At 66.3% G+C, this 49,388-nt stretch carries 44 protein-coding genes (1 of these 44 cut by a window edge); 25 read left to right on the plus strand and 19 right to left on the minus strand.

Features of this window, described 5'->3' with window-relative positions; all coding sequences use genetic code 11:
- Positions 1-12: the 3' portion of a glycosyltransferase family 2 protein gene (locus IPN02_14155; GenBank protein MBK9297946.1), read on the plus strand. The gene continues 690 nt to the left of window position 1, outside the view; the window shows 12 of its 702 coding nt (coding positions 691-702); the start codon falls outside the window, past its left edge; it ends in the stop codon at positions 10-12.
- 114 nt (positions 13-126) lie between these two features.
- Here IPN02_14155 and IPN02_14160 read toward each other — a convergent pair whose 3' ends face one another.
- The 4 genes from IPN02_14160 to IPN02_14175 form a co-directional block, all read right to left on the minus strand.
- Positions 127-759 carry a hypothetical protein gene (locus IPN02_14160; protein MBK9297947.1) on the minus strand — a complete coding sequence of 211 codons (633 nt, stop codon included), beginning with the start codon at positions 757-759 and terminating at the stop codon, positions 127-129.
- A gap of 260 nt (positions 760-1,019) precedes the next feature.
- Complete coding sequence (locus IPN02_14165) at positions 1,020-1,850, minus strand: hypothetical protein (protein ID MBK9297948.1); 831 nt, start codon at positions 1,848-1,850, stop codon at positions 1,020-1,022.
- A gap of 402 nt (positions 1,851-2,252) precedes the next feature.
- On the minus strand, positions 2,253-3,860 hold the full coding sequence (locus IPN02_14170; protein ID MBK9297949.1) for a glycosyltransferase: 1,608 nt from the start codon (positions 3,858-3,860) through the stop codon (positions 2,253-2,255).
- Positions 3,857-4,186: a hypothetical protein gene (locus IPN02_14175; GenBank protein MBK9297950.1), complete on the minus strand. Its 330-nt coding sequence runs from the start codon at positions 4,184-4,186 to the stop codon at positions 3,857-3,859. Before IPN02_14175 ends, IPN02_14170 begins: the two co-directional genes overlap by 4 nt.
- 127 nt (positions 4,187-4,313) lie before the next feature.
- Between IPN02_14175 and IPN02_14180 the strand changes: the two genes are divergently transcribed.
- Entirely contained in the window at positions 4,314-4,778 is a 465-nt protein-coding gene (locus IPN02_14180) for a YbhB/YbcL family Raf kinase inhibitor-like protein (protein MBK9297951.1), read from the plus strand.
- Between the two features lie 3 nt (positions 4,779-4,781).
- On the opposite strand, the gene IPN02_14185 is transcribed toward IPN02_14180, so the two are convergent.
- The 6 genes from IPN02_14185 to IPN02_14210 all read right to left on the minus strand — a co-directional run bounded on the left by IPN02_14185 (position 4,782) and on the right by IPN02_14210 (position 10,849).
- A complete protein-coding gene (locus tag IPN02_14185; protein MBK9297952.1) occupies positions 4,782-5,768 on the minus strand; it encodes an LLM class flavin-dependent oxidoreductase in 987 nt (328 codons plus the stop codon).
- Positions 5,769-5,805: 37 nt separating this feature from the next.
- Complete coding sequence (locus tag IPN02_14190; protein MBK9297953.1) at positions 5,806-6,573, minus strand: ROK family protein; 768 nt, start codon at positions 6,571-6,573, stop codon at positions 5,806-5,808.
- Positions 6,574-6,603: 30 nt separating this feature from the next.
- On the minus strand, positions 6,604-7,851 hold the full coding sequence (locus IPN02_14195) for a hypothetical protein (protein MBK9297954.1): 1,248 nt from the start codon (positions 7,849-7,851) through the stop codon (positions 6,604-6,606).
- A 34-nt stretch (positions 7,852-7,885) separates the two neighbouring features.
- Positions 7,886-8,731 carry a class I SAM-dependent methyltransferase gene (locus IPN02_14200; GenBank protein MBK9297955.1) on the minus strand — a complete coding sequence of 282 codons (846 nt, stop codon included), beginning with the start codon at positions 8,729-8,731 and terminating at the stop codon, positions 7,886-7,888.
- A 328-nt stretch (positions 8,732-9,059) separates the two neighbouring features.
- Positions 9,060-9,512: a hypothetical protein gene (locus IPN02_14205; protein MBK9297956.1), complete on the minus strand. Its 453-nt coding sequence runs from the start codon at positions 9,510-9,512 to the stop codon at positions 9,060-9,062.
- Between the two features lie 128 nt (positions 9,513-9,640).
- A complete protein-coding gene (locus IPN02_14210; GenBank protein ID MBK9297957.1) occupies positions 9,641-10,849 on the minus strand; it encodes a TetR family transcriptional regulator C-terminal domain-containing protein in 1,209 nt (402 codons plus the stop codon).
- 113 nt (positions 10,850-10,962) lie between these two features.
- On the opposite strand from IPN02_14210, the gene IPN02_14215 reads away from it, so the two are divergent.
- On the plus strand, positions 10,963-12,030 hold the full coding sequence (locus IPN02_14215) for a DUF2804 domain-containing protein (protein ID MBK9297958.1): 1,068 nt from the start codon (positions 10,963-10,965) through the stop codon (positions 12,028-12,030).
- Between the two features lie 222 nt (positions 12,031-12,252).
- Here IPN02_14215 and IPN02_14220 read toward each other — a convergent pair whose 3' ends face one another.
- Positions 12,253-13,794, minus strand: a complete 1,542-nt coding sequence (locus tag IPN02_14220; protein MBK9297959.1) for an alkaline phosphatase family protein — start codon at positions 13,792-13,794, stop codon at positions 12,253-12,255.
- Positions 13,795-13,881: 87 nt separating this feature from the next.
- Here IPN02_14220 and IPN02_14225 point away from each other — a divergent pair, with 87 nt between their 5' ends.
- The 3 genes from IPN02_14225 to IPN02_14235 are packed head-to-tail and all read left to right on the plus strand — an operon-like array spanning position 13,882 to position 16,565.
- On the plus strand, positions 13,882-14,262 hold the full coding sequence (locus IPN02_14225; GenBank protein ID MBK9297960.1) for a hypothetical protein: 381 nt from the start codon (positions 13,882-13,884) through the stop codon (positions 14,260-14,262).
- Between the two features lie 36 nt (positions 14,263-14,298).
- A complete protein-coding gene (rfbD, locus tag IPN02_14230) occupies positions 14,299-15,141 on the plus strand; it encodes a dTDP-4-dehydrorhamnose reductase (GenBank protein MBK9297961.1) in 843 nt (280 codons plus the stop codon).
- A 56-nt stretch (positions 15,142-15,197) separates the two neighbouring features.
- Positions 15,198-16,565, plus strand: a complete 1,368-nt coding sequence (locus tag IPN02_14235) for an FAD-dependent oxidoreductase (GenBank protein MBK9297962.1) — start codon at positions 15,198-15,200, stop codon at positions 16,563-16,565.
- A gap of 26 nt (positions 16,566-16,591) precedes the next feature.
- Here IPN02_14235 and IPN02_14240 read toward each other — a convergent pair whose 3' ends face one another.
- Positions 16,592-17,089: an SRPBCC family protein gene (locus tag IPN02_14240; protein ID MBK9297963.1), complete on the minus strand. Its 498-nt coding sequence runs from the start codon at positions 17,087-17,089 to the stop codon at positions 16,592-16,594.
- A 111-nt stretch (positions 17,090-17,200) separates the two neighbouring features.
- Here IPN02_14240 and IPN02_14245 point away from each other — a divergent pair, with 111 nt between their 5' ends.
- Complete coding sequence (locus tag IPN02_14245) at positions 17,201-17,560, plus strand: hypothetical protein (GenBank protein MBK9297964.1); 360 nt, start codon at positions 17,201-17,203, stop codon at positions 17,558-17,560.
- A 45-nt stretch (positions 17,561-17,605) separates the two neighbouring features.
- A complete protein-coding gene (locus IPN02_14250) occupies positions 17,606-18,562 on the plus strand; it encodes a hypothetical protein (GenBank protein MBK9297965.1) in 957 nt (318 codons plus the stop codon).
- A 15-nt stretch (positions 18,563-18,577) separates the two neighbouring features.
- Here IPN02_14250 and IPN02_14255 read toward each other — a convergent pair whose 3' ends face one another.
- The gene (locus IPN02_14255) at positions 18,578-19,378 is read right to left on the minus strand and encodes an SDR family NAD(P)-dependent oxidoreductase (protein ID MBK9297966.1); all 801 of its coding nucleotides are present in this window, start codon (positions 19,376-19,378) and stop codon (positions 18,578-18,580) included.
- Between the two features lie 266 nt (positions 19,379-19,644).
- Between IPN02_14255 and IPN02_14260 the strand changes: the two genes are divergently transcribed.
- Complete coding sequence (locus tag IPN02_14260) at positions 19,645-20,064, plus strand: hypothetical protein (protein MBK9297967.1); 420 nt, start codon at positions 19,645-19,647, stop codon at positions 20,062-20,064.
- Positions 20,065-20,258: 194 nt separating this feature from the next.
- Here the strand turns inward: IPN02_14260 and IPN02_14265 are convergent, their stop codons facing one another.
- From IPN02_14265 to IPN02_14275, 3 genes are all read right to left on the minus strand, one after another.
- Positions 20,259-21,566, minus strand: coding sequence for a DUF2236 domain-containing protein (locus IPN02_14265; protein MBK9297968.1), 1,308 nt, complete (start codon positions 21,564-21,566; stop codon positions 20,259-20,261).
- 114 nt (positions 21,567-21,680) lie between these two features.
- Positions 21,681-21,971 carry a hypothetical protein gene (locus IPN02_14270; GenBank protein ID MBK9297969.1) on the minus strand — a complete coding sequence of 97 codons (291 nt, stop codon included), beginning with the start codon at positions 21,969-21,971 and terminating at the stop codon, positions 21,681-21,683.
- Positions 21,964-22,206, minus strand: coding sequence for a hypothetical protein (locus IPN02_14275; protein MBK9297970.1), 243 nt, complete (start codon positions 22,204-22,206; stop codon positions 21,964-21,966). Before IPN02_14275 ends, IPN02_14270 begins: the two co-directional genes overlap by 8 nt.
- Before the next feature lie 213 nt (positions 22,207-22,419).
- Between IPN02_14275 and IPN02_14280 the strand changes: the two genes are divergently transcribed.
- Positions 22,420-25,269, plus strand: a complete 2,850-nt coding sequence (locus tag IPN02_14280; GenBank protein MBK9297971.1) for a DEAD/DEAH box helicase — start codon at positions 22,420-22,422, stop codon at positions 25,267-25,269.
- Positions 25,270-25,453: 184 nt separating this feature from the next.
- Here the strand turns inward: IPN02_14280 and IPN02_14285 are convergent, their stop codons facing one another.
- Together IPN02_14285 and IPN02_14290 are read right to left on the minus strand one after the other, a co-directional pair.
- Positions 25,454-25,771 carry a hypothetical protein gene (locus tag IPN02_14285; GenBank protein MBK9297972.1) on the minus strand — a complete coding sequence of 106 codons (318 nt, stop codon included), beginning with the start codon at positions 25,769-25,771 and terminating at the stop codon, positions 25,454-25,456.
- Positions 25,761-26,021, minus strand: a complete 261-nt coding sequence (locus IPN02_14290) for a hypothetical protein (protein MBK9297973.1) — start codon at positions 26,019-26,021, stop codon at positions 25,761-25,763. Before IPN02_14290 ends, IPN02_14285 begins: the two co-directional genes overlap by 11 nt.
- Positions 26,022-26,158: 137 nt before the next feature.
- Between IPN02_14290 and IPN02_14295 the strand changes: the two genes are divergently transcribed.
- From IPN02_14295 to IPN02_14345, 11 genes are all read left to right on the plus strand, one after another.
- The gene (locus IPN02_14295; GenBank protein MBK9297974.1) at positions 26,159-27,154 is read left to right on the plus strand and encodes a GNAT family N-acetyltransferase; all 996 of its coding nucleotides are present in this window, start codon (positions 26,159-26,161) and stop codon (positions 27,152-27,154) included.
- A 2,649-nt stretch (positions 27,155-29,803) separates the two neighbouring features.
- Positions 29,804-32,416, plus strand: a complete 2,613-nt coding sequence (locus IPN02_14300; GenBank protein MBK9297975.1) for a restriction endonuclease subunit M — start codon at positions 29,804-29,806, stop codon at positions 32,414-32,416.
- Positions 32,417-32,467: 51 nt separating this feature from the next.
- Positions 32,468-34,000: an RNA-directed DNA polymerase gene (locus tag IPN02_14305; GenBank protein MBK9297976.1), complete on the plus strand. Its 1,533-nt coding sequence runs from the start codon at positions 32,468-32,470 to the stop codon at positions 33,998-34,000.
- Positions 34,001-34,145: 145 nt separating this feature from the next.
- Positions 34,146-34,643 (plus strand): hypothetical protein, encoded by a 498-nt coding sequence (locus tag IPN02_14310; protein ID MBK9297977.1) that lies wholly within the window; start codon positions 34,146-34,148, stop codon positions 34,641-34,643.
- A 134-nt stretch (positions 34,644-34,777) separates the two neighbouring features.
- Positions 34,778-41,131, plus strand: a complete 6,354-nt coding sequence (locus IPN02_14315; protein ID MBK9297978.1) for a DEAD/DEAH box helicase — start codon at positions 34,778-34,780, stop codon at positions 41,129-41,131.
- On the plus strand, positions 41,131-43,269 hold the full coding sequence (locus IPN02_14320) for a DEAD/DEAH box helicase (protein MBK9297979.1): 2,139 nt from the start codon (positions 41,131-41,133) through the stop codon (positions 43,267-43,269). The genes IPN02_14315 and IPN02_14320 overlap by 1 nt, the downstream gene beginning before the upstream one ends.
- 443 nt (positions 43,270-43,712) lie before the next feature.
- The gene (locus IPN02_14325) at positions 43,713-44,420 is read left to right on the plus strand and encodes a hypothetical protein (GenBank protein MBK9297980.1); all 708 of its coding nucleotides are present in this window, start codon (positions 43,713-43,715) and stop codon (positions 44,418-44,420) included.
- A gap of 392 nt (positions 44,421-44,812) precedes the next feature.
- Positions 44,813-45,019, plus strand: a complete 207-nt coding sequence (locus IPN02_14330) for a hypothetical protein (protein MBK9297981.1) — start codon at positions 44,813-44,815, stop codon at positions 45,017-45,019.
- 17 nt (positions 45,020-45,036) lie between these two features.
- Complete coding sequence (locus tag IPN02_14335; GenBank protein MBK9297982.1) at positions 45,037-45,423, plus strand: type II toxin-antitoxin system VapC family toxin; 387 nt, start codon at positions 45,037-45,039, stop codon at positions 45,421-45,423.
- Between the two features lie 278 nt (positions 45,424-45,701).
- Positions 45,702-46,412: a hypothetical protein gene (locus tag IPN02_14340; GenBank protein MBK9297983.1), complete on the plus strand. Its 711-nt coding sequence runs from the start codon at positions 45,702-45,704 to the stop codon at positions 46,410-46,412.
- A 38-nt stretch (positions 46,413-46,450) separates the two neighbouring features.
- Positions 46,451-46,681, plus strand: a complete 231-nt coding sequence (locus IPN02_14345; GenBank protein MBK9297984.1) for a type II toxin-antitoxin system Phd/YefM family antitoxin — start codon at positions 46,451-46,453, stop codon at positions 46,679-46,681.
- Positions 46,682-46,722: 41 nt separating this feature from the next.
- Here the strand turns inward: IPN02_14345 and IPN02_14350 are convergent, their stop codons facing one another.
- Positions 46,723-46,956: a hypothetical protein gene (locus IPN02_14350; GenBank protein MBK9297985.1), complete on the minus strand. Its 234-nt coding sequence runs from the start codon at positions 46,954-46,956 to the stop codon at positions 46,723-46,725.
- A gap of 174 nt (positions 46,957-47,130) precedes the next feature.
- On the opposite strand from IPN02_14350, the gene IPN02_14355 reads away from it, so the two are divergent.
- From IPN02_14355 to IPN02_14370, 4 genes are all read left to right on the plus strand, one after another.
- Complete coding sequence (locus IPN02_14355) at positions 47,131-47,343, plus strand: type II toxin-antitoxin system VapB family antitoxin (protein ID MBK9297986.1); 213 nt, start codon at positions 47,131-47,133, stop codon at positions 47,341-47,343.
- Entirely contained in the window at positions 47,340-47,750 is a 411-nt protein-coding gene (locus IPN02_14360) for a PIN domain nuclease (GenBank protein MBK9297987.1), read from the plus strand. The genes IPN02_14355 and IPN02_14360 overlap by 4 nt, the downstream gene beginning before the upstream one ends.
- Positions 47,751-47,813: 63 nt before the next feature.
- Complete coding sequence (locus IPN02_14365) at positions 47,814-48,962, plus strand: PD-(D/E)XK nuclease family protein (GenBank protein MBK9297988.1); 1,149 nt, start codon at positions 47,814-47,816, stop codon at positions 48,960-48,962.
- A 23-nt stretch (positions 48,963-48,985) separates the two neighbouring features.
- On the plus strand, positions 48,986-49,388 hold a 403-nt coding region (locus IPN02_14370), incomplete at its 3' end, for a TM0106 family RecB-like putative nuclease (protein MBK9297989.1).

Genomic DNA, 49,388 nt, shown 5'->3' on the forward strand with positions numbered 1-49,388 from the left:
GCCACCGGCTGACCTCTACTCGTCCCAGATCCAAGGATCCGATCTTTGGGATGGATTGAGGTCACCTGCTGGCCCGTAATCATCCCAAAGAAGCGATTCCAGCGTTGGGACTGATCGTGGGGCAGCTCAGTTGGGGATCAGCCGGGTGGTGAGCTCGGTGATGGTGATGCTGCGGGTGGAGCGGGTGGTCTCGTCGGGAAGTGCGCCCGTGATCGGCAGGCCGATGATGTTGGCCTCGTAACGCACCGACCACGTGAGCGTGGTGGTCACCTCGTAGGTGCCCGGCTTCAGGTAGGTGTGCAGGCAGGCGCCTGGCGTGGAGTCCGGCCGGCCTCGGGCCCATGGAACTCCGCCGTTCGGACAGATGATCGGCTCGCTGCCGTCGCCCGGGTCGATCGTCAGCGTGCCGGTGGGGGTGGCGGTGGTGACCGCCGAGTTGTTGGCGTCGGCCTGGGCCGTCGCTTGGTCCGGGCCGGGCAGATCGGCCCAGAACCACACCGGCAGGTTCACCGGGGTGGTGCCACCCTGGGGTGGTGCAGACACCAGCTCGGGGTCGGGCAGTTTGGCGGCATCCAGTGCCGCCCTGGCCAGCTGCTCGGGGTCGGCCGGGGCTGGCGGAGGCTGCCCGCCGGGCATCGATGGGTTGTAGGTGAACAACTCGGTGATCCGCAGCTCTCCCCGGTAGTAGCAGTACCGCACGTAGTTGTTGTTGGCTGCGAGATCCGTCACCTCGTCGCCGCCAATTGCAGCACCGTTCACGTTGTCGATGTGCTTGTAGAACCGACAATCCCAGTCATTGTCGACAGCGGAGCTGCCCCCTCCGCGACCGGGAAACCCGCTGCCCGGGCCGCCGCTTCCACCCCCGCCAGCAGCAGAACTGGGTCCGGCACCGCCACCCCCGCCGCCATTGCTCCCGGGCGCCACGGCCCCCGCCTCTATCTGCCCGTCGTCCCCGCCCCCCACATCTTCTGCACCTGCAGGCAGAGTCATGGAGAGTGAGGCCAGTGCGACTATGAGGGTTAGAGATTTGACGCGCATCCTGTCTTCCCATTCCTGGCGTTCTGAAGGATCATCGCTGTGAACCTCAGTCCTTCGGGTGTCGGCACGAGTTGAGCTTCCCAAAAAGCAGAGCTGACCCCGTCGTTCTTGGTTTCGTCCGTCTTGGCGCTGCGACTCTCGTAGTCGTTGTATTCGCACAGCGAGATCTGGATGCGCTCGTTGGCGGCAGGCGAGATGTCGTCGATCCAGAACGCTCCCTCCGAGTTCCTTGGGTAGGCGTAGTAGCTCCCCTGGTCGGTTAGCCGTTGGACTCGAACATGGCTTTCGAACAGCGGTTCTACCTGGCCTAGAAGGTCGGGGCGTTCGAGGTCGGTCATCGAGGTCGGGATCTCCGTGTCCGGCTTCGTGTCGGTGACCGTGGTGATCATGGCGTCGAGGTACTCGTGGATGACGTCGGCGGCTTCCTGCTGCTCGTCGGTCCACTCCGGCTCCAGCAGCAGCCCCCTGGCGACGGCGGGGGTCTTGGCCTCGTAACCGCCAGCGGACACGACGGTGCCGTCGGCGAAGCGCTCGGCAGATGGGGCCGATGTCGGGGGCACCGTGGTCTCGGTCGGATCGCTTGAGCCGCGTGTGTCAGGTGGTTCGGCGGCGGAAGCTTTGGACGGCTCGGAAGCGGTCGAAGCGGCGGTCCCACTGTCGCCCGAAACGGCTGTCGTTGACGTGGTGGCCTCCGCCTCCGCCTCGGCCAGCGGGGTGACTTCCCTGCCGGAGTCGCCGCCGCAGCTTGCGGCCGGGATCAGCAACGCTCCGCCGATCACCACGGAAATGGCGAGGCGGGCGGAGAGGAACATGGCTGGTGCTCCTACGCGGCGCCGCTTGGTGGCTCGCTGATTGGCGCCTGTCGGAGCAGGGCTGACCGTCGATGTCTCGGTCGCTTCAGAGAGATCGCCGTCACCCATGAGGCCCTCGCACAGACATCGCCGCGGCAATCGGCCCCACCCCAAAGCATCCCTGCCGCAGCCGTCGACCCCCCGGTCGACATGTCGAGCCTACCGAGCAGTCCGGCGATGTCCAGCAGAAAATCGCGGGTCGCGCAACCCCACCTGCGGCATCCGTCGGGTGTCGAGCTTGGTGCACAGCTGGGCTGGCGAGAACCGCTCGTGTTGCTCCAGCCTCCACCTCGATGAGAGCAGAGTCGACCTTCTGGGGGCCCTGACCGAGCACAACCACCCAGGGAGAAGTGTCGGAGGCAACTACCAGTTGGTCGGTTCGATCAGCTGCGCCCGATGGTCGGCCCAGTTGGGGTTGAGGTAGGGGTCCCTGTACACACGGTGGCGCCAGCGATCGTTGATCGCCTCCACCTCCCAGGCGAGAACCTGAGGGTTTCGGCTGACGCTCTCGAAGTGGTACAGCCGGGCATGAGGCGACACGACGATGCGGTATCCACGAAACCGCAGCTTCTGGCACAGGTCGACGTCGTTGAAGCTGGCGGGCAGGCCCTCCCACATGCCACCGACCTCGTCCCATACGTCGCGGCGGATCACGGCGCACGCGGCGGTGACCCCGGCCGCTTCCCGGTCGCACATGAGCACCCGCCGGTTGGCCTCGTCAGTGGGGCTGCGGCCCAGCATCAGGTGGGTGACGCTGCTGTACAGGAACGCATGGCCGGCGTGTTGCAGGTTGCCGTCGGCGAACAGCAGGTGGGCGCCCGCCATGCCGACGTCGTCTTCTCGCAGGAACCCGACCAGCGTGTCGAGCCAGTCGGGGGTGATCACCTGGACGTCGTCGTTCAGCAGGCACAACACCTCGCCGTTGGCGTGAGCGGCGCCCAGGTTGGTCTTCTGGGCAAAGTTGAAGGGCGCATCGAAGGGGACGAGGACCAAACGGTCGCCGAGGATGCCTGACAGCTCTTCGAGCACCGCCGCTGGAGTGTCGGCGTCGGCGACGCACACCAACTCCCACGGCTCGTAAGTGGTCTGGTCCACCAGCGACCGAGCGAGGGCGGTGACGAAGCACCGGCGTTGACCCCACACGGTCGAGGATGTGCCCCGAGTTGGTACGACGAGCGACACCAACGGGGCTGGGCGGTCACGAAAGTGGCGCTGCAGCCGGTAGACCCCGGGCTCCACGTCGACGACATCCGCTTCCAGGCCGACCCGTTTGGCGTGGTCGGCCAATGCTGCTCGGGCGGCGTCATTTGCTTTGGGCTTGGCGTCGATGTGGTCGGCCACCGCCCCGGGCGCCGACCGGCAGTGGTACAGCACCTTGGGGATGTGATGGATCTGCCGGGCCTGCTCGGTGACCCGCAACGCCAGGTCGTAGTCCTGGCTGCCGTCGTAGCCGGGCCGAAACCCGCCGGCGCGCTCCATCAGCGTGCGGCGGATCACCAGCAGGTGGCCCAGGTACATCTGGCAGCGCAGCCGCTCGGGGCTCCAGTCGGGCTTGAAGAACGGCAGCTCGTGGTGGCGGCCGGTCTGGTCGATCTTGTCCTCGTCGGTGTAGATGACGTCGACCTCTTCGACGGCCTCGATCGCTGCGGTCACCTCCGCCAGGGCGTTGGGGTGTAGCTCGTCGTCGTGGTTGAGCAACGCCACGAATGTGCCGGTGGCGGTGGCCAGCGCGGTGGCGGTCGCTCCGACGACCCCCTGGTTGGCGTCGTGGGTGATCAGCTTCAGGCGCGGGTCGTCGCCCAGCTGCCGTCGGATCTCGTCGAGGCCGGCCGTGTAGGAGGAGGCGTCGTCGACGACCACCCACTCCCACTCCGCCCGCTGGGCCAGCATCGATCCGGCCAGTCGCCGGGCTAGGTCGACGTTGGTGTCGTAGGCCCGGGTGAGGACCGAGATCGTCGGCGGTGGGGTCATGGGCGAGCGCTGCGCCTCGCGCGGATTGCGCCCTCGGCGCGTTGACGGGCCGCCTCGGACCCGGGCAGGCGACGGACCAGCCCGATCGCCTTGCCGGCGATCCGGTTGCGTCGCGTGACCGGTCGCTGCATGGCCAGGATTGTGTGCTCGGCCTCGGTCAAGCGTGCCCGCAGTTCGCCGGCGGTCGCCTCGGCGCCGATCACGGCGTCGCGCAGCCGCCAGATCTCCAGCTGCGCCTCGATGGAGGCGTTGGAGTGTGAGTCGTGGTCGCTGGCGTCGGGGTCGGCTGCGTCATCGGGCGCAGGCGGGTCGGTACGAGAGGACATATCGATCCCAGGTTACGGCAGCCCCCCATCGGGCCTGCGGACTCCCACGGGTGTCCAGGTTGGTCGGCGTGGCCACGGGGTACGGTCGAGTCGTAGGAACGTTCCGCTCATCCGCAAGGAGACCACCATGGCAGACCTGAACCTCGGCGACCTCGCCATCACCTCGAGCGCTTTCGTGCACGGGGACAGGCTGGCCGACAAGTACGCCTACTCCAACGAGAACGTGTCGCCGCCGTTGGCCTGGAGCGACGTTCCCGACGGCACGGCCGAGCTGGTCGTCGTGTGTCACGACCCCGATGCGCCGATGGTCGACGGGTTCACCCACTGGGTGCTCACGGGCATCGAGCCGGACCGTTCGGGCCTGGACGAGGGCACCGATGCGGGCGTGGCCGGGACGAGCACGTTCGGTGAGGAGGGCTACGGCGGACCGGCGCCGCCCCCCGGGCACGGCACCCACCACTACTTCTTTCACCTGTACGCCTTGGACCAGCCTTCCGGGCTGCCGGCGGGCGCCGACCGCTCCGAGGTGATGGCGGCCATCGACGGTCACATCATCGAGCAGGCGCGCATCGTCGGCACGTTCAGCACCTGAGCATCAGCCGAGGCCGGCCACCTCGGCGAGCAGCTCGAGCGACTGGAGGCGACCCTCGACCGAGCGCGAGCCGGGCGCCACGATCAGCTCGTCGGCGTCGGCGTGCGCACGGAAGTCCTCGAGGTACTCGGACACGGTGTCGGGCGTGCCGGCGGCGGTATAGCGCATCATCGAGGCCACCTGGCGTCCGCCGGGCGAGTCGACGACTGCGTCCAGCTCGGCCTCGGAGAATCGGCGCCCGGGCGCAAGCAACGCTGCGATGCGGGAGCGCTTGGCGTGATGCAGCTCCTCGGCGGCCTCCTCCTCGGTGGGGGCCACGATCACGTTGACCGCGGCGATCGCCCACGGTGAGTCGGCCTGCTCGGATGGGCTGAACCGCCCCCGGTAGATCTGGATCGCCTGGGTGAGCGCCTCCGGCGCGAAGTGAGAGGCGAAGGCGTAGGGGAGGCCGAGCTGAGCGGCCAGCTGGGCGCCGAACGTCGATGAGCCCAGGATGTACAGCGGTACGTTGGTTCCAGCGCCTGGGATGGCCTTGACGCCAGGGATCCGGCTCTCCGAGCCGAGGAATCCCTGCAGCTCCAGCACGTCCTCAGGGAACGATTCGGCCGACATCGGGTCCCGCCGGAGGGCGCGCATCGTCACCTGATCGGTTCCCGGCGCCCGACCCAAGCCAAGATCGATTCGGCCGGGGTGGAGCGTGGCCAGCGTGCCGAACTGTTCGGCGATGGTGAGGGGTGAGTGGTTGGGCAACATGATCCCGCCCGAGCCCAAGCGGATCGTTTCGGTGTTGGCGGCCACATGGGCGATCAGCACGCTGGTGGCCGACGACGCGATCGAGGCCATGTTGTGGTGCTCGGCGTACCAGACGCGTCGGTAACCGCTGCGTTCGGCGCACTGCGCCATGGCCACGCTGGCCTCGAGGGCCTCGCGCACGGTGGCATCACCGCGGACGACGGCCAGGTCGAGCACGGACAGGGGAGTGTTCTTCAGACGGGGCACGACCGGTGGAACGAGTGGGGCGGCGGGTCTATTCCGTGACCGGGTGCTTTTGAGTGCTCATGGCCGCACCGACGATGCCGGCTTGGTTCTGCAGCACCGCCGGCATCACGTCGGTTCCGGACGGGACCTCGGCGAGGACGTGCTCGGCGAAGCGGTCGAACTTCCGCGAGACCCCTCCGCCGAGGATGATCAGCTCCGGCGAGAAGAGCATGGTGAGCATCGCCAGGTACTCGCCGACCCGCGTGCCCCAGTGATCCCAGCCAAGGTTGTTGGCCTTGCGTACGGAGGCGGCGGCGTAGTGCTCGGCCTCCTGGGCCTTGAACTCCATGTGGCCCAGCTCGGTGTTGGGCACGAGTTCGCCGTCGACGAAGAGCGCACTGCCGATGCCGGTGCCCAGGGTCAGCAGGATCACGACGCCGCTTCGACCCTTTCCGGCGCCGAAGCGCACCTCGGCCAACCCGGCAGCGTCGGCGTCGTTGAGCACGACACATGGCACGCCCAGCTGCTCGCCGAACAGCGCCTGGGCATCGGTACCGATCCATGACGGATCAATGTTGGCCGCAGTGCGGACGATGCCGCTGCGGACGACCGCCGGGACGGTGATGCCAATCGACGGCGCCCCGCCCAGCTGGTCGACCAGCCGGCTGACGGTGGCGGCCACGAGTTTGGGCGTCGCCGGCTGCGGGGTGTCGATGCGGGGGCGGACGGAAGCGAGTTCGCCCCGCTTCACGTCGACCAGTGCGGCCTTCACACCGCTGCCGCCGACATCGACCCCGATCACGCGTGTGTCACTCATAGCAAGCACCATACCGATGGGTCGGGCGCGCTACCGGGTGACCAGCGGCTGGGTGCGTTCGGTCGACCAGCTGATCAGCCCGGCGACGGTCGATGCGGCGGCCACGACGCCGAAGGCGGCGGTCAGCGTGAGCAGTTCGACCCGGGCGTGAAAGCCAAGCACGGCCCAGTTGAGGGCGGCGATGGCCAGGCGAGCCAGAATGAGCGCCGGGATGACCGGAATCGCCGCCCGCAGCAGACCGTGCGCCAGGTCGATCTGGCCGGCCTCCGTCCGGGTGAGGCCGATCGCCCGAACCGTGCGGAACACGGGCCGCACCGCGAGGTGCTCGGCCCGTTGGGCGGCAAAGATGGCGGCACCGCCAAACGCGGCGATCAGCAGGATCAGCAGCATGAGAATGGGCGTGGCATTGCCCGACCAGAACTGGGCGTTGTAGTCGCGAACTTCGGCTGCGCTGAGCACTTGCACGTCGGGGCCGGCGGCCGCCTCGACCGTGGCGCGATCGGAGGCGAAGGCCACATATCCGAACGGGTCCTGGGGGTACCCGGCTGCGGTCGTGTTGGCGTACACCACCGTGCGGTTCAGCAGGCTCATCGGACGGTCGAAGAACCCGACCACCCGGTAGCGCTCGCCCCGGATAGTGGTGACCTCGCCGAGGGCGTAACCGTCCTCCCGGTCGACAACCACCTCACCCGGCTTCAGCAAGCACCGGGCTTCCCGTCGTTCGCACACACTGGGCCCGGCCACGGGGGGCGACAAGCCGTCGCCGGCCGCACCCGGCCCCAGCACCAGCCCGGTAATCCGCTCGCCGGACTGGCGGGTGACCACCGCCAGGTCGAGGCGAAACGGCACGGCGAGCACCGCTGTGCTTCGGGCGTCGCCGGGCGCAGCACCGGCGAAGCGGCCGAGCGAAACCCGGCTGGTGTCCATGAAGTGGTCGGTGCCGGGTGCCAGTACCCAGTAGGGCGACCCGGCACCGGGCGGCACCAACGCCTCGACGCCCTCGGCCAGGCGGGTCTGCCCATCGCGGATCTCCGATTCGATGGCGAAGGCTGCCGACAACGCGGTAATGCCCAGCATCGGAAGCAGGATGCCGGCGGTCCACAACCGCCACGACGGGCCCGGACGCGTCTGGAAGCCGCGTCCGGCCAGCAGTAGGCGCCGGCGGGAGCGCGGGGTGAGTGCCATGGCCGCGAGAACGAGCACCGCCGCCAGGCATACGGGTACGCCCACCAGGCGCAGGCCGTCGACGACCGAACGTGCCAGCTGGGTCAGGTCCACGCGAGGGAGCTACGGCAGGTGATGACAGTTCAGGTTAGTTGCGCCGGGCGGTAACGATCCAGGTGCCTGCCCCCATCCGGACCACGTCGTCCTCCCGGTGCTCAGCGAGCACTTCAGCGGCGGCGCGAATGGCCGCCGCCCTCACCGATGGGTCGACCGCCGCCAGCCGGCCGGCAGTGCCGGGGTTCTGTTCGAGCACCCGCTCGGCGAGCGGCCCGATGTCGGTCGCTCCGTACAGGACCGCCTCGTCCGGCCCGGGTTCGATCTCCACGTCGGTCAACCCAGCCGACTCGAGTAGCGCGGTCGTCTGGTCGGGCTCGGCGAGCGAGAACGGGCTGGGTTCGCCGGGCCCGGGCGGGGGCGGAAGCTCGAGAACTGCGGCTGCCGCCATCACGGGAGCCACGATGAAGGGGTTGGCCATCGGGGAGGCGAAACACACGAAACCCAGGTGTCCGCCGGGGATCAATGCCCGGGCAATGTTCGAGAAGGCGGCCACCGGGTCGGGATAGAACATGACGCCGCAGCGCGAGAAGGCGAGATCGAAGCTGTCCTCGCCGAGGTCGGCGGTTTGGACGTCGGCCTCAACGAAGCGAAGGTTGGTGAGCTCGCTGGCAGCGGCCCTGCGGCGGGCCTCGCCGAGCATGCGCGCCGACAGGTCGACGCCGACCACCTCGCCGGGCGGCACCAACGCCGCAAGGTCGAAGGTGGTCGTGCCCACGCCACACCCAATGTCGAGCACCCGGTCGCCGGGAGCCGGGTCGAGCCGCCGGATGACTGCGTCCCCAAATGAGGCCAGCGTCGCATCGAAATACTCGACGTGACGGACCCAGGCGTCGCCGACGACGTCGTTCCAGAGCGCCCGTTGTACCTCGTTTGCCATGTTGCATGCTCCTCCGGTGGCACCGCTGGCCAACCACGACAGGCTCGTCATGGCGCATGACCCAGGAACTCAGCTCTGTAGAGGGCCGATCATCACGTGTGGGGTGGTGGGTGATCGGCCTGACGGCCACGACGGTGTGTGTCCATCGTGCGCCCGTTGGGTCGTGAGAGCCAGAGGAAGTTGCCCGGTGTCGAGCGTGACCCACGCCCGCCGTCGACGCAGGCTCGCAAGTACATGTAAATCTTTGGGACCCCGCTCTGCGCGGCTGTGGGGCGCCGAGGTTGGCCTCGACGCCCCACACTGCCCATCGATCACATGACGGCGATGCTCAGTAGTTCAGATTGGCTGGGCCCTTGTAGCTGCCCTTTCCGCTCTTTCGGACTGCGTTGTAGTAGGTGTCGGTGAACCCGGCACACCGCCTGGCGCTCCAGGTCTTGGTGAGGTCGCTGCCGTGCTGCCACTTGCACGAGGCGATCATGTCGGCCTTGAACAACGAGTCGCACGTCTGCCGGCTCACCCAGTATGGGGATGCGCCGGTACGTGATGACCCGCCGTAGCAGCCGTCGTGATGATCGCATGGATGGTTGAAGTTGAAGATGCCCGGCATGCTGTCGGGGATGACCAGGCCGGCGCCGGAGGGGCCACACCCGTTGGACTTCCATGGGTGCGAGCTGTCGTTGCCCGGCGTCGCGGCGTTGGTCCCCGTGTGAGCACCGGCGGTGCCGACGACGGCGAACACCGGCAACAGCGCCATGACGGCGATGGCGAACAGGGAGCGCACGGCTCTCCGGGATCTGGGACGAACGGTGGTTGACATGTCGGGTACCCCCCTGGGTGATTGGTTCGGGAGATCATCTGTCAGGCACCGAGAGGCAATCCATCGCTACGACGCGGCAATTTGCCGCGAAGTCAGCAGGCGGCGAGTGCGTCGATGACCGGCTGGATCCGTTCCACCGAGAATCCGCGGCAGGCTAGGCGAAGTGCCGTCTCTGCCAGGTATCCCGGAAGGTTGCGGTCATCGCAATCGTCCGGCATCGCTTCGGGCTGCAGCATCCCCCCGAGCGCCTGGAGCGTGTCGATGACCACCGGAGCGGGATGCGGATCGTTGACACACAGCAGAAAGAACCGAACCAGCTCGCTCCGGCCGGCGGTGATCGTGGTCAGCGCGCTGACACCGGAGGCCTCCCCGTCGCTCAAGACCATCAGGGCTTGCGCCGCCGAGGCCAGTTCCTCGGCCACCAGCTTCTCGATCGAGCCGATGATCAATTCCAGATGCGGCTCGTCCATTCGCATCCGTTCGGCGAGGGTGGCCACCGAGATCGTGCGACAGGCACCTCCCCGCTGGATTTCCTGGGTCAGCTCGGCGAGTGCCCGGGCGCGAACCTCGAAGATGGTCGACCCCTCGAAGCTCTGGGTGGGCCGGGTGTACCTCGACACCGCCGACTGAAACGGCACCGGTGCCTCGTCGGCGTCCTGGGTCAACGTTGGAAACAGGCCAAGCAGGACAACGCCGAACAGGTCGTCGGTGACCGCTTCCGGGTCGACGGCGCGCCGCACGACCAGCCCCTCGACGAGGGCGCCCATGCAAGCTGCCAGCGTGCCGGTTGAGAAGCCCGGTCGCATCTTGCGCCCCCAGTGGGACAGGAGGGAGTCAAACAGGTCGGCGACGATGTCGTCGAGGTGCCGATAGATCGACCGCAGCTGGTCGGCGACCTCAGGGTCGTTGCGGCCCACCCACAGCGCCAACTGCACCTCGGCGATCGGTTGGGTGGCGACGTCGGCGAAGTACAGCTCGCACATCGCCTTGATCGTGCGGACGGGATCGACCTCCGGGGTTTCGAGAACGCTCGCCTTCATCGCTGCTGCCAGCTCACGGGTGGCGCCGGTGCGTTCGGGGTCGAGCCAGTGCTCCGCCAGGTTTCGCAGCAGCCCCTTGTCGTTGCCGCCCTTCCCAAGCCTGATCAGCGACGAGTGGACGGCGCTGCGCGACATGTGAAGCAGGTCGGCGACCCGTTCGGCGCTGACGCCCTTCTCGAGCACGAGGTAGCCGTTGCTTTGGATGTGATGTGCGGTTGCCCGGGCCAGTTCGGACGCCCGGCTGGAGCCGTCGATGGTCATGGGCCAACCGTGACAGATCTGTAGGTGTGAGCGGCAGCCAAACGAGATCGTGTTGCGGGATCAGACGGGCGGGAGCGACCGGCGCGGGACCGGTCAAGCTACCGTCTCGGGCTATGTCGACGACCCCAACGCACGAGCGGCGGCTGACCGATCCGGTCGATCTGACGAGGCCAGCCGGCTCCCGGCTGAACCCCGGCGGCACCCACCTGAACCCTGACGCCGTCGGGTGGTCCTCCACGCCGCTGCACCGAGCCAACCTTCGAGGCAACTGGGGTCGGAACAAGCGCTGGGACTATTGGGCGGTTCTGGCCGGCGACCTGGTTGTTTCGGCTACCTATGCCGACATCGACTACCTGGGCCTGGCCGATGTCTGGTGGGCCGACCTGGTCACCGGAGAGCACGGAGGCGTCAACGTCGTGTCGCCTCTGGGGCGCGGTTTGGAGATGCCCGAACACCCCGGCACGACGCCCCTCAGGCTGCGCCATAAGGACCTCGACCTGACGATCGACGACGCACACAACGGAACGACCACCATCTCCGCTCGCTGGACCGAGGCCGACGGGTTGCCGGCCGAGCTGGAAGCGCACATCGCATTGCCCGAGGGGCACGAGTCGCTCAACGTGGTGATTCCCTGGAGTGAGAAGCGCTTCCAATACACCTCGAAGCATCAGGCCCGGCCCGCCACCGGACGCCTCACCGTGGGGGGCGTGACGCGGGTTCTGGAGGATGGGCCCCGGGGTGCCTGGGGGGTGCTCGACGTCGGAAGAGGCCGCTGGCCCTACTCCACCCGTTGGAACTGGGGTGGCGGCGCCGGGCGGGCGAGTGGGGACGGGCCGGTGGTCGGCCTTCAGATCGGCGCCAAGTGGACCGAGGGCACCGGGCTGACCGAGAACGGCGTGATCATCGACGGCCGACTCACCAAGATCGGCGCCGAGCTCGGCTGGGAGTACTCGTGGGACAACCCGATGCGGCCGTGGAGGATCACAGATCCGAGCGGCCACCTCGAGCTGGAGCTGACGCCCCGCTACGACAAACACTCCCGCACCAACGTGGGGGTTCTGAGCACCGAGACCCACCAGGTGTTCGGGGACTGGTCCGGCTGGGTGGCCGACGATGACGGCCAACGCGTCGACTTCGACGACCTGCAGGGTTTCGCCGAGGAGTCCCGCTCCCGCTGGTAGGCCAGCGGCGCTCGACCCGGCCGCCGGTCCCAGATCTCACCGAACCGGGGAGTGGAAACGACCGCCTGAGCGACGGCCGGGCTCCCGAGTTCGCCGATCGCTCCCAACCGGGGAGTGGAAACGACCGCCTGGGCGACGTCTGGGCTCCCGAGTTGGCGTTCTTGCGGTGGCTGGGCGGTGCGTGGGGTCAGCCGTGAGTAGGGGGCAGGCGCGAACTCAGGCTCAGGTGAGGTAGATGAGGCCGCCGCCGACATCCCGGTGGGGCACGCCGGTCGCCTCCAACTCGGATGCCCAGCCGCTGGACACCGCCGGATCGCTCTGCTCCATGCCGTGGTCAGCGAGCACCACCACTGCCGTGCGCTCCCGGACGCCTGCGGCGTCGATGGCGGCGATCACGTCGCCCACCCTGGCGTCGGAGTCACGCACTGCCGCCCGGGCGGCCGGGTGATGGGGGCCAACCTCGTGGGCCGCTTCGTCGGTGAGCGACAGGCTGCACCAGCTGAGCGTGGGCAGCGGGTTGCCGTCGACCTGACGCCAGGCGTTGATCGTGTGGGTGACGCTCAGATGGTCGACCGTCGACATGAAGTCGTACTGGTCGCTGCGCAGGCCGGGGTCGTCGGTGAGGTGGGTGACGTCGTCGAGTTCGGGCAGGCCGGAGGTCACGCCGTCGCGCACCAGGGCAAAGGTTGAGAAGCTCGCCCCGGTGTCGCAGAACTCGAAGCTGGCGCTGGTGTAGGCCCCCGGCCGGCTGCGGGCGACCGCCGAGAAGAGCGTCTCGATCGACGGATCGACGTGGCTCGACGAGTGAAACATCTGCTCGAAGGACAACAGGTTCACCTCGGTGTCCCTCTCACGGTCGTACCAGGCGTGGTTGATCACGCCGGAGTGGCCCGGGTGGGCGCCGGTGAGGGCTGTGGTGTGGTTGGCGAGGGTGGCGGTCGGCAACGAGGCGAACACGCCGTGGCCAAACGTGGTGCCACCGGCGGCCAGAGCGGCGATGTTGGGGGCCTCGCCCGAGGCGACCGCGTCGGCGAGCAGGTTGGCGTTGCAGCCGTCGAGCAGGAAGACGACCAGGTGATCGGGGGTCTCGCCGCTGAGCACGTCGACTTCGGAGTCGCCGTCCTGGCGGGCCAGCAGGGCATCGACCCGTCGCCGGCCGGTCGGGCCGACGCCGGCGGGATGGGGCTCCACCCCCAACAGCGCGGCGAGGGTCGGGGCGATGTTCACCATGCGGGTCGCCCGGTCGAGTGTGCCCAGCGGTCGCACGCCGCAACCCGACAGGATCAGCGGTGCCCGTCCCTGGACGGCGCCGAGCGAGCCGTGTTGGCCGACGTTGTCGTGGATCGAGTGGGCGCCGGTGTGGGTGGCCAGAAGGTCGGGTGCGTGGGCGCCATCGAAGAACTGGGCGATCCCGTCGTAGGCGTAGGGATAGGAGTTGTCGACCCGGTCGGGGAAGCGGTGTTGCCGCTCGGCGTCGAGGCCGAGAAAGCGGTCGGTCGCCTGATCGGCCAGCGGGTTGCGACCGGTGACTTCCAGCTCGTCGAAGCGCCACCGTCCGCCGTCCTCGACGCGGCGGAACAACACCGAACCATCGACCGCTGCGGCCCGGTAGGTATCGGGGGCCGGGGACCAGAGAGCCAGCTCCATCCGGTCGGCCAACTCGGGCGTCGTCAGCGCTCGTTCCAGAGTGGCGAGTGCGGTCAACCGCCCGTCCGGTTCGGCGGCGGAATCGGTGGTCGCAAGGTCGAGGGCTTCAAGCTCCATGGGACGGAGCGTAGGGGACGGGCCGAGCGCCCAAGCCTCCCGATCACGAGGCGCTGCGGGTCTGGACGGTCGTGTCACACTGACCTGATGAACTTGACGATCACCCCGCGCCATGCCCGCACCGCGCTCGTCGGTATTCGCGGCTGCGTCGGCGTCGGCGCACTGTTCGCACCGAGCGCGACCGGCAAGCTGATGGGCATCGATGCCGAGGAGAACCCGGCCGCCCCCTATCTCGCTCGCCTGTTCGGCGTGCGGGAGTTGTTCATGGTGGCGCCGTTTGCGCTCGGCGCTTCCGACGACGTGATCGACTTTACGCTGCGGTGCGGGGTGGCGGTCGACAGCGTTGATGCGTTGGCTGCGGTCGCCGCCGGCGTCACGAAGAGTCTGCCCACGCAGGCAGCGGTGATGGCTGGGCTGGTGGCCACGGCTGCGGCCGGTCTGGGTGCCTTTGCCTGCACCGAGCTGTAGGAGCAGCCACTCCAGCCATCGTGCAAGGATGGCCAGATGCGCATTCTGCTTACCGGTGCCCGTGGACAGCTTGGAACCGATATCGCTCTGCGGCTGTCCGACCGCGACGAGGTGTTGGCGGTCGATCTGCCCGAGTTCGACCTGACCGACCGGGACACCTCGCTCGGGATGGTCACCCAGTTCTCGCCCGATGTGATCCTCCACTGTGCGGCGTTCACAGCTGTCGACCGGTGCGAGGCCGAGCCCGAGACGGCATGGCGGGCCAACGCCTTGGCCACCCGGTTTCTTGCCGACGGGGCCCGTCGGGTGGGCGCCCACGTCGTCTACATCTCGACCGACTACGTCTTCGACGGCACCAAGGCCGGCCCCTACCTCGAGTGGGATCGACCCAACCCCCAGTCGGTTTACGGCCGCTCCAAGCTGGGTGGCGAGCTGGAGATCGACGCCAACTGGAGCGTGGTGCGCACGTCGTGGGTGTGCGGCGAGCACGGCCACAACATGGTGAAGACGCTGCTGTCGCTGGGGGAGGGGACCAAGCCGCTGAGCTTCGTCGACGATCAGCTTGGCCACCCCACCTTCACGTCCGACCTGGCCGGCATGGCGATCAAGCTGGGCCGCGAGCGAGTGCCGGGCACGTTCCACTGCACCAACCAGGGTGCGGTCAGCTGGTACCAGTTCGCCCGCACCGTGTTCGACCTGGCCGGGTTCGACCCGGAGCGCATCAGCCCGATCATGACCACCGATCTCGACCCGCCCCGCCCGGCGCCCCGCCCGGCCAACTCGGTGCTCGACAACTTCGCCTGGCGCCATCACGGTTTCGTCGAGAGCCGCCACTACACCGAGCCGCTCCGCGAGCTTTTGGCTGCGCTTCAGGGCTGATTCTCGGCCGAAGGCGCTCGGCGGCCCCGAACGGGCGCGATGGGTAGCCTGCGGGCATGCCCTTGCGTTTTGTGATCATCGGTGGTGGCCCGGCCGGCGTGGCCGCGGCGACCTATTCGGCCCGCCTCGGAGCTGAGGTGACCGTGATCGAGCGCGACGTGCTGGGCGGCGCCGCTCAGCTGTGGGACTGCATCCCATCCAAGGCGATGATCGCCACCGGCGCCACGTTCAATCAGGTGACCGAGGCCGGCTCGATGGGCGTTGGCGTGGGTGACTCGGTGGTGCATCTTGATTCGGTGCGCGACCGCATTGAGTCGATCACCAGCTCGCTGGTGAGAACCAACTGGACGCTGCTCGAGAGTCAGCATGTCAACGTGATCGAGGGCACCGGCCGCCTCGTCGACCCGCACACGGTGGTGGCCACGCTGGCCGACGGTTCGGAGGAGACGATCGAGGCCGACGCCATTCTGGTGTCCACCGGCAGCCGCCCGCGCATCCCGGACTGGGCCGAGCCCGACGGCGTGCGGGTGCTGACCACACGCCACGCTTACCCGCCGCCGGAACTGCCCGAGCACCTGATTGTGATCGGCTCGGGCGTCACCGGCGTGGAGTTCGTCCACATGTTCAGCTCGTTCGGTTCCGAAGTGACCCTGATCGTCAGCCGCCAGCAGGTGCTGCCGCAGAAGGATCCCGAGGTGGCGGCGGCGTTGGAGACGGACTTCCTCGGCCGGGGCGTTCACCTCATGAAGGGCGCCCGGGCCGTTGGTATCGATCGAGGCGAGGACGGGTCGGTCACCGTGCGCTGCGACGACGGGCGGTCGGCGACGGGCTCGCACACGTTGCTGGCGATCGGGTCGATCCCCAACACCGAGAACGTCGGCCTGGTCGAGGCCGGGGTGGCCATGGACGGCCTGTGGCCCAAGGAGCTCGACCACCACCTCCGTACCAACATCCCCAACATCTATCTGGCCGGCGACGTGTCGGGGAAGCTTCCGCTGGCCTCGGTGGCCTCGATGCAGGGCAAGAAGATCGCCGAGCACGTGATGGGCCTGCACATCGTTGAGCACCGTCATCTCGATTACGACAAGGCCGCTTCGGCGATCTTCACCGAACCCGAGATCGCCGACGTGGGCCTGGCTGAGGCCGATGCTTTCGCCGAGGGGCGCAAGGTGCGGGTGACCAAGGTCCCCTTCGCCACCACCTCCAAGGCGCTGATCAACAACGATGCCCGGGGCTTCGTCAAGATCATTTCGGATCCGGCGACCGGTGTCGTGCTGGGCGGATCGATCGTCGGCCGCCACGCCGCCGAGCTGATCTCGGTGCTGGCCGTCGCGGTCACCGCCGGGCTGCGGGTGTCGGACCTGGCCGACAGCCTGCTGGTGCACCCGGCCCTGGCCGAGGCGCTCGCCGAGGCCGCCGAGTAGCTCGGCTCGGCCGCGGCGGGCCGAGCTCAGGCGTAGTGGTTGCCGAGGAGTTCCTGGTAGCGGTCGGCGTCCCAGTCGGGCATGGCGTTGCCGTGGAACGCTGCGTGGTGGCGATCGGCGTAGAACTCCCAACCGGGCCCGAGGTCCACGGCGCTGAGGTCGTCGGGGAGTCGGTGGGTAAAGGTCATCGTGGTGATGCCGTCGGATTCGGCGAGTTCAAGCTCAAGTCGCCACGGCTCGCCCATGCCGGCGGTCTCGACCAGGAATCGCGTGGGCGGCTCGCATTCGATGATCTGCATCGGTTCGGCCGGAGCGCCGTCCTCGGCGCTCATCGTCACCATGATGGTGCTGCCCGGATGCAACTCGCCCTCAATGCTGCCGTACCAATGGGCGACGCGGTCAGGTTCGGTGAGGCTGGCCCAAACATCGCCGATCGGCGCTGGAAAGCTCCGTTCGATGATCAGCCGCTGTCCATCGGGGCCGGAATGGACACGGCCGGAGGGTGCGCTCGGGTAGGTACTCATGCTTGTCATACCTCATCAGTTCGAGAGTGTCCTGATAACCGGGAATAGGCAGCCCCTTATTCCCCCTTACACTCCTAAGTGGGAATAGGTCGAGTGAAGGGGGAGGTCATCGTGAACGGAACCACAACGCTCGCCCCCCATGGTGCCGAGACGTTTCCGTGGGTGCAACAGGGTCGCGATGGAAGCCGGGCCGATCGGGAGTTCAGCGAGGTCACGGTTTCTCTCCCTCCTCACTTTCACGGGGTCGACCTCGCCGTCGATGCCGAGTTGTCGGCGGCGTTGGAGCAGGCGATGCAGGCCATCACCAAACTCGATTCCACCCACGGCGTAGCGCTGGCGCCCTTGCGTGGCATCCTCCTCCGCGCCGAGTCGGTCGCCTCCTCCAAGATCGAGCAGATTACGGCGGGCGTCGATGTGCCGCGCCTCTGGGCGAGACCAGAGCCTCTAGCGGGTCGGGCCTTCCGAGCTTAGAATGAACTATAGACGGGCTTTGAAAATTCTTTCGGGGGACGACCTATGAGACCGAGATTCCGATCGCTACTGCCGCTGGTCATGCTGGCCATGTTGTTGGCACCCGCCGAGGCTGGTGCCGCCGGCCCTGGAGGCACCATCACCGTCACGCCGGCGACCGGGCTGGTCGATGGGCAGGTGGTGACCGTCACGGGCACGGGTCTTCCCCCTGGCACGGAACTGGAGATCTTCCAGTGTCGTGCCGGTGCTGTTGACGAGTCTGGTTGTTCCGGGTCGGTGGCCTTCGACCTCGCAACCGACAACGTCGGGGGGTTCACCTACACCATCCAGGTCGATGCCTTCACCTTTGGTTGGGGCGTTCTCGCCAGCGGCCAGGGTGGGGACGAGATCGACTGTCGCGCCGGTCCGGAAGCTTGCTTTATCGGAGTCGGGTTTTTGGCTGACGCGGGCGAGTCGACCAAGGCGCCCATCTCGTTTGACCCGACGGCACCGCTTCGGCCCCCGGTGAGCGCCACGGTCGAGCCGTCCACCAACCTGCGTGACGGACAGGTCGTTCGTGTGGAGGGCAAGAACCTGAGCAACCGCGAGCAGGCGTTCATCTTCCAGTGTGCGAAGTCGGAGCCACCGGGGCAGACGTGCGCATTCGCGGACGACCTCCGACAGGTCCCCGACGATCAGGACAGCATCTCGCTCGACGTGATGGTGCATGAGGTGGTGCGGGACCCTGATGGCAGCGAGGCCGACTGCACCGGCGCTGCCGGCGACTGCGTCATGATCGTCTCGTGGGGTTTTAGCTTCGATCCCGACCGCATCGCCATCGTTCCGCTGTCGTTCGCTGCCGACGCACCTCCTCAGGTGACAACGACAACGGTGCCGCCCCCGCCGTCAGACATTCCGCCCTCAGCGTCCGACGATGTTGCGCCATCGTCCCGCGATGACGTGCCGTCCTCGCTCAACGCCGCCGCAACCCCGGTCCCCCTGGCTCCATCCTTCACGGGTTAGATGGTGAGGCGCCGGTCAGGTCAGTTTGTCGAGGACGCGCCCCATCAGGCCGGTGCGGCCGGGCACGAGGCGTGCGGTGATGTCCAGCAGTCGGGCGTCGAGGCCGACCACCACGCGGGCCCGGTTGTGCTCGATGCCCCGCACCACTCCCTTGGCCACGGTGCTCGGTGGACGCAGGATCAGCGGGGCCAAGCGTGACGAGGCCATGGTGGAGAGGCGCTCGCTCTCGGCGCCTCGGGCGGCAGACATGATGTTGGTGCGGATCGAGCCGGGGAACACCGCCGTCACCCCAACCGTCGATGCTGCCAGTTCTCCCCGAAGTGCCTCGGTGAACGAGCGCACCGCTCCTTTCGAGAGGGCGTAGGCGGCATTCTGGGGTAGCCCAACGAAGGCCACCATCGACGACATGTTGACGATGTGGGCTTCGTCGGCCTTGCGCAGTGTCGGCAGGAAGTAGTGGCAGCCGTGCACCACGCCCCACACGTTGATGTCGGTGATCCAGCGGACGAGGTCCAGGTCGTCGGCCTCGAAGCGGCCCGCCGCCGTCACCCCGGCGTTGTTCACCAGGATGTTGCAGGAGCCGTGGGCGGCCACCACTTCGTCGGGCAGCTCGGACATGCGGGTCGGGTCGGAGACATCGGCGATATGTGTCGTGGCGTGGGTCTTGACGAGCGCGGCGGTCTCGTCCAGTCCGTTCTGGTTGACGTCCACCAGCGCCATCGCACAACCCCGCTCGGCCAGGGCCAGGCTGATGGCCCGGCCGATCCCGCTGCCTGCTCCAGTGACCACGGCTACTCGACCGTCAAGATTCTCCATCTCCTCATTCTGTCGCAGCGGCGGGTAGGCGGCTCAGTTGCGGATCCCCAGAAGAGCGAGTAGCGCCGCCGGGAGCACGCTGGGCGGCGCTGCTACCAACCGATGGTCCGCCGAGATGGCGTCAGGCAACCGAAGGCTCGGCGTCTTGGTCAATGGAAGCCCGTGGAACCGGAGGAAGGGCGTGGCGAGCACCCCTGGACAATTGAGAGGGCAGGCGTACGCTTACTGTGAGGCGGGCGATCTCGCCGGCCAGGGCGGTGACAAACATGGTTCACCTACGCGTTGTTCGGAATATCGCCGTCATGATGGTGGTTGGTTTGCTGGCTCTGACGCTCGGCATCCCCTCGGCCGGTGCCGACATGGTGACGGTAGGTTCTGGCGCCTCGACGGTCGTCAATCAGGTCGCCGTTGCCCAATCAGCACCGGCGTCGCTCGTCCAGGCCGACCCGGTCTCGAGTCTGTTCGGCCTGCTCCTGCAGTCAATCGGGGGCGCTTTCCTCAATTGGGGCGAGAGCATCATGAACACCGCCATCGCCGATGGCCCAGCGGCATTGGGGTCCTGGCAGATTGGGAAGTTCGTCTGGGACGTCGGCTGCCAGTGGGGTGTCGCTGGTGAGCAACTCGTCCCGGGACTTCCCCCAACCTTCCCGTTCAAGTGCACCCTGTTTCCCCGCTGGCCCTACTGAGTTCGCTGAGTTCCCCGGACCCTAGGGCTCACGGCCACTTCGGCATACCGTGCGTGTCCGACCCAGGTCTGACCACGGCTATCGGCTGTGCGATCCTCACCGGCAGTGTGGAATCCAGCCGCAATAGTTGACAGGTAGGGGAGCGAGTTGGGTGTTGGACGGCACGGACTCGCGCAGCGGTCGGAGGGGGAGGCCTATGCCCACTCGGCGGCGTCGGTGACGAAATCGGCGTGGCCGTAGCTGTCGAGCAACTTGGCCAGGCGGCTGTTCAGGTGGGCGTCCACGTGGCCGGACACCAGCGGCAGGCGCAGGCCGAGGCGGTAGCCGGCGATCGAGCTCCCCACCACCAGGGCTGCCAGACCGGCCGCGATCTGCTTGTCGAGCCCGAACTCAATGCCCATCTCGTCGGAGCGGTCCGTGTCGCCGCCCATGAACTGACGGATGAGTATGAACCGGGAGAAGCCGTCCTCGAGCCAGGCGTGCACCTTGCCGCCGATGGTCGACGTGTCGAAAAGGTCGACGGCCATCGTGCCGCGCACCAGGCTGCCGCAGGTCTCGTCGTCGTAGCCCTCCCGCAGCGAGACGTGGCGGGCGGTCAGCAGGTCGACGATCTCCTGGGGCGTCTCGCCAAGTAGGTCCGCCGGCAGCCCGAGCAGGAAGCACCGGTAGCGGGACACTTCCACGGTGGCCCGCTCCTCGTCGGTGAAGGTGGTGCGCCCCGTTCCGAGCACCTTCATCGACAGCATGAACACGCCGATGAGCCCGGCCGGCATCTGGTCGACCTGAGGGATCGGGATGCCGTAGGTGGCAACGTCCCAGCGGTCTGAGCGGAGCAGGTGGAAGCGCACCATCGAGTGCATCAGCCGCACCTTGGCCGCCGCCTGAAACCCCTTGCCGTGGCGATCGAGCGCACCCGGCATCGTCGTGGCCGTGAAGAAGCTGGCTGTCTCGAACACCCGCTTGACCGCCGCCTCGTTCGAGAGGGCGCCGGTCATCGTCATGGGCAAGGCCGCGTACTTGTTGAGGAAGGTGGCGAGGAACGCACCTCGGATGGCGAACGGTGTGGCCGTGGCCATCGGCACCCGCTCCTCGGCCGCACCCTTGCGAACCAGGTCGAGGTCGAGCCAGTCCGGCGTGGCCTCCATCGAGGCGATCAGGTCGCGCAGTTCCTGCGGTGCGTCCTCGACGGCGTCCACACCCTCGGCGCAGGCCTGCTCGACCTGGCCGATCAGCGTGCCCAACCCGAGCGTTGGGATGAGCGCGGCGTAGGCGTCGGCCACCCGGTCGCCGGTCATCGTGTAGTTGCGCATGCGTTCCAGCAGCTCGGGCCGGTCGAACACGCGGGCCACCGGCTTGCGAATGCCCGCGAAGCGTTCGTCGTCGATGGTGGCGTCGTGGTCGAGGCGCTCGGGAACGATCGAGAAGTCGACCTTGCCGTACACCTCCGGGACCAGCGTGGCTTGATCGAGCACGCTCTGGTCGTAGGTCGTTGTTGCCGGCATCAAGCCGCCCCTCGTCGATGTGATGCGAACGGTAGCGCTCGTGGCAAACCTCGGCTCAGAAAGACGAGCTCCGCACTCAGCCGTTTGTTTGGCTGGCCCGAGCAGGTGGGGAGCTCAGGCAACCGAGCCAGCTGCACCTTGGTCAATGGCGGGTCCGTAACGCTCGTGTGCCGCCTGACCTGAAGTTCCGATGAGGCTCCCGATCTGTCGCCAGCTCACCCCGTCCTCGCGGGCTCGGCGGACTGCATCCACGACTTGGCGTTCGCTCGCCGCCAGGTCGCGCACTGCCCGCTGCAGGAGGTACTCGGCGACCGGTTGTTCCACACCGTCGGACGGGTCGATGTTCTCGAATCGGTCCGCGAGTTCGTCGGCGTGACTGATGATCTCCTGCAACGTTCTAGGCATGGCGCTCCTTCAGAAACTTTGCTTGGGCTTTCATCGCGTGGAAAATGACGTCGGCGTCCCCCACCTGTTCGTGGGCCACGCCGATTTCGAGAAGCCGGCCGGCCCGATCGGGACCGATGATCATGGACATGTCGTCGAAGTGGATGATCCGCCAGGGATACCGGAAGGCATGGAGGATGTCATCGTCAGAGACTCGATGGCGGCGAGCACTGGGCAAAATGGTTGGCTCACGCATGTCAGGGTACCTTGAGAGCGTGTGGGCGGCAAGCGCTGGTTCTGGTCACAACCAGGTTGAGCAATGGCATCACGTGTGTCCACGGGTAGGGCTCCCCGGTGATTGAGTTGCCCCTCTGAGCGGTCACTGGTGGACACAGCGGATCGCCCGGGGTGAGCAAAGCGGCGCCGTGCCTGGCATTGTTGAGCGACCGCCCACGGAGGAACCCCGCCGATGCCCGTCGCCACCCCCGACAAGTCGCTGTCGTTGATCGCCCCCGGCGCCCAGGTGGTGGTTCGCGATGAGGAGTGGCTGGTGCGGGCCATCGCCCAGACCCCGGCTGACGGCATGCGGGTGCGCTGTGTGGGCACCTCCACGCTGGTGCGCGACACCGAGGCGACGTTCCTCACCAAGCTGGACAACATCACGCCCCTCCGCCCGGAGGAGACGAAGCTGACGGCGGACGACTCTCCGCAGTTCCGGGCATCGCGCCTGTACCTGGAGGCGGTGCTGCGCAAGACGCCGGTGCCGGCCAACCAGACCGGCCTGGCCCTGGCCGACCGGCACCTGCTCGACCGCCTCGACTTTCAGCGCCGGGCCGCCCATAAGGCCATCGCCGGGTTGCGTCCCCGCCTGCTGATCGCCGATGCGGTCGGCCTGGGCAAGACGCTGGAGGTGGGCCTGATCCTCGCCGAGCTGATCCGCCGGGGCCGGGGCGACAAGATCCTGGTGGTCACGCCCCGCCACATCCTCGAGCAGTTCCAGCACGAGCTGTGGACCCGCTTCGCCATCCCGCTCGTGCGCCTCGACTCCGACGGCATCGCCAGGGTGCGCCGGGAGATCCCCGCCAACCGCAACCCGTTCAGCTACTACCGCCGGGCGATCATCTCGATCGACACCCTGAAGAACGCCGGCCGCTACCGCCACCACCTCGAGGGCATCCACTGGGATGCGGTGGTCATCGACGAGTGCCACAACCTGGTCAACCGGGGCACCCTCAACAACCAGCTGGCCCGGGTGCTGGCCCCCCGCACCGAGGCGCTGCTGCTCACCAGCGCCACCCCGCACAACGGCGACCCCGAGAGCTTCGCCGAGCTGATCCGCCTGCTCGATCCCACCGCCATCGCCGACCCGACCAGCATCGAGTCGGCCGACATCGACCACCTCTACGTCCGGCGCCACAAGGCCCACGACGAGGTGGCCGCCGAAGTGCGGGCCGACTGGGCCGACCGCCTCGAACCCAAGCCGCTGCTCATCGAGGCCTCGGACGCCGAGAACGCCATGTTCACCGAGCTGGCCGACACCTGGATCCACCCGACGTCGGGCATGGCCCCAACGTCGGGCAAGGGCCGCTCCCTGTTTCCGTGGACGCTCTTCAAGGCGGCGCTGTCGTCGCACCGGGCGCTGGGCGAGACGATCACCGCCCGCCGCAACACCCTCGCCAAGCGGGAGACCGTCGACCAAGCGAGCGGCGCCGAGAACACCAAGGCGGAGGATGCGGCGCTCGAACGCCTGGGCGAGCTGAACGCCGCCATCGACGACCACAGTGCCTCCAAGCTGACGGCGCTGATCGAGCAGTTGCGAGAGATCGGAGTCGGCCCCCGCAGCAACACCCGGGTGGTCGTGTTCTCCGAGCGCATCGCCACGCTCGACTGGCTGGCCGCCACCGTGCCCAAGGCACTCAAGCTGAAGGACAAAGACGTCCGGGTGCTGCACGGCGGCATGGCCGATGTGAAGCAGATGGACGTCATCTCCGAGTTCGGCTTGGCCGAGTCGGGCGTGAAAATGCTGCTCACCGGCGACATGGCCTCCGAGGGCGTCAACCTGCACCGCCAGTGCCACCACCTGATCCATTTCGATCTGCCCTGGTCGCTCATCACCATCGAGCAGCGCAACGGCCGCATCGACCGCTACGGACAGCACCGCGCCCCCGACGTGCGGGCACTGCTACTCAATCCCGATCACCCCCACCTCCACGGCGACGTGCGCATCTTCACCAAGCTGCTTCAGCGTGAGGACGAGGCCCATCGGGCGTTTGGCGAGTCGTCGTCGCTGCTGGGCGTGCACACCGAGGCACTGGAGGAGGAGGCGGTGATGGCCAGCCTGCAGGCCGGCGTCGATCCCGACCTGGCCATCCCGGCCGAACCACAGAATGACTTCGACCTGATGGCGGTGCTGTCGGGCGCCACCGGCACCCAGGCGGTGCCCGTGCACCGGCCGCCCAGCCTGTTCGAGAGCGACTCGGCGTTCGTCGACGAAGCGCTCCGTCAGGCCTTCGACGATGCCGATACCACCATGGGTCTCCGTCGGGATCCGGGCGACGAGACGTTCCTGTCGTTGGTGCCGCCCAAGGACTTGATCGCCCGGATGAGGGCCCTGCCCCGCTCCTACCTGGCCGAGCAGCGGGTGGCCGAGCGGCTGAAGCTCACCGGCAACGAAACCCTGGCCAACGCGCAGCTGGTCAAGGCCCGGGAGTCCACCGATTCGGGCTGGCCCGACGTGGGCTTCCTCGCACCGCTGCATCCGTTTGGCGACTGGCTGGTCGACAAGGTGCTGGCCACGGTGGGTCGTAACGAGGCGCCGATCATCGTCGCAGATGTGGACGAGCCCGTGTTCTGCGTGCAGGGCATGTACTCCAACGGGCGTGGTCACCCGCAGCTTGTGGAGTGGATGGCCGTCACCGAGCACCTCGGCACGCCGGTGATCGCCGACCTGTTCGAGGTGCTCGAACGGGCGAACGTCGACGCCGACATGGCCAACCCCGGCACACCCATCGACGTCGAGGTGCTCCAGGATCAGTTGGGCGACGTGATCGAGCAGGTACGTAACGAACTCCAGGTTCGCCGCGACCTCTACGAAGCCGAGCTTGCCGAGACGCTCGCCGCCCCGCAGGAGCGCCTACGTGCCTGGGAGGTTCGCTCCGAGCAGTTGGCGATGGACCTGGTGGAGCACCGCCGCGCCCAACGGGTTCGGGGCATCGATGGCGTCCGCTCCGACACCACTCGGCTTATCGAGTCGATGCACACCCAGGGCGACCCGCTCATTCGAGTGCTCGCCGTCATGGTGGGACCGAGCTACCGGTAGATCAAGCTGGCCTCTTCCGCTCGTGTGCCGACAAGTCGGGGACTCAGAGAGTGCTGTAGCACCAACGCCATCTGTTCGAAAACCGTTCGACGAGTCCAATCGATTCTCATAGGAGGCAACCAGCTGGTCCGTCTACCGGTCGTGCAGGTGGGCCGGCCCGAGAATGGAAATAGTAGGCCCTGAGTCAGCGCAACTCCTCGTCTCGGTAGTAGAAGGCAAAGGCTGCGCCTAAAAGAGTTACCAAGGGGGTAATTAGGATCCCCGCGAGGGCAACTGCGTCTTGGGCGACTAGACGCTTGAGCATCACAGCCACGATCAGGAGAATCGCTTCGAGCGCGATCACTGTGAGCAGAGCGATGGCCAGGCGCCATTGCCTGACCGGTCGCTGGTCAACTATTCGCGCTGCTGCCGACCCGCCGATGTCATCGCTGGTGATGACATCGGTCTCGACGTCTTCAACTCCTAGGAGTAGACCGTCGCGCTCGGAGGAGTCATCGCGCATTGAAAAGTATAACTTCCCGGGTCTCCCCATCCTCCTTGATGAACACCTGAGAGTTCTTGTGCTCTACGGCGAAGAATCGGAACATAGCGATTGACTGCCTGATTAATGAAGTGAGCGACAGCTCAAGGGCATCGGCTGTCTCGCGCACGGAGTCGTACGCATCGGGGGTCAGCTTGACCGTGATGCGACGGACCTCGCCCGGCTCCCTCAACTTTGTGCCGACCGCCTGAAGTTGACTCTGAGTGTCCATGGTGTCCTCTCGTGGTGCTTGATGTGCTGTTCGTCTACCGGTAGGGTAGCACCAAGTGCAGCATAAGAGCATCAAAAAGTCGTCAAAAAGTAACCCAGCAGGAATTCGGGTGGCTGGGTCAGAGCCTCGGGGGAACTATGAACGACGAAGTGCCAGGGAGTGAATCACGTACTCGCCGTCCTGCGCTCAGAGTGAGCTTGGAGGGCCTGACTGGGATCTTCGCCGAGGAGCCGTTGAGCAGATGGCGATTCCACTCGGGGGTCTTATGGCGAGGTCTCTGGTGCGTAACGGACGCGTTTCGGGACGATGAGGTCGAATACCACCTGGGATCGACCAGCGGCGCTTTCAAGGCTGCCATTCCTGACGGCTCTCGGGACGAGGTTGATGACGCAGCAACCATTGCGGAAGAGATGTCCCTCAACTATCTGGTGAACCGTGCTCGAGATGTGGCAAGCGTTGACAGCGCCGGGCGAGAACTAGCGAAGCTCGGCCAACTTCAACGGCTGGCGATACATGGGGTTGACCCAGAACTGAGCTGGGCAAGGGTCGGATTTGGGCGAGATCCGGCTGTGAAGTGCGAAGTCAAAGGCCGGATTGTCAGTTTGACCTCGTCTGCGTGGGATGACCGGGTCCCCAGCGGCCTTGCGATTACCCAGCCCTTGCAGTCCGTGATCCGGCGCATTCGGGCTGCGGCCGACGAGGGCATAGTGCGTCACTTGGCGAGCGCACCAGAGGTGCAGCGGTTGGGAAAGGCCTCGTACGACCAAGAAGCGGTGGTCAAGTCTCTACTTTATGACTCGGATTCGCGAGTCAACTACTTGATCACGTTTCGCGGCGAGGACGTGGGTTTTGCGCACGTCGAGTTCACAGAGGACGAAAATGGACGATTTGGATGGCCTTGTATGGTCGTGACCAAGCCTGACCTCCAGGGGCAAGGGCTGGGCACTCGGGTCATGGCAGCGTTGTGCCATGAAGCAGTAGTGAGAAAAGCGGTGCCTCATTTGCCGCTCAGCCAGGACGCTGAGGTAGTCGAGCGAATCGCAGTGCGCCTCGGATTCGAATACGGGGGAATTAGGGGAGGTATTGAACGTGATGCCTCGGTGCCTTACTACCAGCCGCCTGCTGATGAGTAACCCACCGTCCTGGGAGGGGGACGGCGATCGCGACAGTACGAACGAGCAGTCGCTATCGGCTACGAGCCCTGTGATCATCGGCTAGCGGCGGCACCGCCAGTTGACAAGTTGGACTTGCGGGCGTGACGGGATGACCTCCCTTCCATCAAGGCAACGGGTGGTGACCGCATCCGTAGCGCGAGGAGTTCTCCGGGACACCGAATAGTCGTAGCGCGTTTTCCAGTGGAGCGGGCTTTGGGAGCCGTCGAGGCCGGCGTGGAGAGTTGAACAGAACTGGGCCGGGTGTTCGGTAAGAGTTCGAAGCGCGCAAGTCCGACCAGAAGCCTGATGAATAGGGGGAACGCGGCGGTGGGGCGACGCTGAACAGGATGGGCCACAATGGGATGGTGTTTGTTCGCGCCCCGGTCGTCCAGTGGAGCCCAGCCGTCAACGGCGCTGCGGCGCCGTGTGTCTTGGCACAGGTGGGCGTGAGTCGGTGACGTTTTCGTCGATCACCAACCGGGGTGAGTTCTTCTCGAATCACTATCTGGACGCTGTCATTGGGGGCGACCTGGGTGATCTGCGTAAAGCGTGGGATGAGGCGGAGGGCAAGAGCGAGCCGTCGGCTCGTAGCACTCTGCGCGGCTCAGGGAGCGGGTTCTTCGCAGCGCGGGCAACGGCAAGCGAAGCCACAGGCGACCGGGCGTCGGAGGCGATCCGCAGTCTCAACGACGTCGTGCTGAAGGCGCTCGGGTTCACTCCACAGCGCGAGACTCTCGATCTGGTCCGCAACACCACCGACACCCTCACCCTGCTGGTGGCGGCCAAGGCCGAAACCGGCACGGGCCTGTGGCTGGTCGCGCTCGACGCCGGCCTGGCTGATTCGGCCGACGACCTGTTCGACGACGAGTCGACCCAAGCGGCCGGCGAAGAGGCGGAACAGCAGTCCGCCGGGCTCCTCCTCGAACCGGGCCAGCGCCGTGGCGACAAGAAGCAGATCACCACAGCAGCCGACGCAGTCGGCGAACTGTTCGCCATAGACGAGCCGCCACGGTTCGTCCTAGTGCTCGGGGGCCGCATCGCGCTCCTGGCCGAGCGGGCGAAGTGGGCTGAGGGCCGGTATCTGGCGGTCGACCTCGACGCCGCCCTCGAGCGCAACGACACCAAGGCCAGGGGCGAGCTGGAGACGATCGCCGCATTGTTCTCCGCCGACGCGCTCCTCCCCGGCGGCGCCGATGGCGACGGCGCCCAGAGTGCGCTTGACGATCTGGTCGAGAAGTCACACAAGCACGCCGTGGGGGTGTCCAAGGAGCTGCGGTCCGGTATCCGGGAGAGCATCGAGATCCTGGCCAACGAGGTCATCGTCCAGCGTCTCACCAGCAACAAGGCGGTGTATGAGGGCCCCAACCGGGTGGACGCCAAGGTGCTCACCACCCAGTGCCTGCGTTACCTGTACCGGTTGTTGGTGTTGCTCTATGCGGAGTCCCGTCCGGAGCTGGGCATCGTGCCCGTGAACGACGAGGCCTACCAGGAGGGCTACAGCCTCGACCGGCTGCGCGAGTTGTGCCTGGTCGATCTCGACACCGGACACGCCAGAGCGGGCAGCCACCTCAACCAGTCGCTCACCGCCCTGTTCGAGCTGGTCAACGAGGGCTACCACCAAGAACACGCCGAACAGCAGATGTTCGTCGACGACGCCAACGTTGCGGACCGGTCCGAGGAGCTTTACCTGCAGTTCCCCGGGTTGGACGCCCAGCTCTTCGACACCAAATCAACCGAGCTGCTCGACGGTGTCACCCTGCGCAACGAGGCCCTCCAGCAGGTGCTGCGCAAGCTGATGCTGTCCACCGGCAAACGCAAGAGCGACTCGGCCGGGTTCATCTCCTATGCCCAGCTGGGCATCAACCAGCTGGGTGCGGTGTACGAGGGGTTGATGGCCTATAGCGGGTTCCTCGCCACCGGTGACCTGTTCGAGGTGGCCAAGGGCGGCGACCCCGAGGGTGGCACGTGGATGCTGCCCGTCGACGACGCCGACGGCTACCCCGACAACGTGTTCGTCACCACCGAGGACCCCAACACCGGCCGTCCCGTGCGGGTGCGTCACGCCAAGGGCAGCTTCGTGTTCCGCCTGTCGGGGCGCGACCGGCAGCGTTCCGCCAGCTACTACACGCCCGAGGTGCTCACCCGCTGCGTGGTCAAGCACGCCCTGGCCGAGCTGTTGGGCACCGACGACTACGCCCCCGAGGGCGGCAGCGCCCAGATCACCGAGGCCACCGAGCTGCTCGACCTCACCATCTGCGAGCCGGCCCTGGGCTCCGGGGCGTTCCTCAACGAGGCGATCAACCAGCTGGCAGCCGAGTACCTGAAGCGCCGCCAGGCCGAGCTGGGGGAGTCCCTCGATCCCGACGCCTACCTCCGCGAACTCCAGCGGGTGAAGGCGCACTTCGCCCTGCACCAGAGCTACGGGGTGGATCTCAACGCCACAGCGGTCGAGCTGGCCGAGGTCAGCCTGTGGCTCAACGCCATGCACCCCGGGTTGAAGGCCCCGTGGTTCGGCCTGCAACTGCGCCAGGGCAACAGCCTCATCGGATGTCGCCGGGCCACCTGGAACGCCGACCAGCTGAAGCACCGCCCGTGGGCCGAGACCCGCAAGGGGCACGTGCAGCCCCGGTGGATCGCAAGCTGTCCGAGCCGCTCGCCGACAGCCACATCCATCACTTTCTGCTGCCCGGCCACGGCTGGGCGGCGGTGGCCGACCGCAAGGAGGCCAAGGAGCTGCGGGAAGACGAAGCCAAGCGCCTCAAAACCTGGCGCGCCACCATCTTGAAGGCTCCCCAACCAGCGCACGCCAAACGACTTGAAGCGCTGGCCGCCGGGGTAGAGGCCATGTGGGCCCAAGCAACCGAGCGCATCCGCCTCACCCAGCAGGGGCTGAGGCGACCGATTGATGTCTACGGCGCCACCATCGCCGAACGCGAGCCCGGCACCAGTCGTGCTCAAGCGGAGAAGGCCCTCACCGATCCCGACTCACCGCTGGGCCGATTGCGGACGCTGATGGACGCCTGGGTTGGATTGTGGTTCTGGCCCCTCGACACCGGCCAGAGCCCACCGAATTGGGAGCAGTGGCTCCAAATAGCCGAGGAGCTGATCCGTCCCGACGAGCGACACGGACTAGAAGGCCAACTCGACCTCTTCGATGACCTGGCCCAACTGCTCGATGCCGAGGAGTCCGAGAAGCGCAACCAAACCTCCGTCGCCGAACTGAAGCAGCAGCACCCATGGCTGGATGTGGCCGTCGGCGCCGCCCGCCGTGAGGGTGCCTGGCACTGGGACCTGGAGTTCGCTCCCGTCTTTCAGCAGGGCGGAGGCTTCGACCTCCAAGTCGGTAATCCGCCTTGGGTGCGGCCGCGATGGTACGAGGATCTTGTTCTGGCCGAAATCGATCCATGGTGGGGAATCACTGACCGGTCATCGTCGGCCGAACAGCGTCGACGTAGGTCGCAGAACCTTGCCGCTACAGGGGCACAGGCTCGGTATCTGTTGGAGGTGGCATCCTCCGAAGGGGTCGGGGAGATTCTGGGCTCTCCAGTCGTACGGGCCGAATTGGCCGGGGTGCATACCAACCTCTACATGACCTTCATGGATACTGCTTGGCGCAATTCTGCGGACGAAGGAATCACAGGTCTCATCCACCCAGAGAGCCACTTTGTCGATCCCAACGCTGGCCAGCTTCGACGCGCCACCTTTGAGCGACTCCGCCGGCATTGGCAGTTCATCAACGAGGTCTTCTTGTTTGAGGACATCAACCACAAGACCGTGTTCGGGATCCATGTCTACGGAGCCTCTGAAGCGATCCGGTTCGCGCAAGCTTCGTACTTGTTCCACCCTGACACGCTTGACCGGTCTCTCGGTCATGACAGCAACGGCGAATCTCCAGGCATTCAGCACGCTGGTGGAGGATGGGACCTCCGACCTCATAGCTCGCGGATCGTCACGATCGATGTGCAGGTGCTCACGAGCTGGGCGCAACTGTTCGATGAGCCAGGCACGCCACCGGCGGAGGCGCGGCTGCTCCGGCCGGTGACCGATGCTGACCTCGAAGCGCTGACGGTGTTGTCCAACCAGCCAAAGCGGCTCGCTGACCACGACTACCGCTGGACGACTGGATGGCACGAGAAGAGTGCCAAGACGGACGGCATCATTCGTTGGGACAGCGCAGTGCCGGGTTCCTGGGACGAGGTCATCCTGCAAGGACCGCACTTCTCTGTGGCGAACCCCTTCAACAAGCAGCCCAACGAGAACTGTAAGCACAATCAGGACTACAGCGAGTGGGATCTGGAGGCGTTGCCCGAACGGGTCACTCCGCGAACGAACTACCAACGGGACTGCGATCTGGCCACTTACGAGGGTGAACAGCCTTCGTGGGATGGCGTCCCAGTCACCTCGATGTGGCGAGTCATTCACCGATTGATGACTCAGCCAGGTCTCGAACGCTCTCTTCACGCTGCCATTTCCCTTCCGGGACCGCTCCACATCAACGGCGTGCAATCGACTGTCTTCCTGACCAACAGCGAGGTCGTCGCGTGGGCAGGGCTGTGCTCGGCGCTTCCACTTGACTACCTCGCCAAGATCTCTGGCACCGTCAACCTCTTCGATACCTACCTCCAACGCTTTCCCTTCCCAACTGAGGCGGCCGGGTCGCGGGCGCTGCTGCTCCGCACCCTTCGGCTGAACTGCCTGACGGCCGACTACGCCGCGCTGTGGGAGGAACTCTTCGATCCCGCTTGGCAGCAAGACGAGTGGTTGGACTCATCGCTCACTCGAGTGGAACTCGGAGACATCGGTCCGAAGTGGACCATGGACATGCCACTCCGACGGGACCAGGACCGCTGGCAGGCGCTCGTTGAGATCGACGCGCTGGCGGCACTCATGCTCGGATTGTCCGCCGATCAGCTCTGCGCCATGTATCGCACTCAGTTCGCCGTGCTCCGGAAGTACGAACACAAGATGGTTTTCGACGCCGAGGGTCGGAAGATCTGTGGGTACCACCAGAGCGCCGGATTCCGCCAGAGCCAACTCCAAGACCAGGCCAAGGCGGGCGACCTCCCCAAGGAGTGGACCAACCTCTGGAAGCTCTACGAGCAGTACGACGCCGACCCCGCGTCAGTCGACTGGCTAGGCCACTACGCCCCGCCATTCCGGCGGGCCTTTCGCGAAGAACAGATGGTTCAAGCGGTGCGGTGCCTCACTGCTGTCCACGCAGGAGGTGGTATGTGTGCCTGAAGTCGCGCCGATTCAAATTGGCCAACCAACCCTCAAAGGAGGTGTCACTTGATGTTCCCTAAAGAACTGATGAATTTGTGCGACTTCGACAACGTCTTGCGTCATGAATTGCGTCAACCGCTTGAAGGGTTTCCGCAAGCCACATTGGAGCATGCTTTGAGGTGGGACCCGGACGGGGCGGCACCTCACTTACGCAAACATCTGATAAAGGGGTTGGGAGGTCGAGGCAGGGAGGTGGTGATGGCCAACAAGTCCGACACCCACTTCCGACCTCTCAGCCGCCTTGACTTCTTGGCTCGGTTAGGCTTCCGAGCCCTTTCCACCCTAATTTCAGGGCCCGGGCTACCGGCCTTAGATCGGTCTTGGATCGCTCTAAGTCAATTCAGAGAGTATCCCGCAAACTCCACCGGTGGAAAGTATGTTGTGTCTTGTGACGTGCACAATTTTTATCAGGGTGTGCGACACGCTGACGTGGTCGATCAGATAGTTGGATTGACAGGTCAGTTGGAAGTGGCGTTGGTACTTAACGAAGCCTTGCAAGGAATGATGAGGGGATCGGTCGGCCTCCCTCAGTTTTCTGAAGTGTCCGACTTTATATCTGAGCTCGTCGTGAGCGTAGCAGAAAGGCGTCTCCTTAGAAAGGGTTATGACGTCGTACGGTTCAATGACGATTTTCGATTCGTCTGCTCATCTTACCGTGAGTCATTGGATGCACTGGAAGAAATCACTATCGAGCTTGCCCGGCTTGGGCTCTCGCTCAATGATAATAAAACGTTCATCTTCGGTTCAGCGTTTTATAAGAACTGGATTGCTAGGCCTGATGAGGAGTGGGCAAAGCTTGCAGGTCGGAAGGATGTTAGCCCATTGATCGGGGACTCGATTTACCGTTCCCTTGACGGTATGATTTTCGTTGATCCTGGGGAATGGCCCGCAATGGCCAAGGCGGCGCGCGCTGCTTTGGCTAACTGGTCTCAGCATCGTGCCATTGGAGCAGATGATCGGCTCGCATCCCGTCTCCAACTAGATTTAGTGCGTAGGGCTTTGGCGGTCCTCGCCGTCTTGCCAGGGGAGTACGCTGATATCAACATTTTGGTGGAGCTCTGGCACAGTGAGCCGCAGTTGTCCGAGCCGATTTCATCCTTCGTCAGTGCTGCCGGTAAAGAGAATAACCCCATTGGCGCAGCGGCTGTGGAGCGACTTGTGGGATCTTCTAATAGTGGTTACGGCTCGTGGCAGACTATGTGGTTGTTGAAGGCGGTCGCCAGTGTTGAGAACATCGGCGGGGCTACTAGGTCTTTCGTCCTTAGGGCATTGAACGCTGGAACGTCGTCTGTGGCATCCTTAGGGGCTGTGGCTGCGGCGCAACATCGAATCATCGACATCGCAGATGTGGCAGCGATGTTTGACAAAGTCGATGTTGCATCGCAGCCGGAGATAGCAGCGTCCGTAGCCTTTCTTGCGAAGAAAGATAACGACAGGAGAATGCGTGCGCTCCGAGGTGAGGGCTACGTTTTGGATCAGATTCTGAAGTATAATTTCGACGAGCTTCAGTGTTTTGATTTTTCGCTGGGGAGGCAAGTGTAGGATGCCATCAGCCCGGACACTGAGACTACGTCGTGGGCTGCTGTCCTCTCAGGCTGAGGAAGTGGTCCACCGACTACATATCGGTTCTGCACTGCTTGGACGAGTTGGATCGAATCCGGCCGGATTGAGGATCTCGACTAGCGCTATGGGCCCACCCGAGGTGCACAACATCCAGGCATTCCTAGTGCCGATGGTGCTTGGTGTGGCGGAAGATTTCGCAAAGGTTAGATTGTTTGAGTCGGTAGAACGCCCTGGGACACCTGCAGTCAATGGCGCTGACAGCTGGGTTCACGCAAAGGCCAGAGCTAGTGCGAGCTGGGATGGTCTCTACGATGGTTGGCGCGAGTGGTGTGATGTGGATGTCAGCGAGTTTGGTAACATCGAGGCTTTCAAGGCCTGGGTCCAAGTGCGCAATGCTCTTGTTCATGGGGCGGGAAAACTGTCACGTAGGCAGCAGGGCAATCAAAGAGAGCTTGTTGAAGCGTTTGCAGAGCTGGACGTCAGTTTTCAGGATCAAATATTGCGTTTAGGGGATGGGGCAGCTGAGAGTCTCCTCTCAACTGTTTTGGGTTTTGTTTGTTGGCTGGACGGACGGTCATGGCAGTTTATAGATCTTAGGTATGAGAAAGCTTGCGTGGGGTAGCTTGGCCAGTGCCGGAACAGATTGTGGTGAGCTAGGACTCTATTGAAGGTGGATACCGTTACGTTAGAACGGCACGCGGCAAGAGTCGCCCAACATCGTGCCGACGCTGAAGGGTTTCGATGATTCCGTCGTTGGTGGTCTCTGAAGTTCGTCAGGCGCTGGTCGAGTATCTGGCCACCACGTTTGCGTTGAGCGACGACGAGACGCGGGACGCGCTCTCGGAGTTTCTGACCGAAGCTGGCGATGGGATCTTCCGGGGTCCGTACCTGTCGGTGCGCACTCCGTTTCAGCATGTTGAAGACCGCTGGACGATCCCTCTGGAGTGGCTTCCGGATGACTTCGTCCCATACGCGCACCAGGCGGCGTCATTTGAGCGGCTGAGCAGCGTTGGTGGGCGTCAACCGGAACCGACCTTGGTGACGACCGGCACAGGGTCGGGTAAGACCGAGTGCTTCTTGTACCCGGTTCTGGATCACTGCGCTCGGATGCGCGACGAGGGCCGTCGGGGCATCAAAGCGCTGATTCTGTACCCAATGAACGCCCTGGCCTCCGACCAGGCTGGGCGCATCGCCAGCCTGATCGCCAGCGAAAGACGGCTGGCCGGGTTGACCGCCGGGCTGTATGTGGGGGAGGCGGGCCGCAACTCGACGATGGGCCCGGACAATGTGATCGACAAGCGGGAAGCGATCCGGGCCGACCCACCGGACATCTTGATGACCAACTACAAGATGTTGGACTTCCTGTTGCTGCGCAACGACGACAGGGAACTTTGGGCTGGGAACGATCCCGACACGTTGCAGTACGTGGTGCTGGACGAGTTCCACACCTACGACGGGGCCCAGGGCACCGACGTGGCCATGCTGCTCCGTCGGTTGGGCGCCACGCTCGGGGCCGCAGAGCCTGGGCGCCCGCTTGGCAACGCTACGCCGGTGGCCACCTCGGCGACGCTTGGCGCCGGGGCCTCGGCTGGTGCTGAGCTGGCCGAGTTCGCCGGGAAGGTGTTTGGGGTGGAGTTTCCACCCGAGTCGGTGATCGGCGAGAGCCGCCAAAGCGTCGACGAGGCCTGCGAGCCGGTGAATTACGAGCTGCCGATCCCGGACGTGGACGACGTGCTGGGGCTCACCGAACTGGAGGACGTGGCCAACGCCTTCTGTGCGTCGACGGATGAGGGTGGCGATTGGTCGGCTCTGGGGACTGACGACGATGCCAGGGTTCGGCTGGGGAAGCGGCTGCTGGCCCACCCGCTGACGTGGGCCGTGCTGTCGGCGGTGGGGGAGCGCCCCCGTTCGTGGCCCGAAGCGGTCAAGGAGATCGTGTTCCGTGCGCCCAATTGGGGCAGAACCCACCAAAACGAGCCGCTGCGGGCCGAGCAGGCGCTGGCGCAGTTCTTGTGGCTGCTATCGATGGCCCGCCGGCGTCGCGGCGCCAGGCTGACCCCGTTGTTCAGCGTGGAGATTCAGCTGTGGATCCGTGAGGTGTCGCGTCTGTTGCGGAAGGTGCAAGCGAAGCCGTCGTTCCGGTGGCGGGACTCGTCCGCTCCGGTATCGGAGGATGATGCGGAGGGCGGAGACACGCTGGAGCTGCCCTCGACGTACTGCCGTCAATGCGGCATGTCGGGCTGGATGGCCATCGCCTCGGAGACCAGCGATGCGCTGAGCACCAACGCCGGCCACATCTACCGGAGTTCGGTGCAGGGCTCGCCGCTGGCTCGAACGATGTTGGTTGGGCATCCCGACGATGAAGCGGTCCGCTGGTTCTCGCCCATCGACCACACCTTGAGCGACACCCGGTCCGAGGACGCCCTGCCGGTGTTGGTGACCGGCGGCGAGGACGACGCCCGGGCCGGCCGCTGCCCTGGTTGTAAGGAACGCGACGCCATTCGGTTTCTCGGGTTGCGGGTGGCCAGCCTGGCGTCGGTGTCGATCAACACGCTGTTTGGTTCCAACCACCTGGAGAGCCAGGAGCGGAAGCTGCTGGCCTTCACCGACTCGGTGCAGGACGCCTCCCACCGGGCCTCGTTCTTTGGTGGTCGCACGCACCGCTTCAACCTGCGGGCGCTGATGAGCCGGGCGCTGATCGATGACGGCGAGATGTCGCTGGCCGAGTTGGGCGAGACGTTGCTCGACGAGGCCACCACCCCCCGGGAGGTGTTCTCGCTGGTGCCACCCGACCTGCTGCGCCACCCGGTGGTGCGCACGGTGTGGACCGATGCCCCCAAGCCTCGGGCACACGAGCTGCTGGCGGCGAGGCTGGGCTTCGAGGTCGACCTGGAGTTTGGGCTGCGGGCGCGGGTGGGTCGAACGCTGGAGCTGTCGCGGGCGGCGGCCGCTGCGGTGACGCTGCCCGACATCGACGACTGGGCGTCGCTGGTGGCCGAGGAGGCCCAACGCGTGTCCGGCGAAGCGATCGACCCGCTGGCGGCGGTCACCTATGTGCGGGGGTTATTGGAGCGGCTGCGGCTGAAGGGCGGGCTGATGCACCCGCTGCTGACCCAGTACCTCGACAACGGCGGGGACACCTGGTTTATCTGGGGTGGCCGTCCCGATGGTCTGCCGCCCTTCACCAGCGACCGGGGCCGCCCGACGTTCTTCACCACCAGTCCGAAGGGCACCCTGGATTCGCTCAGCTCGCTGAGCGCCACCCCAACCTGGGTGGTCGACTGGGCGGTCCGCAGCCTGGGCGTGGCGCCCGCGCTGGGACGGGAGCTCAACCTGCTCACCATGAAGCTGCTGGCCAACGAGACCGACACGGTGGTCGCCTGGACTGGATCCGGCCACACGATCTACGGGCTCGACCGCCGCATGGTGAGGATCGGCGATGTTGCCGACGACGAGGAGGCCCCGCTGACCGCCAGCACCGTGCGCTGCGGTTTCTGCGGTCACCTGCACGTCGCCCCGCCGTCGCAGCTGGAGGCATGGGAGGGCACACCGTGCCTGCGCTACCGGTGCAGCGGGCGCTTCGAGGCGCTGGAGCCGCGGGAGGTCAACTACTACCGCGACCTGTACCGGGGCGGAAACGTCACCCGGGTGGTCACCGGCGAACACACCGGGCTGCTGCGCCGGGCGCCCCGGGAGGACCTGGAGGCTGCGTTCAAGGCCGGCACCGCTGCGGACGCCCCCAACGTGCTGACCGCCACGCCCACCCTGGAGATGGGCATCGACATCGGCGACCTGTCGTCGGTGATGCTCACCTCGGTGCCCCGCAACCCGGCCAGCTACATCCAGCGGGTGGGTCGCTCGGGACGGGCCAGCGGCAACTCGCTGATCACCACGTTCGTCCCCACCGACACCCACGGCCTCTACTACCTGGCCGACCCCGAGGCGATGCTGGCCGGCGACGTGCGGCCGCCCAACTGCTACCTCGACGCCCTCGAGATCCTGCAGCGCCAGTACGTGGCCTACCTGATCGACCGCATCGCGGACGGCACCATCGTCGCCCCGAAGCTGCCCCGCCAGATCGGCCAGCTGATGAAGGCCGGCGTCGATGTGGGCTCGTTTTTGCGGGCGGTGATCGACGCCTCGATCGGAACGCCCGCCCACGTCGAAGCCTTTCTGGGGTTGTTCGACGACGCCGACCGGCGGAGCACGTTGAGCGATCGCAGCGTGGCGGCGCTGCGCGACTTTGCCGGTGCCGGCATCGAGCTGATGCTGAAGGAGGCGGCCGGAACGTGGCAGGAACACGCCGCCGACCTGCGGCTTCGGTTGCAGCGGCTGACCAACGCCGCCGACAAGCTGGAGGGGGAGGCGCTGCCCAGCGACGAGGCCTCCCGAGAGCTGGCCGACCTGCGCGGGCAGCGCTCGGCGCTGGCGCTGCTGGCCAGGCAGCATCGCGAGGAGTACACGCTGAGCGCGCTGGAACGCCTGAGCGTGCTGCCCAACTTCATGCTGATGGACGACTCGATCACCCTGTCGGCCACCACGTGGGCCCGCGACGACGACGGCGACTACGAGACGACGATGGTCGAGTACCAGCGGCCCGGGCGCCGGGCGATCACCGAGCTGGCGCCCGGCAACAGCTTCTACGCCGCCGGGCACCGCCACGTGATCGACGCCCTCGAGATCGGCACCGCCGACTTGCCCGCCCACGAGCAGTGGCGGCTGTGCCCCGACTGCGGATACGGCTGCATCGACGAGGGCGAGCCGCCCGCCGAGTGCCTGCGCTGCAAGGGGCGCCGCATCGCCGACACCGGCGCCATCCACCGCATGCTGCGCCTGAAGCGGTCGATGGCCTCGGGCTCCGAGGAATCCGCCCGGGTGTACGACGAGACCGACGACCGGCGGCGCGAGCAGTACGACTCGCTGCTGGCCGTCGACGTCGACCCCCACCACGTGGAGGGCGCCTGGGCGCTGGCCAACCAGGCGTTCGGCGCCGAGTTTGCCGCCGGCACGCACTTCCGCACGATCAACTTGGGCTTCGCTCACCGCAGCGGCGAGAAGCGCCACATCGCCGGGCACGACCATCACGTCACCGGCTTTACCGTGTGCGCCCACTGCGGGGCGGTGCGTGAGGTGCGGGACCGGTCGAAGAACACCCCGAGCGAGCGGCTGCACGAGGGCTGGTGCAAGGTGCGCTCGGGCGCCAAGAACGAGCAGTGGGACGACGTGGTGCTGTTCCACGAGCTGACCACCGAGTCGATCCGCATGCTGTTGCCGGTGTCGATGTTTGAGGTGTCCGAACGCCTGGCGTCGTTCAAGGGGGCGCTGCTGCTGGGGCTGCGGGCCGACTTTGGCGGGGACCCCAGCCACCTGGAGGTGGCGCTGACCGATGCGCCCAACCGGGCCGGGCAGGGGCGCCGCCGCTACCTGATGCTGTTCGATGCGGTGCCCGGCGGCACCGGCTACCTGGCCCGGCTGGCCGAACCCGACCGGGTGCGCACCATCCTGGAACGGGGCCGGGACGTCATCGCCCGCTGCCCGTGCGTCACCGAGGGCCGCCAGGCGTGCCACCGCTGCCTGCTGGGTGTGGTCGACCGTGGGGAGTACGAGCTGGCCCGCCGGGACCTGGCCCTGGAGATCCTCGACGACCTGCTGGGCGACGACGTGTGGCACCCCCAATCGGTGCCCACCGTGGCCGACATCGAGATCGGCACGGTCGAGGAGTCCGAGCTGGAGCGCCGGTTCAAGGCGGCGCTGCGGGCGTGGGCGGCATCGTTGCCCGACACGCGGGCCTCGCTGACCGACGTGCCCGGTCAGGGCCGCTACAAGGCGTTCGAGCTGCGGATGGAGACCGGCGACGACCCGGAGACCAGCGTCCGCACGCACTACCGGATCGAGGAGCAGGAGGGCCTGGGCACGTCACCCAGCGTGCTGCCCGACTTCCTGATCCGCCGCCTGGACACCCGCGCCCCCAACATTGCGGTGTTCCTCGACGGCTACCAGTTTCATGCCTCGCCCGAGGTGAACAACATCGCCGCCGACGCGCAGAAGCGGCGGGGGATTCGAGACAACGGCGACCTGGTGTGGAACCTGACGTGGAACGACGTGAAGACGTTCCACTCGGCATTCGAGGCGTCGCCCCCAACGGAACCGGCCGCCCGCAACCTGATCACCGGCGAGGCCCGGCGCCTGGCCCGCCGGGTGCAGCAGGGGCAGCGGGGGCGCTTCGAGGTCGACGACCTCAACCAGAACCCGATGAAGCTGCTGCTGGACGTGATGGCCCGCCCCGACTTCGACGAGTGGAGCCAGCTGGCCATGTCGGGCATCGGTGGCATGTTCGCTTCGACCGAGCCGAAGCTGGCGTTGGGGGCCGGAGACGGCGAGGAGTTCCTCGGACGGGCCGCCAGGGGTTCGAAGGCGGTGCAACCGGCTGGCGACGGCGGTGCGCAGGTTGCGCTCGGAGTGCGCGCCGACACGCCCAACGGGCTGAGCCTGGCGCTGGCGCTCGATACTCGCCCCGGACGTGAGCAGCTCCAGCGCTGGACGGTGCTCGCTGCCCTGCCCGACTCGGCGCGAGATGTTTCGGCCGAGGGCCACGCAGCCCGGTGGCAGGACTGGGTGCAGTGGGCCAACGTCGCCCAGCTGATGCGAGGCCCCGGCCGCCACGCGCTGATCACCGCCACCTCCGAGGCGGAGGACCTGAGCTTCGACCTGCTCTGGCTGGTGAACCTCGACCAGGAGGATGACCCAGCGAGCAGCGTTGCCGCCGTCGACGGCGCCGCGGCGCCGGACGGACCTGAGGAGGCGCTCCTCGTGGCGGCCGACGGAGTGTCACAGGGCGACGTCACGATCTCCGAGGAGATGAACGAAGAACTGGAACTCGTAGAGGATGAGGACGTGCGGGAGCTGACCAGAAGGATGCTGATGCGGGGCGCCCCCGACTTTGAGGCCGGCTACGAGCTTGGGGGCGAACCCGTCGAGGCCGCCTGGCCCGACCGGCGCATCGGCGTGCTCGGCGCAGATCAGGCCGGCGTCAGCGCCGATGGGTGGGACCTGCGCCCGGCGTCGGGCTGGACGGACGATGCGCTGCTCGATGCCGTGGGGGAGCGCTGATGGCATCCCTCGCTCTCGCCACGACGTTCCTCGCCGATTACGGGCGTCTCCCCAACAGGATGCAGCGGCGCATCGGCGACCTGGTCACCAAGTTCGCCCAGATGACCCCGGCCGATCTGGGCAAGGCAAAGGGCATCAACCTGGAGCCCTACAACGGCTCGGCCGACCCCCGCTCTCGGACCATCCGCATCGACGATGGTCAGCGGGGCATCGTGCTGGACGTGGGCGACGGCGAGCACTTCGTGCTCACCCGCATCTGCAACCACGACGAGGCCGAGCGGTGGATGGCCAAGAACAAGTTCTCGGTCAACGCCGCCACCAACGCCCTGGAGCTGGTCAACCTCACCGCCATCGAAGCGCAGGCCGCCGTGGTGCAGGAACAGGCCGACCCGGCCGGTGACCAGCTGTTTGCCCACCGGCGAGATCGCGACTTTGCCAACCTGGGTGTCACCGCCGAAGTGGTGCCGGCGCTGATGGCGCTGACCTCCGAGGATCAGCTGGAGGGCCTGCTCAGCCTCTTGCCACCATCCCAGGCCGAGGCGGTCATTGCGCTGACCGGCACCGACGACGTCGACCACATCTACCAGGAGCTGGCCGGTGCCATCCACGGGGAGGTCGATACCGACGACGTGGTCGCCGCTTTGGAGGCGCCCGCTTCCCAGGCCGCCTTCCACGTCGTTGAGGGGCAGGACGAACTGGCTGACATCCTCGCCCAGCCGTTGGCGATGTGGCGGATCTTCCTGCACCCCTCGCAGCGCCACCTGGCCTACCGGGACAGCTACAGCGGGCCGGCCCGGGTGACCGGCGGGGCGGGCACCGGCAAGACCGTCGTGGCGATCCATCGGGCGAAGGCGCTGGCCGAACGCCTCGAGAGTCCGCTGGGCAAGCCGATCCTGTTCACCACGTTTACCCGCAACCTGGCGCAGGCGATCGAGAACGACCTGCGGGCGTTGGACCCCGCAGCCGTCAGCCGGGTGGACGTGATCAACGTGGACCGGCTGGTGTTTGCGTTGGTGCGGGAGGCCGAGGGGCGGGACCCGAAGGTCGCCCAGGACGACTACTGCAAGAAGGTTGCCGACGAAGTGGTGACCGAGCGGGCGATGGACGGCGAGTACTCCGGATCGTTCCTGGTGAACGAATGGGAGCAGGTGGTGTTGGCCAACAACTGCCGCAGTCGCGCCGACTACTTCGCCGTCAGCCGGGCCGGGCGGGGCATCCCCCTCAACCGCCGCCGCCGGGCCGAGGTGTGGAAGGCGATCGACGAGCTGGAACGCCGCCTCGACCAGGCCGGGCGGCGCACCCACCTGCAGCTGGCGGCTGCGGCCGCCGGCTACCTGGAACCCCGGACGACCAAGCCGTACCAGCACGTGGTGGTGGACGAGGCCCAGGACCTGCATGAGGCGCAATGGCGGCTGTTGCGGGCGGTGGTGGCCGAGGCGCCGGACGACATGTTCATCGTGGGCGACAGCCACCAGCGGATCTACGACCGTCGGTCGTCGTTGTCGAAGGTGGGCATCAAGGTGGTGGGCCGCTCGGCGAAGCTGAAGCTGAACTACCGGACCACCCACGAGATCATGGCGTGGAGCCTGGCCATGCTGGGCACCGATGGGGGCGTCACCGCCGACGACCTCGATGGCGGGTCCGACAAGCACTCCTTCGCCGGCTACCACAGCCTGCGGTCGGGTCCCGAGCCGGTGCTGGCCGGCTTTCGCACCCGCCCCGAGATGCTCGATGCGCTGGTCGAGCAGGTGCGTGCCTGGATTGACGAGGGGGTCGACCCGATCGCCATTGGCGTGGCGGCCCGCACGAACAGGCAGGTCGAGGCCGCCAAGGGTGCGCTGGACTCGGCCGGGCTGACCACCTGCCTGTTGCCGCAGAAGGACCTGCCCAGCAAGCCCGGGGTGCGGCTGGGGACGATGCACCGCATGAAGGGCCTGGAGTACGAACGGGTGGCGGTGAGCGACGCCGACGACGCCAGCGTGCCGGCAGGCTGGGCGATGACCGAGCGAGACGACGATCCGGTGCAGCACGCATCGGACCTGGAGCTGGAGAAGTCCCTGCTGTACGTGGCGGCCACCCGCGCTCGCGACGGGCTCTACATCACCTGGTCGGGCACCCCGAGCAGGTTCCTCGGATGAGTACCCAGGGTCTCGACCTGAGCGATCGACCGTTGAGGTGGCAGGGAACGCTCCACCTGTTGGTCTTAGAATTGATCCTGGTTGCACTGTTTGGGTGGTGGGCGAACTGGCCAGGACTTGGATGGATCGTTGCTGCTTACCTACCGATTCGGTGGCTCTCGCTGGCAGCACACGAGTACGGCCACGTCATCGGGGCGGGGCTTGGCGATATGAAGGTCCGGACCGTGTCGATCGGAACGGGACCATCAACCGTCATCCACTCCCACGACCCCGAGTTGCGCCTGGGTTTGTGGCCGAGCAGCGGGTTTGTGTTGGCGGATCTACGGACTGCATCTGATGATCGACGTTCCAAGCTGCTCCACGCCACGGGTGGACCGGCAGCCAACTTGCTGGTGCTGGTGGGCCTCCTGATCTGGCGTCCCGGCCCACTCGGATGGGTTGCCATGGCGGTGCAGATGGTGATGTTGCTCACCACTCTGACCGTTGCCGAGGTTCGGATTCCGGGCCTCGGAGACAAGGTGCCGTCTGACGGAATGGTCCTTGGCCGCCTTCTGGCCCCAACCAGCGACGCCCAGGCTCAGGCTCAGGCTCAGGCTCAGGCTCAGGCTCAGGCTCAGGCTCAGGCTCAGGCTCAGGCTCAGGCTCAGGCTCAGGCCGAACACGAGCGGCGGTGGGCCGTTCTTTCCCAAGATGGTTCCAGCCCCGCCGAGAAGCTGTCCGCTGCCACAGAGATGCTAAAGACTCCGTGCTGGGACGCTCACACGCAGCTGTTTCTCAAGGGGGCGGTGGCGTACTACATCGCGGTGTTTGGATTAGTTGAGCGATATGGCGAGGCTGACCGGCTCTCGTCCGAGGTGGTAGCGCAGGACCCGAGCGATGCCAACGTGGATACCCGAGGTTGCGTGCTGGCGATGATGGGCGCCGGGCTTGAGGCTGTGCCGATGCTGAAGCGGGGGTTGATCGGCATCGATGAGCTTGGTCTTGGTGATGAGGAACTGGGGTGGTGCCACTCGTTCCTGGCCAAGGCTCACCTCGACGGTGGTGCGGAGCCCGAGGCCAGGTCGCATGCCCTCAAGGCTGCTGAGCTTGGCGCGACGATCCCTGCGTTTGACGAGGTTCAGCAACGTCTCGGGCTGTCGCAGATCGACTGAATTCAGTCGGTTGCCGTGAACACCGCTTGTAGCCCATCGTCGGGGTGGAAGGTCCAGGTCACATTTACGTGGTCGGCGTCGGCCTCCTGGGTGCCGTCGAGCGCCCGAGTCTGTCCCATTCGTTGGACTGCTGCGGATGAGAAGCCCAGTTCATCCATTGGCGGATGTCGAGAACCGCCGGAGGTCGCCACCCCGGTGGCGTCCGAGCGAGCTGAAGAAGTCCCTGCTGTGGGTGGGGTCCACACGCGCCCGCGATCGGCTCTACATCACCTGGGCAGGCACCCCAGGCAGGTTCCGCAGCTGAGCCATCGACTGCGTTGTCTGCTACCCGTCGACGGAGTACATTTAGATCCATGGCAGAAGTAAAGAAGCGACGGAAGGGGACGACCCGCGTGAGTTCTCAACGCCAGGTGACGATTCCCGCTGAAGCGTTTCGCTCTGCTGGTTTCGCAGTTGGCGATCAACTTGCTGCTCGATCCGATGGGCCCGGTCGGGTGACGTTCGAGCGAGTCGATGATGTGCTCGCTGAGTTCGCCGGGGCGCTGACCGGCGTCTACGAACCCGACGAGCTCGACAAGCTGCGGGATGAATGGGACTGACCCACTTGGATGCAGGGGTGCTGATCGGGTTCCTCAACGCGGAGGACGCGCATCACGGGTCGGCAGCCAAGGCGATTGGGGATGCGCTTTCGGAGAACCAAACGCTCGCGATGTCAGCTTCAGTTTTCGCCGAGATTCTGGTCGGACCATCCAGGAGCGGCGCCGAGGCGGTTGAGGTCGTGCGCAACATGGTGGCCACCTTGCCCATCGGGACGGTTCCGATTGGCGATGAGATAGCGGTGACGGCTGCAGGACTGCGGGCTCGTCACCAATCGCTCAAGCTCCCGGACGCTCTGGTCATTGCTGCGGCCAAGGTGGAAGGCGCAGATCGGCTCGTCACCACCGATCGATGCTGGCCAGCAGCCAAGCGCCTCGGCATCACGACGGAACTGCTCATTCTTTAGGGCAGCCGGTTGATGCCCGCGGGATCTCTCCCCAGGGGGTGCGGATCCGTACCTGCGCAACGTGCCCTCAGGACCTCTGGGCCAGTGACAGGTGCTCGACTGAAGCCTCGGGGTTGTCCGAGCGGGCGACGTCGACCACCGCCTGAAACAACGTCACCGATGGGGGCGTCACCGCCGACGACCTCGACGGTGGGTCCGACCAGCATTCCTTCGCCGGCTACCACAGCTTGCGGTCGGGGCCCGAGCCGGTGTTGGCCGGGTTTCGCACCCGGCCCGAGATGCTTGATGCGCTGGTCGAGCAGGTGCGCAGCTGGATCGACGAGGGGGTCGATCCGATCGCCATCGGCGTGGCGGCCCGCACGAACAGGCAGGTCGAGGCCGCCAAGGGTGTGCTGGACTCGGCCGGGCTGACCACCTGTCTGTTGCCCCAAAAGGACCTGCCCAGCAAGCCCGGCGTTCGACTGGGGACGATGCACCGCATGAAGGGACTGGAGTACGAACGGGTGGCGGTCAGCGACGCCGACGACGCCAGCGTGCCGGCGCCGGACGAGCTCGACCGGCATCGCATCGGTCTGCAGGCTGCCCGACGGGATCGTGTGAACCTCTTCGTGGAGAGTGCCGAACGGCTGCTTGTTCGCATGGAGGCTGCAGCCAACACGGCCAACTCGAAGGTGTTGCTCAACCCGATCCAGTCGCCGGCCGTCATCAAGGCGAGCAACAGCGTCGTCGAGGGCGTCGGCGAATTCCACGGGTTGCTTGAGATCGAGGCGTCCCTCCAATCGGCCGAGGCCCGAAAGTGGAAGCACGCTGCCTCCGAGACCTGGGACACGACTTTTGAGCGAGGGGCTGCTGGCATCGGCACGGTGAAGACCTTCGGTGGCGACACTTTCAGCCAGGCGAAGTCGGCAACGGGCAAGCTCTCCGGGAAGCTCTCTGGCCGGAAGCTGCGCAGGCGCGGAAGCGGTGACCGGGAAGGAGATGGGGCCTGACCCCAGCTACGTTGGCTGTACGAAGGAGGCGACTTTCTATGGCGAAGAACTTCGATGAACTCGCACAACCCATCATCGATGACCCAGTGCGTGCAGTCCGTGTCGAGCGGTTCGTCGTCGAGGCCCTTGAGCAGGTCGTCACCCTTGAGGGCTCGGAGCAGGACGAGGCCGCCGAGGACTTGGTAGATCAACGCGAACTCGAGCTGGCCCGAGCCGAGAACGAGTTCCTCGCCTGGGAGGAAGTCAAAGCTGACCTCGGCCTGGCCTGAAGCTCCCACCCCGTCCAGAGTGACGGGCTCGCCGGTTAGAGCTACTTCCCAGCGTAGGTGGTGAACTCCGAGAGCGGGCGGGTGGCGTAGTCGTTGGCCTCGGCCTCAATCGCCGCAATGGTGGCGTGTCTGCCGTCGAGGATGTCGGGCTCGCCGGTGGGCTTGTAGAGATAGCCGTCAGCATCGGCGAGGTAGTCGCCGTATGGGTACAGCGGGGTGTCGGGCGTCGGCCTCGGCGCATTCTTCCGGGTCGGTTCGGTCGTGGTGGTGCTCATAGGAAATCGGCCTGTGTGCCCGGCCTCAGCTTCATAGAGTGGATAACTCGGCGTTCAGTATCGGACGGTACGTAGACAATTTCCAGTAGCTGTCCGGTCTGGGTCGCTCCGAGGAGGACTCCATCCGGCGGGTGGTCGTACACGTTCTTTACACGTGAGGTGTAGGATAGGTGTATGGCTCGAACTCGAACCAACATCGAAATCGATGACGTTTACGTTCGGGCGATCATGGATCGCTTCTCCGTGAACACCAAGACTGAGGCGGTGGACCTGGCGCTCCGCCATCTTGCCGGTCAGCCGATGTCCCGTGAGGAAGCACTGGCGATGAGGGGCGCCCAGGCCCTCGATGCGCTGCCAGCCGATAGCGGGCCGGCCGACGCAGCGTGATCCTCGCTGACACGTCGGCGTGGGTTGAGTTCGATAGGGCCACAGGTAGCGAGGTTGATCGCAGGCTGACCGACATCATCACCACCAGCGAGCCCCTCGGCGTCACTCAGCCGGTGATCATGGAACTGGCTGCTGGCGCGCGAAATGACGAACGCGAGCAGGACATCCGGCGGCTCTTGGGGCGCTTTGATCTGCTCAACTTCGATGCCGTTATCGACTTCGATGCCGCTGCCCGTATCTACCGGACGTGTCGACGAGCCGGAGTTACTCCACGAGGGATGGTCGACTGCATGATTGCCGCCATCGCTCTGCGATATGGGGCCACCTTGCTGGCCCAGGATGGTGACCTCACTCGCGTTGCCGCCGTGATGGGAATCCCGTTGGACGCGGCCTCGCCCCAGGGTTGAGCGGCTCTCAAGCATTGGGGTCAGCAGGGTGTTGGTCCGCCCCAGCCGGGTCATGATGTTCGGGTGACCGCTCGGCTGCTGACCCCGTCCAAGATCACTGCCTGGCTGAGCTGCGAGCACGCCCTCACGCTGCAACACCAGCTGGAGTCCGGGGCGATCGCCCCGGTCGCCCAGCCGTTCGGGTCGTTCGCCCGGCTGCTGGCCAACAAGGGATTGGAGCACGAGGCTGCGTGCCTGGCTGCCTATCGGGCGCAGGGGCTGTCGATACTTGAGATCCCCGATCGAGCGCCGACCGAGAGCTTCGCCGACTGGGTGGAGCGCATCGGCGACCCGTTCGCCGGGGGCCACGACGTGATTTACCAGATGCCGTTCGCACACGACGGAGTTCGCGGCGTGGCCGACTTTGTGCTGCGGGTGATCGACGAAAAGACCGGACAGGTGAGCTACGAGCCGGTCGACGCCAAGTTGGCTCGCTCGGAGGCAAAGCCCGGCCACGTGCTGCAGCTGTGCTTCTACGCCGAGGCGATCGAGGCGCTCACCGGCACGCTGCCTGCACAGATGCACCTGTGGCTGGGGTCGGGTGAGTTCGAGACGATCCGAACCGACGACGTGATGCCGTACTGGCGACACCTGCGATCGGGGTTCCACGAGCTGATGAGCGAGGAGGGAGCGAAGGCGGACACCACGCCCGTCCCCTGCGACCACTGCGAGGTCTGCGACTTCGAAGCGACGTGCGCTGCCTGCTGGCGCTCCGAGGACGCAGTGCACCTGGTGGCCAACGTCCGGACGATGGACGTCCCGCTGCTGGAAGCGAGCGGCATCGGGACGCTTGCGGGCCTGGCCGATGCGCGCCCCGGCACCGAGGTGGAAGGCATCGACCCGGATCGGCTGGCCCAGATGTCCATCCAGGCGGAGCTGCAACGGGTCGCCCGCGACTCGCCCGACGAGGCGCCGCCGTTTCGATTCATCGACGTGGCGGATGGACCACCCGGATCGCTGGGGTACGAACAACTGCCCAAGCCCGACGACGGCGACGTGTTTCTCGACTTCGAGGGCCACCCGTTCTGGCGACCCTCGGGCGGACTGTTCTTCCTGTTTGGCTGGCTCTGCCGCGACGAGGCGGGAGACGGAGCCGGGGCGGCGACGGCTGGACCTACCACGCCCGCTGGGCACATGACCTGGCCGAGGAACGCACGCAGGTCGGGGCGCTGATCGAGTACCTGGCCGAGCGGCGTGTGCGCTACCCAGACATGCACGTCTACCACTACAACCACACCGAGCGGTCCACCCTGGAACGCCTCGCCCGTCAGCACGGGGTAGGTGAGGTGCTGCTGGACGAACTGGTGGGCACCGGTGCGTTCGTCGACCTGCTGGCCGTCATCCGCGACGGCATGCAGGTGGGCGTCGAGTCGTACGGGCTGAAACACCTTGAGGTGCTGGCGGGCTACCAGCGGGGCGAGGACATCGGGCAGGGCGCTGGGGCCGTGGTGGCCTACGAGGAGTTCATGGCCAATGGTGACCAGGACTCGCTCGACCGGATCGCCGACTACAACGCCGACGATGTGCGGGCGACCCGGGCGCTGCGGGACTGGCTGGTGGAGCAGCGAGACGACGCTCACGACTGGCGAGACGCCGAGC

The organism is Candidatus Microthrix subdominans (assembly GCA_016719385.1).
Classification (GTDB): domain Bacteria; phylum Actinomycetota; class Acidimicrobiia; order Acidimicrobiales; family Microtrichaceae; genus Microthrix; species Microthrix subdominans.

Coding starts and splice junctions, on each gene's coding strand:
- IPN02_14165 (MBK9297948.1), bottom strand. CDS start 1,850: ATGTTCCTCTCCGCCCGCCTCGCCATTTCCGTGGTGATCGGCGGAGCG.
- IPN02_14170 (MBK9297949.1), bottom strand. CDS start 3,860: ATGACCCCACCGCCGACGATCTCGGTCCTCACCCGGGCCTACGACACC.
- IPN02_14175 (MBK9297950.1), bottom strand. CDS start 4,186: ATGTCCTCTCGTACCGACCCGCCTGCGCCCGATGACGCAGCCGACCCC.
- IPN02_14180 (MBK9297951.1), top strand. CDS start 4,314: ATGGCAGACCTGAACCTCGGCGACCTCGCCATCACCTCGAGCGCTTTC.
- IPN02_14190 (MBK9297953.1), bottom strand. CDS start 6,573: ATGAGTGACACACGCGTGATCGGGGTCGATGTCGGCGGCAGCGGTGTG.
- IPN02_14200 (MBK9297955.1), bottom strand. CDS start 8,731: ATGGCAAACGAGGTACAACGGGCGCTCTGGAACGACGTCGTCGGCGAC.
- IPN02_14210 (MBK9297957.1), bottom strand. CDS start 10,849: ATGACCATCGACGGCTCCAGCCGGGCGTCCGAACTGGCCCGGGCAACC.
- IPN02_14215 (MBK9297958.1), top strand. CDS start 10,963: ATGTCGACGACCCCAACGCACGAGCGGCGGCTGACCGATCCGGTCGAT.
- IPN02_14220 (MBK9297959.1), bottom strand. CDS start 13,794: ATGGAGCTTGAAGCCCTCGACCTTGCGACCACCGATTCCGCCGCCGAA.
- IPN02_14225 (MBK9297960.1), top strand. CDS start 13,882: ATGAACTTGACGATCACCCCGCGCCATGCCCGCACCGCGCTCGTCGGT.
- rfbD (MBK9297961.1), top strand. CDS start 14,299: ATGCGCATTCTGCTTACCGGTGCCCGTGGACAGCTTGGAACCGATATC.
- IPN02_14235 (MBK9297962.1), top strand. CDS start 15,198: ATGCCCTTGCGTTTTGTGATCATCGGTGGTGGCCCGGCCGGCGTGGCC.
- IPN02_14240 (MBK9297963.1), bottom strand. CDS start 17,089: ATGAGTACCTACCCGAGCGCACCCTCCGGCCGTGTCCATTCCGGCCCC.
- IPN02_14250 (MBK9297965.1), top strand. CDS start 17,606: ATGAGACCGAGATTCCGATCGCTACTGCCGCTGGTCATGCTGGCCATG.
- IPN02_14255 (MBK9297966.1), bottom strand. CDS start 19,378: ATGGAGAATCTTGACGGTCGAGTAGCCGTGGTCACTGGAGCAGGCAGC.
- IPN02_14260 (MBK9297967.1), top strand. CDS start 19,645: ATGGTTCACCTACGCGTTGTTCGGAATATCGCCGTCATGATGGTGGTT.
- IPN02_14265 (MBK9297968.1), bottom strand. CDS start 21,566: ATGCCGGCAACAACGACCTACGACCAGAGCGTGCTCGATCAAGCCACG.
- IPN02_14270 (MBK9297969.1), bottom strand. CDS start 21,971: ATGCCTAGAACGTTGCAGGAGATCATCAGTCACGCCGACGAACTCGCG.
- IPN02_14275 (MBK9297970.1), bottom strand. CDS start 22,206: ATGCGTGAGCCAACCATTTTGCCCAGTGCTCGCCGCCATCGAGTCTCT.
- IPN02_14280 (MBK9297971.1), top strand. CDS start 22,420: ATGCCCGTCGCCACCCCCGACAAGTCGCTGTCGTTGATCGCCCCCGGC.
- IPN02_14285 (MBK9297972.1), bottom strand. CDS start 25,771: ATGCGCGATGACTCCTCCGAGCGCGACGGTCTACTCCTAGGAGTTGAA.
- IPN02_14290 (MBK9297973.1), bottom strand. CDS start 26,021: ATGGACACTCAGAGTCAACTTCAGGCGGTCGGCACAAAGTTGAGGGAG.
- IPN02_14295 (MBK9297974.1), top strand. CDS start 26,159: ATGAACGACGAAGTGCCAGGGAGTGAATCACGTACTCGCCGTCCTGCG.
- IPN02_14305 (MBK9297976.1), top strand. CDS start 32,468: ATGTTCCCTAAAGAACTGATGAATTTGTGCGACTTCGACAACGTCTTG.
- IPN02_14310 (MBK9297977.1), top strand. CDS start 34,146: ATGGGCCCACCCGAGGTGCACAACATCCAGGCATTCCTAGTGCCGATG.
- IPN02_14320 (MBK9297979.1), top strand. CDS start 41,131: ATGGCATCCCTCGCTCTCGCCACGACGTTCCTCGCCGATTACGGGCGT.
- IPN02_14325 (MBK9297980.1), top strand. CDS start 43,713: ATGGCGGTGCAGATGGTGATGTTGCTCACCACTCTGACCGTTGCCGAG.
- IPN02_14340 (MBK9297983.1), top strand. CDS start 45,702: ATGCTTGATGCGCTGGTCGAGCAGGTGCGCAGCTGGATCGACGAGGGG.
- IPN02_14345 (MBK9297984.1), top strand. CDS start 46,451: ATGGCGAAGAACTTCGATGAACTCGCACAACCCATCATCGATGACCCA.
- IPN02_14350 (MBK9297985.1), bottom strand. CDS start 46,956: ATGAGCACCACCACGACCGAACCGACCCGGAAGAATGCGCCGAGGCCG.
- IPN02_14355 (MBK9297986.1), top strand. CDS start 47,131: ATGGCTCGAACTCGAACCAACATCGAAATCGATGACGTTTACGTTCGG.